A 57,671-nucleotide genomic window follows, 5' to 3' on the forward strand; every position below is an offset into this window, starting at 1 on the left:
TGGAATACATTAGAACAGGATTGTCTACTGGAATGAAAATCGACGAGTTTGCTCCGCGTCTTTCTTTTTTCTGGGCTATAGGAATGAACCATTTTATGGAAATTGCCAAGATGCGTGCTGGAAGAATGATTTGGGCTAAACTAGTAAAACAATTCAATCCAATTGATGATAAATCATTGGCTTTAAGAACTCATTGCCAAACAAGCGGATGGAGTTTAACAGAACAAGATCCGTTTAATAACGTAGCTCGTACTTGTATTGAAGCATCGGCGGCAGCTTTTGGAGGAACACAATCTTTGCACACTAATGCATTAGATGAAGCTATTGCTTTACCTACCGATTTCTCGGCTCGAATTGCTAGAAACACCCAGATATTTCTACAGGAAGAAACTAAAATTACTAAAACTGTCGATCCTTGGGCAGGAAGTTATTATGTCGAAAGTTTGACTAACGAGATTGCTGAAAGTGCTTGGAAACTTATCGAAGAAGTGGAAGAACTTGGTGGGATGACCAAAGCCATCGAGGCTGGAATTCCAAAACTTAGAATTGAAGAAGCAGCTGCCAGAAAACAAGCCCGAATAGATAGCGGACAGGATATTATTGTGGGGGTAAACAAATACCGTCTCGATAAAGAAGACCCTTTGGTTATTTTGGATGTAGACAACCAGATGGTTCGAAAGCAACAATTAGAACAACTGGATCGAATTAAAGAAAGCAGAGACAGCAATAAAGTACAGCAATCATTGCAGAAATTAATTCACTGCGCGAAAACCGGAGAAGGAAACTTACTCGAATTAGCCGTGGATGCTGCAAGAAATCGAACTACTTTAGGGGAAATCAGCGATGCCTTAGAAACAGTATTCGGAAGATATAAAGCACAAATTAAATCTTTTAGCGGCGTGTATAGTAAAGAAATTAAAGACGACAAAAGCTTCGAGAAAGCCAAACAACTAGCCGATACCTTTGCCAAGCAAGAAGGTCGTCGTCCTAGAATCATGATAGCAAAAATGGGGCAAGACGGTCACGATAGAGGAGCAAAAGTAGTCGCTACCGGTTATGCCGATGTTGGTTTTGATGTAGATATTGGCCCATTATTTCAAACTCCAGCCGAAGCTGCAAAACAGGCCGTAGAAAATGATGTTCACATTCTGGGCGTTTCCTCTTTGGCTGCTGGACATAAAACACTAGTCCCTCAAGTTATTGAAGAATTAAAAAAATATAATCGTGAAGATATTATGGTGGTTGTAGGTGGAGTAATTCCCTCGCAAGATTATCAATTTTTATTTGACGCTGGAGCAGCTGCCGTTTTTGGACCTGGAACAAAAATTAGCGATGCCGCAATAAAAATATTAGAAATACTTATAGGAGAATAACAACACTTTTTTCCTTAGACTAAATAGAAAAACACCAATCAAAAGTTGGTGTTTTTCTATTTATATTCCGTAGTCAACAATATTTTTTTAAATATAAATACAGAAATATATTTAAAAAACACTCCATTTCCTACAATAATAAAGGTTCGTAGGGATACAACTTGGACCGAATGTTAATTTTTAATTGGATAATAAGTCACTAATAAACAAATTCACACGATTCTATAACTATAGCTTCTTTATTCTAATTAAAACGACTATTTCGACTGACGCAAAGATAAATCAGACTTCAAAATCTGTTAATTAACACAACTTAAATACCGCATTTACTGACACTTAAGTCATTATTTTATAAATTTACACTAATTACATTTTCATTAAACAAGCTCCAAAACGCAACATTAATTTAAAAAGAAGAATTTAGAATAAATTGACAAAGGGAAAAAATAGTAACCCTATAAATTTACGCTAAATTAAGTCGTTACTAAACTAAATTAAATTCAATTGTTATGAAAGCGTTTAAGTATGTATTATTATTAGGATTATTAATAGGACCTGTAAATTTATCTTACTCACAGGAAAAAAAACTTGGTAGAATAGATATGGTAAATTTACCAGCTGTTGTGATTAAAAGTGCCGGAGATGACTTTTCGGTTTATTTACCAGACAGAAATCCAGACCCAAAAGTCAGAACTCTACAGGATAGCTTCATAGCCTACGATCTTGGTAAAAACTTTGAAGGATATGAAACGTACCTAGTTTATATGGAAGTAAAAGGAGGCACATTATCAGCTACTTACAATGAAAAAGGACAACTAATTAGTGTGGTCGAAAACTATAAGGATGTAGTATTACCAAGTAAATTAATTTATGAAATTTATAAAAAATACCCCGGATGGGAAATTGTAAATGATAAGTACTTATATTCTCAAGAAAAAGGAGACATCGTAAAAAAACAGTATAATATAAAAATAAAAAAAGGAAAGGAAAGCCAGAAATTGAAGGTTCATCCCGATGGTCAACTTATTGCAGAAAACTAAAGTTTTAAAGCCCAATAATTGTTAACTGTCCAAACAACATTGGGCAGTTTTTTTTTAACATAGAATCAATTTGCTTTAAATTGATACTAAGACTGCATCGAAAATCTCATACTTTCCAACGTAAGATAATTATAAACAAGCCCCTCTTTTATTTTATGAAGATGATTTATCTTAATAAAAAAACAGCCTACAATGAAAATATATTAACTACTATCGAGGAAAGCATTAACAATGATTTATTGCTTAAATCACTACCTTTAGTATAAATAATATTAATATTTAATATTATTTATTGAATTTTTAATATTATTTTAATAAAACTAAATAAATTAACACAATAACACTAAAACATAATAAGCCCTAAAATCTCCTTTATTTAACCGAAAGTAAATAATTAATTTAAACTATTTAACATGAAAACATTTGTTGTTACTTTATTATTTTTGAGTTTAACCTTTTCATCTTATGCTCAAGAAAAAGTACAAAAAGTTACGAAAGAAGGAGCGATGAAAATAATAGATTTGCCTGCAGTAGTAATTAAGAGTGCAGGAGATGACTTTTCCGTTTATCTACCAGATATGAATTCTGATCCAAAAGTTAGAACCTTACAAGACCGTTTTATTGCTTACGATTTAGGAAAAAACTTTGAAGGTTATGAAACCTATTTGGTATATATGGAAATCAACGACGGTTCATTATCCGCGACATATGATGAAACTGGAAAATTAATTCGTGTTGTCGAAGAATATAAAGATGTAAAATTACCAGCTCCTGTAATTTATACTGTCTATAAAACATACCCTGGATGGGAAATTGTTAAGGACAAATATTTGTATTCTCAAAAAGAAGGAGACGTTCTTAAAAAAGAATATAATTTAAAAATTAAGAATGGTAAGGAATCCCGTAAATTAACGGTTCATGCCGATGGAAACATTCTCGCGGAAAAATAGAGCCTTAAAAAATCATAGCTGCACTACAATTTGGGCAGCTATTTTTCTTATTAATCAAATTAATTTAAAACAAAACATAATGAAAACATTTGTTATAACTTTGTTATTCTTGGGTTTGACATTTTCATCCTATTCCCAAGAAAAAAAGACTAAACAAGATAACGAGCAAGGACTAATGAAAGTGGAAGAGCTACCTGCTGTAGTTATCAAAAGAGTTGGTACCGATTTTTCAATCTATATCCCCGACAATAATCCTGACAAAGACATTAGAAATGTACAACAACAGTTTATTGCATATGATATAGGGAAAGACTACGAAGGTTATGAAAATTACCTAGTACTTATGAAAACTACAAACGGATCCTTGTCTGCAACCTATAATGAAAAAGGAAAATTAATAAGAGTTGTAGAGAATTATGAAAATATACTACTACCCAATGAAGTTATCTATTCCATCTACAAAAAATATCCTGGCTACACGATTGTTAATGACAAATTTTTATATACCCAAGAAGACGGAGACATCATGAAAAAGCAATACAATGTTAAAATTAATAACGGTAAGAAAACAATGAGGTTAACCGTTCGTCCTAACGGAGAGATTTTAAAAGCCAGATAAGATCACTCACAAAAAAAGCGACAGTCAAAAATTATTTGAGTGTCGCTTTTTGTTTTTTATTGAATTTAATTTAGTTCGCGCTGGCAACTGCATTTACATTTGCAACAATCAATGAAGTATCATACCCTCCAAAAGCTTCCATATAACTTCTTATAGAAGTACCGTATGCATCTTTAATATACTTTTTCCCATTGTGTTTGAAATATTTTTTTACAGAGCCCGCACCGCCAAGATGCGCTGCTGCTAAAATTCCAGACTCTGTTACCAGAATCCCACTGACCATCTTACCATCATATTTCTCGATGATATCACGTAATATCCATTTGTTCTTTGATAAAAGGGCCACAAAAGCTCTCTCTTGCATCTTAGGACTTCTAAGAAATAAAGCCGCATCGTGTATTCCTACAGATTTTAAGGTTTCATTACCAAATTGGTATTTACCCATATACCCAAGAGAATTGATTTTTTTGTATTTATTTTCAGACTCTCTATATCCGATTGCTTCTTTGAAACCAATAAATAAATTACCTGTAAAAGGAATATTCATACTGGTGTAATCTTCCTGCTCAATTGACGGAAATAAGTATCTAATTCCATCTGTGTTTTTTATTAGAAACCACTGATTAGCTTCAATTTTAAGAGGTTTAAAACCCGAACTTAAAAACGCTATAATAATAGTCAAACCTGTATAAAAATACCACTTCTTTACCATAAATTGTTTTTCTTCAAAACGCTGTCCCGTTAAGAAATTTCTGCGTGCAAAGATACAATAAAATTCATAAAGCTGAAAATCAAGCTGTTAAAGTTACCTAAAAATACGATACACGACCTCTAAACCCCTCGCGATGTGAGTATTCAAGCGTTGGCGCTGGGACTTTTAAAGTGTTTAAAACAGAGAAAATTGTCTTCAAAAAATGAGATTTTGTGTCAATTTTCGTCAGGTCAACGTCAAAACTTAAATAAAACTGTCTCGATCTTTCTGATTTTGGCGTCAAAAATACTTCCATATTTTCCTCATTTCCGGTGATCATTCCGTCAGCTCCATAACCAAAGGCCAAATTTAACCATTTGGGTATTTTTGAGCCTTTAGAAAAGGAATATAAATTGACCGAAAGCCAATATGTTTGTCCGTTATAATCCTTTAGAATTTGTTCCGCAAACGAGCTGCCCAAAACATTGGGTCTATATTGGGCATACTGTGTAGTATGAAAAGAAAATTTAGGTGTAATGCGTTGCTCCTTCCACAATAGCTCCTGTGACACATATAAAGCTGTCCCAGAGGCGTTCGCAATTATATCTCCTGATGACGCACCCCATTCTGAAGAAAATCCATCTAAGACCTCAACAGCGGTCAAAAATGCAAAGCCCACGCCTGCACCATAGAGCAACTGGTCTTTTTGGGTAGCCCCGCTCCATTGCAGCATTTCGGCTCCAAGTCTGCCTAGATGATAAGACGAATAAAAATGCCCCACCTTGTCTACTTGCAGCCATTCATCGTTATCATTGATAAAATGAAAATCAGATTTTGGATAATCAGCATACCAAAGTTGGTTTAAGCCAACTAATGCAGCGGCGGCAACTATTGACTCTGTCAGGATTACCGTATTTTTTTTTTTTGTATTTAAGGAGTTGGAAGGAGTTAAAAAACGATCGAGTTCATTTTGCCCATAGCTAAGATGCATCCAAGGCAGTAAAAAAAGTAAAAAAAAATAATTGCGTTTACAATTCAAAACTATCTTTTTACACCTTGGGCGTTAATCCAATCTGAATATTTTTTAGCATTAACATTGTGTTCTTTCAACGTAGCTGCAAATTCATGGTATCCAAAACGATCCACACTGGCACAAAAATAAATAAAATCATTCTTTTCTGGATTAATCACAGCTTCTAAAGCTGTTATATCAGGCATCGCTATCGGACCTGGAGGCAGCCCAATATTCATGTAAGTATTATAAGGAGACGCCATCGTTAAATCATTATAAAAAACTCTTTTAATCACTTGATCAAAATCATTTGCTTTTAATTTTAGAGCAAAAATCACGGTTGGATCTGCCTGAAGAGGCATTCCCACTTTAAGTCTATTCAGATAAACTCCTGCTATTCTTGGTCTTTCATCCTTCTTCACAGATTCTTTATGAACAATAGAAGCTAGAATCGTCGCTTCGACGGGAGTTAATCCTTGCTGTTCTGCTTTTGCAACACGCTCTTTATTCCAGAAATTACGGTATTCCTTCATCATTTTATCGCGAAATTTGTCGGCTGAGGTATTCCAATAAAATTCGTAGGTATTAGGAATAAACATAACCAAAACATTTTCTTCAGTAAATCCATTTTCTTTCATGAAAATCGAATCTTTAAATGAAGTAAGCAATGACAAGCTATCAGCTTCGATTTGAGATCCAACTCGCCCTGCAAAATTTTCAAGACGCTCCTGATTATTGAAAGCTAATTTTACGGGAACATTAGATCGCATGGCCTTTACCAATTCATAACTATTCATTCCTTTTGTCAATAGAAAACGTCCTGCTTTTACATTTTCGGGATAACTCATTTTGTTTGCAACCATTTCGAAACGATCCAAATTGGAAACAAAAGGTGCTATTATTTTCTTGACATCTTCATAATTAGAGTCGGTAGGAATATGGACGAACATTTCCTTTTCGGTAAATTTTGTATTTTCCGAAAAAATTTGTCTTATTAAGATAAACCCATAAATGATCAAACCAGTTATGACAACTATCGATACAATTGATATTATTTTTTTTATATTCAAAGCTAGAATTTTAAAATTGATGATTAATTAATTGGTAAAACGCCTCGTCTTTATAACTTCCCTTCACTAGGTTCCACTCTTTTTTTATACCGAGACATTTGAAGCCAAATTTAGTAAAAAGCGCTTTACTAGCTTCATTTTCGGTGCCAATATTTGCATAGAGTTGATGTAAATTAAGATTATGAAACGCGTATTGAATTAATAGCTCCAAAGCTTCAGAACCAATATTTTGCTTTCGCATATCATTATTTTGAATCACAATGCCTACTCCAGCTCTGTTGTTTTTGGGATCAAAGTCAAATAAATCAACTAATCCCAAAGCAGGAAAGTCCTGATCTTGACAAATTGCTAATCGCAATTGCTTGGCTTCATAAATATCCTGATGCGCATTCTCGAGATATTGCTTGACTAAAAACCGACTGTATGGAGTGTTAGTATTGCTTACTTCCCACATACTTTGTTCGTTTTCTAGGGCATAAATGAACTCTAAATCATTTGGTTCAAGCGCCCTTATGTAAATATTATCTCCTTTTAGGGTTATCATAGTTGAAGTTTGAAGTCAAATTTAGATTAAATCTCGATTGTTCCCTGAAATACAAACTCAGCAGGACCTTTCAAGAATACATTAGTATATTGATTGTCCTTTTTATCAAAAGAAACGACCAACTTGCCTCCTTCAACATTTATAACTATCGTAGTCGCTGCTGTTTCTGCTGTAGCATTCATCGCTATTGCAACAGCAGTCGCACCTGTTCCGCAAGCTAAGGTCTCGTCTTCCACTCCTCTTTCATAAGTGCGCAGTGAAAAAGTAGTCTCATCAATTTTCCTTACAAAATTGATATTACTTCCTGGCTTCCCGTATAGCTCACCGTATCGAATAGCGGCGCCGTCTTTCTTAACATTATAATTTTCTAAATCATCGACTAATTGCACATGATGTGGAGAGCCCGTATCCAGAAAAGTATAACCCGATTCTATTTTAATATTCGAAACATCGATCATTTGCAGTGATACGATACCGTCGTCATTAACTGTAGCATAATGCAATCCGTCAACCGCATTAAAAGTGGTGGTATTCTCGATAACGCTTAACTTTTTGGCGAAAGCCACTAAACATCTTCCACCATTTCCACACATGGTACTTTGGCTTCCATCAGAATTGTAATAGACCATTCTAAAATCTGATTCGAGATCATTTTCTAATAAAATAAGACCATCCCCGCCTATCCCAAAACGCCTGTTACATAAATGAGCAACAAGCTTGGTATCTTCTTTTGGAAAAGCTTCTAAACGATTGTCAATCATCACAAAATCGTTTCCAGTCCCTTGGTATTTATAAAATTCTATTTGCATTATATTTAAATTGTGTTGGACAAAAGTACGAACTATTAATGAAACGTTAATCATTGTTAAAGAGCGTTAAACTGTTTTACAATAATAATTTTAGCATTATTTTTACTTAACAAATAACGTAAAAACCAAATCTATTATGAAACAATATTCACAGCTTTTTTTAGTAGCATTATTAAGCGGAGCCATGACATTAGGGGCTTACAAATTATTATTTGACACTAATGGCTATTTTTCTTCAAACAAACACCCATTAACTACCCTTGCAAATGAATCTTATGCTAAAAAAGTAGGCCTATCTGGAGATATACTCGATTTCACTGAAGCTGCTGATAAAACAATCCATACGGTAGTCCATGTGAAAAATGTATCTTATAAAACAGTTTCGAATCCTATGCTAGAATATTTTTACGGTTATAAAGGCGGACAAACCCAAGAGCAGGTGGGAACTGGTTCTGGTGTGATCATCTCTGAAGATGGCTATATTGTAACTAACAATCACGTGGTTAAAGATGCCTCTGCAATTGAAATTACGCTGAACAATAAAAAATTATACAAAGCAAAACTCATTGGCACCGACTCCAAAATGGATATCGCTTTGTTAAAAATCGATTCTGATGAAAAATTTCCTTACACCATATTTGCGAATTCTGATTCAGTTAAAGTTGGAGAATGGGTTTTGGCTGTTGGGAATCCTTATAATTTAACCTCAACGGTAACCGCCGGAATCGTTTCGGCCAAAGCCAGAGACCTAGGAACTAGCGGAATTCAATCTTTTATTCAAACCGATGCGGCCGTAAATCCAGGAAATAGCGGAGGTGCCTTAGTGAATACCCGCGGTGATTTAATAGGGATTAACACAATGATTTCCTCTATGACTGGTTCTTATGTTGGCTATTCTTTTGCTGTCCCTTCAAATATTGCTCGAAAAATTATCGAAGACCTTATGGAATATGGAAATGTGCAAAGAGGAATATTAGGCGTTGAAGGAGGCGAATTGAATGCTACTGCTTCCAGAGAACTAGGCATCAACCAGACCGAAGGATTTTACATCAATGGCGTGACAAAGAATTCAGGGGCTGAAAGATCTGGACTACAAAAAGGAGACATCATTGTAAAACTGGACGATCATAAAGTTTCCACTTTTGCTGATCTTTCTGGATATATTAATACCAAAAGACCTGATGATAAAATTCTAGTTACCTATACTAGAGATGGAAAAAATAGAGTCGTTCCTGTTATACTGAGTAAAAATGAGTTCTTCAGTACGGAATTTAAGGGAATCGAATTTGAAAACATCAATGATGCGGACAAAAAAAGACTTAATATCAACTATGGTGTAAAAATCAAATCGATAACCAACGAAAAATTAATTCCATATAGTACTGAACTAAAAGGGAATATTATTCTAAGTATTGATAATGTTAAAGCAACAGATATTGAAACGGTTTCAAAACTTTTAAATAATAAAGAAGAAAGTCAAAGCGTACGACTTGAAATGATCAATAAAAGCGGCGAAGTTTTCAGAATTATTATCTAATTCCTGCGACTTATAATAAAGAGAACGCCAGCCTTGAAAAATGGGCTGGCTTTTTTATTGAAAAAAAACTTCGAAATAGTTTACGAAATCGATTGAAATGGGTACTTTTGCGCCAAATTTAATAAACCAACTACTAAATTTTTTCAAATTTTCATTATGAGCAAGACACCTTTGTATCAAAAAGAAGTTTCATTTCAGGTCGACAGAAGACGTGCGGGAGTAGAATTAATTAAAATTGTAAGCGATCTATGGTATGACAAATCCATTGAGATGGTTTTGTTCAAAAATCAATTACTAGACAAAAACGTAAGCGAAATTATCAACTTGCATCAGTATGCTGGAGAATTTGTAGGTAAGCCAATTACCATATTTGATTCGGTAGAAATTGCCAAAGTAGTATTATCATTGGATTTACCTCCATCAAAATTAGATATTGGTAAATTGACTTACGAATACTTATTAGAAGATGAAAAATATCCAGATGCAAGACATTTTGTATTGGATAAATTAAAAGAAGCCAAATCATCAGAAGAAATTCAACCGAAAGATGTGGTTTTATATGGTTTTGGAAGAATTGGACGCTTATTAGCTAGAGAGTTAATGTCTAAAACTGGAAAAGGAAATCAACTTCGATTGAGAGCCATTGTAACCAGAGATAAAAATGACGCTACTACTCTTGAAAAAAGAGCATCTTTGTTGCGTTATGATTCGATTCATGGTGATTTTCAAGGTTCTGTAACCGCCGACGTTGAAAACAATGCCTTAATCATCAACGGAACTACCGTACATATTATTACGGCTAATGCACCGGAAGAAATTGACTATACTTCTTATGGTATCGATAGTGCTTTGATCATTGATAATACAGGGGCATTCACAACTAAAGAAGCTTTAAGTAGACATTTAGTTTCAAAAGGAGCACATAAAGTCTTATTGACTGCGCCAGGTAAAGGAATTCCTAATATTGTTCACGGTGTAAACCAAAACGATTACAATCCAGACGAAAACGATATTTTCTCAGCAGCATCTTGTACTACAAATGCCATCACTCCAATACTAAAAGTAGTGGAAGACACTTTTGGCGTAGTAAAAGGACATTTAGAAACAATACACTCCTATACAAACGACCAAAACCTGGTCGATAACATGCACAAAAAATACCGTCGCGGTAGAGCTGCGGCCTTGAATATGGTAATTACTGAAACGGGAGCAGGAACTGCTGTCGCAAAAGCGTTACCGTCATTAGAAGGAAAATTGACCTCTAATGCGATTAGAGTTCCTGTTCCTAATGGATCATTGGTGGTTTTAAACCTAGAAGTATCGAAAGAAACTTCGATTAAAAAAATCAATGCCATAATGAAAAAATATGCACTAGAAGGCGAATTAGTTGAGCAAATTAAATACTCAACAAATAATGAACTGGTTTCATCTGATATAGTGGGTACATCGGCACCATCAATTTATGACAGTAATGCTACAATCGTTTCAAATGACGGTAAAAATATGGTGCTATATATCTGGTATGATAATGAATATGGATACAGTCACCAGGTAATTAGATTGGCAAAATATATTGCTAAAGTAAGACGTTTTACGTACTACTAGGCTACAATTTACAGGTTTGGCAGTGCAGGTTCAATTTTTAGTTTTTAGTTTTTAGTTCAAGTTTTAGATTAATTTTTACAGCAGCCCAAACCTGGATTAAATAGAGAATCCGTCCCATCTCGTTGTTAAAAACGAGAGGAGACGGATTTTTATTTTCGATGAAACATCTCAAAAATTAATCATATATGTTTACAGAATTTCTCTTCTAGAAAAAAACATCCTAATAATGCTATCTTTTTTCAACTCATAATCACATACACACTGATCACTAAACAGTGCCAACTGAATAACGATAACTGAATACTTAAATAACTACTCCTTAGCTTTTGTCAAATAATACACTGGAATACCAATCAACATAATGACTACACCCCAACCGCTCGTACTCGTTTTAGTATATAGTAAGGCAATACAAATTGCAGTAGCGACAATTATGTAAAGTGCTGGTAAAAAAGGATAGCCAAAAGCTCTATATGGCCTTTCGGCATTTGGCATTTTCCTGCGAAGAATAAATATTCCTAAAATCGTAAGTATATAAAAAATCAAAACGATGATGACAACAAAATCTAACAAATCACCATACTTTCCAGTCAAACACAAAGCCGAAGCCCAAAAACACTGTGCCCAGATTGACCATGCTGGAACACTGGCTGTATTCAGTTGAGCCGCTTTCTTGAAGAAAACCCCATCTTGAGCCATTGTGTAATATACTCTAGCACCAGCCATAATCAGTCCGTTGTTACAAGCAAAAGTCGAAATCATAATCATCACAGCAATAATCAAAGTTCCAATGGAACCGAATATATATTGCGAGGCCACTACCCCAATTCGGTCTGAAGGAGCAGTCGCAATTTCTTGCAACGGCACCACGGCCAGAAACATTAGATTTGCCAATACATAAATCACACATACGATTGAAGTTCCTAAAAACAAACTAAGCCCAATATTGCGTTTTGGATTTTTAATCTCCCCAGCGATAAAAGTCACTCCTTCCCAGGCAACACTTGAGAACAACGAACCTACCAAGGCGGCCGATATTGCAGAGATCAAAGTAATTCCGCTTATGGGCATCCAAGAACCGCTAGTCATATCCAGTGAGGATGAAGCCCAAGCGTTTGTCCAGTTAGCATCCCAAACCTCAGCCTTGGCGGCAAAAAAACCAAAAACGATCAAGCCCGCCAATGATACTATTTTTATCACTGTTAAAACCGTTTGAAGAATTTTAGAGTTTTTCACGCCGCGACTATTTACATAACTCAGTAAAACAATTGTAAAAATGGAAACAATCTGGGCTGCATTCAACTTAAAACCACCTATTTCATATAAGATATTCGTATCACTAAAGGCTGGAAAGAGATAAGCTGCAAACTTAGCGAAAGCAACCCCAACGGCAGCGATCGTCCCAGTTTGTATCACCGCAAAAAAGCTCCAACCGTATAAAAAACCAACGAGTTTTCCATAGGCTTCCTTAATATATACATACTGCCCGCCCGCTTTTGGAAACATTGCACTCAACTCTCCATAACTCACGGCAGCAATCACTGTAATGATTCCAGTAAGCACCCACATAGCGATAAGCCATCCTGCAGATCCTAGTTGGCGCACCATGTCTGAACTCACTATAAAAATTCCTGATCCTATCATCGAGCCTACTACCAGCATGGTTCCGTCTAGTAATCCGAGTTCTCTCTTAAAATCGTCTTCGTTTTCTTCTTGCATTATAATTGGTTTTTGGTTTTTTGGTTGGCTAAAGATATACTTTTTTAATAAATCGAAAATATATTGTTTGTGGCAACGAAGTAGAACATCCAAATCCCAAATTAAATTTCGCTAGACATTAATCTTTAAGCAAAGAACATATGTATTAAGTTTGGAATTTTCGAATAAAATGACAAAATTAAGATCACTTATCAAACACGATGATGAAACCAACTTGAATGAACGCTAAGTATAGCAGCACTAAATCACGTTGATTTACAAGCTATTTAAAAACAAGAACACCCCCAAAATTATTATTTGGAGGTGTTCTTGTTTTTTAAAATATAAAGTACTGTCTTTTTATAAAACACAGTACCTAAAGCGAATTCTTATTTTAATAGAGCATCAAATTCCGATTCAATAGTTGGACTTGAAGGACGTGGAGCATCTGCTTTTACAATATTCCCATTTGGGTCAATTAAGATAAATCTAGGAATCCCTGTAATATTATAATCTTTTACAAACTGCGAATTCCAGTCGTTATCAGCAAAGACCTGAACTCCACCTAATTCTTTATCTTTAATAAATTTTTTCCATTTTTCGACATCTTTTTGTTGATCGATAGAAAGACTAACGAATACAATGTTTTTCTCATGGTATTTTTCTTCTAATTTTTTCAAAAATGGAATTTCGGCACGACAAGGACCACACCACGTAGCCCAGACATCAATATAAACGTATTTCCCTCTAAAATCTTCTAGTTTTGTTTTTCCTCCTTTGTAATTATCGTATTCAAATGATGGAGAAAGAGAACCGTTCAATTTTTTTGTTTTCAAACCTTCTTGATGATACTTCGCCAGTCCTGTCGCAGACTTCTCTATATTTTTTTTTTGTAAAGCGATAAAAGTAGCATCCAATTTTTTATTCTCTAATCTCAACAATTCAGCGGCTGTTTTTTCAGCTATAAGCTTTGAAAAACCTTCTTCAGTAGAAGCTAAAAGCGCATCATAATCATATTTCGCGTCTTCTAGTGCGTTTTGTGCCAATAAATTGTTTTCAACCGCTCCATTTCCGGTATATACTATCGACTCATCAAACTTTTTAGCATCCATTTTAAGTTTTAAATCGTATCCGTTTTTAAGGAACAATTGAGTATATTCTTTCCCGTCAAATAACATATAAAATCCTTCTTCAACACCGAAAGAGTCTTTAAAAAAACCGTCTTTACCAATTTCAATTTTTTTAATTTCCTTTCCGTTATTTCGATCCAGAAAAGTAATAGCGTCTGTATTTCTGTTTGCAATTTCTGCCTTAAAAGACAAAGTAGTTTTGGTTTGTCCTATCACGTTTGCGGCACCAATAAACGCTAATGTGATAAAAAGTAATTTTCTCATAGAGTTAAAGTTTAATTTAGTTAACCAAATCTAACTTAATATTTTAAAGTCAGTCTAATAATTAACAAAAAATTATTTTATTCCTGTTTTGGACTTAACTGAATATAGGTGGATTAATAGATCATTATTACAAATAAAATCAAGATCGTGACAAAATTCAAATTAATTACTATTCCTAGCACGGAACAATAGATTTACTAGAACGACTTTTGATAGTTCTAAAAACAAACTTTTAATTACTCGTACTTCAAATCCGTATTTATAAAGAATGACAATAGAAGATTCATGGCCATTCGAAAAAACAAGATTGAATAAAAAAAAGCTGCATTTTTGAAAAATACAGCTTTTTTTTTAAGTTTTATCAGTAAGCGATGCCCCTTATTTCGTCTTCATCGGTGGTAAATCAAATGCCATCGATTCATGTTCGAAAGTGTTACGATGTGAACCATCACAAAAAGGTTTGTTAGCAGACTGTCCACAACGACAAAGCCCTAAAGCTGTTCTTCCTTCTAGTCCGTAAACTTTACCTTCACAATCCAATATTTCGAAATCACCTTCGATCTTAATAGATCCGTTGTTATTGATTATTAGTTTTGTTTTGCTCATAATGCTCTTTTTTTTTGACTTCAAAGATTGCAAAATATATTTTTAAGGAATAGCATCGCTTGGTTTTTTTATCATTCAAAACCCTAATTTATCTTAATTCTATTTTATTTACAAAAACGAATTCGACAATTCTGAATTCTTGCACTTAAAAATCCAATCTATAAAACTCATGTTAAAGCCTAAAATGACAACAATAATGAATGTTTTCGAGCTAAAGTGTAGACTTATCACTATAATTTTTAAAATCTTTTTTTAGACACAAATAATATTGTACCTTAGCCTATTAGATAAAGAAATAATGATTAAACAAATATTTTTTCATATAAACGCTTGTGAATTAGGACTACAATTCTCGTTGTCCTACAAGCATGACGACTCTTTTCTACAAAGTTCGAAAGACTTTATACATTAATCCCTGTCATACCCAAGACAGGGAAATCTTCAGATATCCTTTATACACATATTTAAACCGTCAATAGCTAATTGATGCGATTTTTATCATTAAATGTCAAGCCCACAAGGACAATTGACACTTAATGTTGGGTCAGTCGTAAAAATTCATCAATAGCGTTGGTACTAAGAAAAGAAGAAAATGTCACAAAACATCATTTTAACAACAGGTATCTATGATCTAATTAAAGATCACATTAGAAGAAAAAAAACAACTGCTACTGAAGAGGAAGTTTTAAAATTACAACTCAAAAATGCACAACAAGTAACTCGTAAAAATTTACCAGAGGGTATTGTAACTGTAGATGCACGTGTGACTGTTAAAAATCTTGATACAGGTCAAGAAGAAATATTCACTTTTGTTGCGCCCGACAAGGCTAAAAAAAGAAACAACACTGAATCGATATTAACGCAAGCGGGCTTAGCACTTGTAGGTTGTAAAGTAGGCGATGTGATTAACTGGGTTTTTGAAGAGCAAGAAAAACAACTTGAGATTCTAAAAGTTGAAAGATTAGCTTAATACTATAACAACAGTATTTCTAGACAGGAATACTGTTTTCATCTCCTTGTTAAAAAGAAAGTGCGGTTTTATTTTCCGGACTCCTAAATAAATGTAAACAACGATTCCACTTGTGTCTTTATGACAAGTTTACATCCTAAAAAGCTGCATCACAAAATGCAGCTTTTTTTATGTCAAAAAGCGAAAGAAACTTCTATATATTTTTTTTTCTTGCTAAAATCCCGAATTTACGTTTATAATCTTTTAAAGCTTTGCATTGATATCATCAATGATATTCTTTTGGACTCCTTAACAAAAAAATACAAGTCCTCACAAGTCCTATTTATTTATTTTTTCGTACTTTTAATACGATCCTCAAATGAGAATTCTCGCTTAATAAATTCCCATTTCGGCAAGATGTAAAAAATCGTTTAGAATTAAAACTCTGTAGCATATAAATGCAGAATTAGGAATTAGCTATGAAAATCAACTTTCTCATTTTTAGCGATTCGTATGTAAACTTCGCTGGAGCATTAAAAGGAAACGTTAACTAATAAATTGATATGATGGAAAATTTAAAACGCAAACCAACAACCGATTTTAACTGGGAAGCACAGTGGCAACAATTGTATATACTATCTGAAAATTGGTATTCTGACTTGCACTTTTACAAAGATGACTTGAGATTCCTATATGCTCTCATTGAAAAATACTTCATGAAATTAAACCATAATGGAAACTTGGACGAAATGCGTGAAATAGCAAAAGAGCTGTCTCAAGAGAATAAAGCTTGCGAAGAATTACTCGACAAAACCGCCCTACATTTGAAACATCTCGCTGGGCTTATTGACGCTCCCTATAAATACGATTCCCACCAATGTAGAAACGAACATGAAAAATTAGAGAATGAAATTGCCTTCTTTGTGAAAAAATTTAGAAAAAACAAAAAAGCAATATTCTCCATTACAGAAAAAGTGATGAAGAAAGAAATTCAAAAAAGACTGACGCAATAGAACCTAATTTCAATAAAATTAAAGGCAGTATTCGAACCTCAAAACCAACTTTACGGAAACTACACCCGTACTCCTAGAATCATCGCAACACTGAGTACTTTTATAACTCATAAAACTGTAAAATTCCGATTGTTTTTTACAAAAAGGCGTTCTTTACGAGCAAAAAATACCCCATCTTTGTATTAAAAAAACTATATGGGAATATTTTCAGCACTTCTTGGTAACGCAGGATCGGTAAACCAAGAACAATTAACGAAAGATTACGGGCAATTATTAATCGATGGAGAACAAATTGAACTGGGTTTTAAACTAATCCGAGACACTTTTATATTTACTACCAAACGATTAATCTTGATCGAAAAACAAGGCTTAACCGGAAGTAAAACAGAATACAAATCCATTTCTTATAAAAGTATTTCCAGATTTAGTATCGAGACAGCGGGAACTTTTGATCTTGATGCCGAATTGAAAATTTGGGTATCGAGTGAATTACAACCAAGCATAAAAAAACAATTTAATAAATCTGTTAATGTCTATGAGGTTCAAAAGGTACTGGCGCATCACGTTTTAAAATAAAATCCATAAAAAAACTCCCAAATAATATTGGGAGTTTTTGCTAAATATACTTTATACAAGCCAAGTATTAAATCCTTATAATACTCTGTTAACTTGAGTTACTTTTTTCTTATAATATTTTTCCTTTACCGAAGAAATAATCACCCCTCCGCTTACAGAGGCATGAATAAATTTGATATCACCATCAACAGCTTCGACTACCATTCCAACATGGTTGATTTGTCGCCTTCCGTTTGTCTTAAAGAAAATTAAATCTCCTTTTTGAGCGTCTTCAGTATCAATCTTCACCCCATATTGTGATTGTTCTATAGAAGTCCGTGGCAATTTAATATCAAAATTACTAAAAGTTGTAAGCATCAACCCAGAGCAGTCAAAACCGTCCTTTGTAGTTCCTCCCAGACGGTATCTTGTCCCAATATTTTCTGAAGCTGTAGAAACCAATTGGTCCAAGAACTCTGTTCCTTGAAAAGATTTCACATTGTATTTTGATTCTGAAGAACCCATTTCAATAGTTGAACCTGAATTCTCATTTGAAACGATAGGCTCAGCAACTTTATTACTTCGAATGTTTAATTTATAACCAACAGGAAGACCTTTTACAATTCTTGGGTTTTGCCTTTCTAACTCTTTTACTGAAATTCCGTATTCTTTTGCAATTCCGTATTTTGTTTCTCTTGCCAATACTTCCCTAACTACTTCTGTTTCCAAAGCGGCAGTATTTGTAGTAGACTCTACTAGAGCTGGAGTTTCGACTTTCGACACTGTTTTATCAATAACAATGACCGGCTCTGTTTTTGTTGCTTTAATTTCGGCGGGAGAATCTACTATAGCTTCCGTTTCCTTTTTTAATTCATTTTGAGCAACCGCAACTACGACATTGCTTTCTTCTTTTATAGGAATTGTAATCTTCTGACCTATTTTTAGACCTTCTGTTTCAAGAATAGGATTTGCTTTATCTAGATCAGCTACTGTGACTCCATATTGTTTAGCGATGGAATACTTTGTTTCTTGGGGTAAAATTTCACGTATTATTCCTTCAACTTGCGTTTCCTTGATCTCATTAGACTTTGCAACAAAATTCGATTCTACTTTTTTCGTGTTTTTTTGGATTTCTTTTATTGGCTCCGCAATAACAAGGGCTGAACTTTGATTTGTATCTGTTCCTGGTATTCTAATTTCCCCTCCTCTTTTTAGCCCTGATTGTTGTAGTGTAGAATTGATTTTGTATAAATCTTCAACGGTAACTCCATATTTTTTTGCTATTCCGTAAAGTGTCTCTTTAGGTAGAACAGTATGTTTTTTTTCAGGATAAGTATTGGATATTTCTGAAGTTGCATTCTTGCTTTTCGTTACAGCTGTAGGGATTAATAAAACCTCTTTGAATTTAATTCCCTTTCTAGCATCAGGATTAAGCTCGTAAATAGCACTGGACTTAATATTATAATGTGCAGCAATCTGACTAATTGTTTCCCCCTTGGAAACACTATGCTCGGTATACTTTTTTTGCGAAAAAGCATTTATACTACTTAACAAAACAACTATAAAAATCCAATAATAAATCCGCATAAACTTAATTTAAATTACACACCCCACACCCTATCTCCTTGAACAACAAAACAATAATACAATTTATTTTTTAAAAAATAAAGAATTGTATTATAATAACGTCATTACTCGAAATTATTGCATGTCTAAAATGCGAATTTAACCTATAAATACAGATAATGTACTATTTTAACACCTCTTTATACTCAATTTAACAAACTTAAAAAACAAAAAAAATGCTCTGTTATCACAGAGCATTTTCTACTTATTTATAAACATAAAACTATGCTTTTCCAGCAGCAATTAAATTTAAAGCTGAACCAGCTACAAACCAACCAATTTGCCCTTCGTTGTAACTATGGTTAGCTAAAATAATATCTTTACTTCCATCCTCATGAACAAATTCTATTGTTAAGGGTTTTCCTGGAGCAAATTCTATTAAATCCGTAAAGTTAATCGTATCGTTCTCTTGAATTTTATCGTAATCAGCTTCGTTAGCAAATGTCAATCCTAACAATCCTTGTTTTTTAAGGTTGGTTTCGTGGATACGAGCGAATGACTTTACTAATACGGCTTTCACACCTAAGAAACGAGGTTCCATCGCAGCGTGCTCGCGGGAAGATCCTTCGCCATAGTTGTGATCTCCTACAACAATTGAAGGTACCGCCGCAGCTTTATAAGCACGTGCGACCGCAGGAACTGCATCATAGACTCCAGTCAATTGATTCATAACCGAATTTGTTTTTTGATTGAATGCATTGATAGCTCCTATCAACATATTATTCGAAATATTATCTAAATGCCCACGGAAACGCAACCACGGTCCTGCCATAGAAATATGATCAGTCGTACATTTTCCAAATGCTTTGATAAGCAGTTTAGCGCCTGTAATATTTTTTCCGTCCCAGGGAGCAAACGGAGCCAATAACTGTAAACGCTCAGACGTTTCACTTACTGACACTTGAATACCTGAACCGTCAGCGGCTGGAGCTTGAAACCCTGGGTCTTTGGCATCAAATCCGTTTTTAGGTAATTCATCACCTGTTGGAGCTTCTAGCATTACTTCTTCCCCATCTTCATTAATCAAAGTATCTGTCAATGGATTGAAACCTAAATCACCCGCAATAGCCATAGCCGTCACCAATTCTGGTGAACCTACGAAAGCTAATGTATTTGGATTACCGTCGGCACGTTTCGAAAAATTACGGTTAAAAGAATGAACAATTGTATTGCGCTCTTCTTTTTCAGCACCTTCCCTATCCCACATTCCGATACATGGTCCACATGCATTTGCAAAAACTGTCGCTCCCATTTTATCGAAAGTATCAATAAAACCATCACGCTCAATTGTATAACGTACTACTTCAGAACCTGGAGTAATCGTGAATTTTGATTTTAATTTTAATTTTTTGTCACTAACTTGTTTTGCTATTGAAGCTGCACGAGCAATATCTTCATAAGATGAATTGGTACAAGAACCAATCAAACCTACTTCAATTCGTAGAGGCCAGTTGTTTTTTATAGCTTCTTCTTTCATTTTAGAAATTGGCGTGGCCAAATCTGGCGTGAAAGGTCCATTTAAATGTGGCTCTAATTCTGACAGATTAATTTCGATAACTTGGTCAAAATACTTTTCTGGATTAGCATATACTTCAGGATCTCCTGTTAAATAATCCGCAACTTTATCGGCAGCATCAGCTACATCGGCTCTATTTGTAGAACGCAGATAACGTCCCATTGAAGCATCATAGCCAAAAGTTGAAGTAGTAGCGCCAATCTCAGCACCCATATTACAAATAGTACCTTTTCCTGTACAAGACATTGATGTAGCACCTTCACCAAAATATTCAACTATAGCACCAGTTCCACCTTTAACAGTAAGAATACCAGCTACTTTTAGAATAACATCCTTGGGAGCTGTCCACCCTGACAATTTTCCTATTAATTTAATACCGATAAGTTTTGGAAATTTTAATTCCCATGCCATACCAGACATCACATCCACTGCATCTGCACCACCAACACCGATTGCTACCATTCCTAATCCACCTGCATTTACTGTATGCGAATCAGTACCGATCATCATTCCTCCAGGGAAAGCATAGTTTTCGAGAACTACTTGGTGAATAATTCCTGCTCCCGGTTTCCAAAAACCAATCCCGTATTTATTGGACACCGATGAAAGAAAATCAAAAACTTCATTACTTTGAGTTTTTGCTCTAGCTAAATCGGTTTTGGCATCTACCTTAGCTTGAATCAAGTGATCACAGTGTACCGTTGTAGGAACAGCTACTTTAGATTTACCTGCATGCATAAATTGCAACAAAGCCATTTGAGCGGTTGCATCTTGGCAAGCAACTCTGTCTGGAGCAAAATCTACATAATCAGCTCCTCTTTTAAAAGCTTTGGTTGGCGTACCATCCCAAAGATGATTATAAAGAATCTTCTCAGTCAAAGTAAGTGGACGACCAACAATCTCACGTGCAGCATCAACACGACTCGTCATGTTGTCATACACTTTTTTAATCATTTCAATATCAAATGCCATATATAATTGTTTTTTATTATTGAATTTTATACTTCACAAGGTACAAAAAATAGAGTAGCTATAAAAATAAAAAAAGCCTGAATCTATAGACTCAGGCTTTTTGATATTATAAACTATGCTTAGTATTATTTAACTAACAACTTATGAGATGGTGCAAATTGAGTCAAATTAATTCCTTTCACTGCAGCTTTGTACTCTTCAATAGTAGGCGTTCTACCTAAGATTGTAGACAATACAACAACCGGTGTCGATGAAAGTAACGATTCTCCTTTTTTACCTTCAGCATCTTCAACAACTCTTCCTTGGAAAAGACGAGTCGAAGTTGCCATTACGGTATCTCCTTTTGCTGCTTTTTCTTGGTTACCCATACATAGGTTACAACCTGGACGCTCTAAATACAGAATATTCTCATATCCAGTACGTGCAATACCTTTTGGAGCATTATCGTCAAATTCAAAACCTGAATATTTTTGCAAAACTTCCCAGTCACCTTCAGCTTTCAGTTCGTCTACAATGTTATAAGTTGGTGGTGCCACTACAAGAGGTGCTTTAAATTCTACTTTACCAAATTGCTCATCTATATTCTTTAGCATTTGAGAAAGGATTTTTAAATCTCCCTTGTGAACCATACAAGATCCAACAAAACCAAGATCTACTTTTTTCACTCCTCCGTAAAAAGAAAGTGGTCTAATAGTATCGTGTGTATATCTTTTAGAAACATCCGCATTATTCACGTCTGGATCTGCAATCATTGGCTCTGCAACAATATCTAAATCAATAACAACTTCAGCATAATACTTAGCGTTTGCATCTGGAGTTAAAGCTGGTTTTTCACCTGATTTAATCTCGGCAATTCTCTTATCTGCGATAGCAATTAATCCTTTAAGAACTTGCTTAGCATTATCCATTCCTTTGTCTATCATGATCTGGATTCTACCTTTGGCAATCTCTAATGATTCGATCAAAGTGTCATCCTCAGAAATACAGATCGAAGCTTTCGCTTTCATCTCTGCAGTCCAGTCAGTAAACGTAAACGCTTGATCAGCGGTAAGAGTTCCTAAGTGAACCTCGATAATTCTACCTTGGAAAACATTCTCTCCTCCAAATTGTTTCAACATCTGAGATTGAGTAGCATGAACCACATCACGGAAATCCATGTACGTTTTCATGTCTCCTTTGAAAGTAACTTTTACTGATTCTGGAATTGGCATTGAAGCTTCACCAGTAGCCAGCGCAAGTGCAACTGTACCTGAGTCAGCACCAAAAGCAACACCTTTAGACATTCTTGTATGAGAGTCACCACCAATAATGATCGCCCACTCATCTACAGTAATATCATTAAGTACTTTGTGGATTACATCGGTCATTGCATGGTAGTTCCCTTTAGGGTCACGAGCAGTAATCAAACCGAAGTCGTTCATGAACTTCATTAACCTTGGAATATTAGCCTTCGACTTATTATCCCAAACTGAAGCAGTATGACAACCTGATTGGTACGCACCATCAACGATTGGAGAAATCACAGTTGCAGCCATAGACTCCAATTCCTGAGAGGTCATCAAACCAGTTGTATCTTGTGAACCTACGATATTTACTTCTACGCGTACATCTGAACCTGCGTGTAAAACTTTACCTGGAGTAGTTCCAACTGCATTTTTATTAAATATTTTTTCAACTGCTGTAAGACCTTGACCATCGATAGATACTTCTTTTGATGGAGCAAATACTGGAACGATATCAATACCTAGTGTTTTCGATGCAAAAGTTTGTAGTTTTTTACCAAATACAATAGCGTATGAACCACCCGCTTTTATAAATTCCATTTTTTGAGGAGTGAACGCTTTAGAAATATCTATCAGCTCTTTGTCCCCATTATATAATTTTTTTGTTTTTGTGTTAATTGTAAGAACAGTACCTGTAGCTACAGAATACCCTTCTTCTAAAACAACATCTCCACTTTCATTGCGAACAGGATTTCCTTTTTCATCAAGTACTTTTACCCAGTTTTTAAGATCAAGACCAATACCACCTGTAACATCAACAGTAGTAAGGAAAATTGGCGAAATTCCGTTTGTTCCAGCTACGATTGGAGCAATATTAATAAATGGAACATAAGGACTTGCTTTTTTTCCTGTCCATAGCGCCACGTTGTTAACCCCTGACATTCTTGAAGAACCAACACCCATTGTACCTTTTTCAGCAATCAACATCACGCTTTTATCAGGATGTTGCGCTTGAAGCGCTTGAATCTCATCCTGCGCTTCAGGAGAAATCAAACATTTACCATGAAGTTCACGATCTGATCTTGAGTGCGCTTGGTTACCTGGAGAAAGTAAATCTGTTGAAATATCTCCTTCACCAGCAATATAGGTAACCACCTTAATTTCTTCTACTACTTCAGGAAGTTTTGTAAAGAATTCAGCCTTAGCGTAGCTCTCTAAAATTTCTTCGGCAATTTCGTTACCGCCTTTGAATGCAACCTCTAAACGAGCAGTATCTGCTTCATATAGGAAAAATTGAGTTTTAAGAACTTTCGCAGCCTCTTTTGCAATAGCAACATTATTACCCAATGCTAAATCTAGTAGAACTTCAATCGAAGGCCCACCTTTCATGTGTGATAATAACTCAAATGCAAAAGCAGGAGTAATTTCTTTTACTTCTGATTCTCCAAGAATAATCTCCTTTAAAAAGGCAGCTTTCACAGCAGCAGCAGGAGTAGTTCCTGGAACAGTGTTATAAATGAAAAATTTAAGAGATTCTTCGCGATTTGCGTTATCTGAATCTTTAATTTGTACAATGATTTCGCTTAGTAAATCAGCTCCATCAATCGGCTTTGGGTTAAGTCCCTGCCCTTTTCGTTCTTCGATTTCTTGTAGATAATCGTTATAAATATTCATAATAGAAGTTTTTTCAATGTTAAAGGTAGCTTTCCTTGATTATTTCACAATCAACCGCCAAAATCTAGCCTTTTTTATTTTTGTTTCGCAAAATTAAGTATTTAAGATGAGAATTAAAAAAAATTTAATGGATGACGCATTTCGAAAAATTATTATTATAAAATAATAATTCACACTGCGTATAATTAATAAAAAGACAAAAAATTAACATATAAATGATTTATTGATAATTAATCATTTAATTATTGATTTTCAAAAAACGAGTATCGGAGACTCTTTAAGCAATCGTTGTAGTAAAATCTAATATTTGGCATTATTGACTAAGCAAAAAACCGTTTAAATAAGTTTTGAAATAATCATTTCTTCAGTGATTCCCTCGGCGTCCGCTTTGTAGTTTTTAATGATTCTGTGACGTAGAATTCCAGTCGCAACGGCTTTTACATCTTCAATATCTGGCGAAAATTTACCATTAAAAGCTGCATGCGCTTTGGCTGCTAATATTAAATTCTGAGACGCTCTCGGTCCTGCTCCCCAGTCCAAATAACTTTTGACAAACTCCGGACACAATGGATTATCCGGACGCGTTTTACTGACTAAGGTCACTGCATATTCAATAACGTTATCTGCTACAGGAATTCGTCGAATCAATTGCTGAAAATCGATTATTTCCTGAGCGGTAAATAGAGGCCTAATAGTAGTGTTATTATCTGAAGTAGTTCGTTTTACCACTTGAACTTCCTCAGAAAACGAAGGATACTCCAACTTAATAGCGAACATAAAACGATCTAATTGAGCTTCGGGCAAAGGATAAGTTCCTTCCTGTTCAATTGGATTTTGCGTTGCTAATACAAAATAAGGTAAGTCTAATTTATAATTCTCACCCGCAATAGTAACTGACCGTTCCTGCATCGCTTCTAACAAAGCTGCCTGAGTTTTTGGCGGCGTTCTATTAATTTCGTCTGCCAGAATAATATTCGAAAAAACAGGCCCTTTTAAAAATTTAAAGTGACGGTTTTCATCTAATATCTCACTCCCTAAAATATCTGAAGGCATTAAATCAGGAGTAAACTGAATTCTCTTAAAATTAAGTCCTAAAGCTTGAGCAAGTGTATTTACCATTAAAGTTTTGGCTAATCCCGGTACTCCTACAAGTAGCGCATGACCTCCTGAAAAAATGCAAAGTAGCACTTGATCGACCACTGCATCCTGACCTACAATTATTTTAGCTATTTCGCTTTTTAGTTCATTTCGTTTCTTAACTAAATTATGTATTGCTGCTACGTCAGACATTTTAAAAAGGGATTTAAATTAAAAAAGAGTCAACTTTATGATTTCATAAAGCTAACTCTTTTTATTTATTTTAGAAAAATATAAATTTTATTTTTTCAACCAGTTATTTGTAAACTCACAATCTCTATACTCTCCAATGATTTTAATATAAGTTTCTTTGATCGTCTCATCAAACCATTTTCCAATAGCTTTAATTTGCTTTTCTTTTAAGGCTAATTCTTTAATTTTAATATAATCTGTACCATAATCTGCAACATGCTCATTGATTCTATTAGTAACCGTAATTAACTTATAACTCTTCTTTCCGTTTTCATCTGTATCTAATACCGGCTGAGAAATAGCATCGTCTTTCAAGCTTGAAACTTGACTGTAAAGACTAGGATCCATCTTTGTTAATTCAAAACGAGTATCCTGTGTTTTAGGATTAATTAAAGACCCGCCATTTGCTCTGGTTTCTTTTTCATCCGATTCCGTTCTGGCAGCTTCAGCGAAAGTGATCTTTTTGTCAATAATTTTATCTCTAATCAAAATAATTTTTTCCTTAGCTGCAGTAAGCGCATCTTCAGACACTGAGGGTGTCAATAATATATGACGCAATTCTACCTCTTGTCCTTTTACTTTTTCAACATAAATAATATGAAATCCAAAATCAGTTTCAAAAGGAGCCGATATTTCACCTTCCTGAAGACTAAAGGCAACATCTTTAAATTCCTTCACGAATGGCGTCTTTCTATTCATTTTATAGTATCCACCATTTGAACTTGAACCTGGATCTTTTGAATACAAAACTGCTTTAGTAGCAAAACTAGATCCTTCTTCTACTTCCTTTTTGAATCCATTTAATCTATCGATCACTTTTTGTTTCTCGACATCTGACACTTTAGGAGTAATTACAATTTGTGCTACTTCCATTTCTGCACCAAAAAGTGGTAATTCATCTTTAGGAATTGATTTAAAAAAATTACGAACTTCTTCAGGTGTAATTTCAACTTCATCAATGATTTTCTTTTGCATTTCTGAGGAAAGCTTATTCTCTTTTAAAATATCGAAGAAATAGCTTCTAAATTCTTCTTCAGAATTTTTCTTGTAATAACTCACCACTTTTTCCATAGAACCAATTTGCCCTACCATGTAGCTCACACGCTCATCCATCATCACCTTAACTTCGGCATCCGTTACTTTAACACTGTCTTGAATTGCCTGGTGTGCATATAATTTATCCTCCAGTAACTTTCCTAACATTTGACATCTAGTAATATCCTTTATAGAATTTCCTTGACTTGACAGCTCTAAATAAGACTTATCTATATCTGAATCTAGAATGATATAATCTCCAACAGTGGCGATAATGCCATCGATTTTTTGTTTTTGATTGGAGTTGATTTTTTTAACAGGCGCAACTACGGAGTCTTTAATAATTTCTTGCGCTCTGGTAATGGTACTTGAAAAAAGTAATAGAAAAAAGATAAGTGCAATTCTACTATTTATGGACTTCATTTGTATTGTTTTTAATGGCATTATATCAATTTTATATTTTATTAAAATATGCTAGTTTTAAGCGCTTCATATTTCATTTTTAAAGACTACTTGACTACTCGCCAAATATACACTTTAACAATTAGGAAATATAGATGTTCGTACAAAAATTTTCGCACAGTTATAGCGAACAAAAATAACAATTCAATTACATTATACAAGTTTCCAAACTACTATTAACAAAAAATTATAGCCAAAATTGCTATACTTAAACTAAATCAAAATCCCCAATTCCCGAAAAATTTCAGTCGTCAATACGTAAAAGAAAACTCCGACAACACTAAACGGTATATTTTCTAACTTAAAATGGTGAAAATGCCACCTAACCCTATTCGTATTTATTTTTTATTCGAATATATAAATAGTACTTTTGCAGCCTATTTACATTATACATGAGCTTTTTAAAAGAAATACAAAGAAGAAGAACTTTTGGGATTATATCGCATCCCGATGCAGGTAAAACAACGCTTACAGAAAAACTCCTCCTTTTTGGTGGTGCCATTCAAGAAGCGGGTGCTGTAAAAAACAATAAAATTAAAAAGGGAGCCACGAGTGATTTCATGGAAATTGAGCGTCAGAGAGGAATTTCTGTTTCAACCTCCGTTTTAGCTTTTAATTACAAAGAGAAAAAAATAAATATTCTTGACACTCCGGGACACAAGGATTTTGCCGAAGATACTTTTAGAACTCTTACTGCTGTTGACAGTGTCATAGTAGTAATTGACGTTGCCAAAGGTGTCGAGGAACAAACAGAAAAATTAGTCGCGGTTTGTAGATTGCGAAATATCCCAATTATTGTATTTATCAATAAGATGGACCGTGAAGGAAAAGATGCCTTTGACCTGATGGACGAAGTAGAGCAAAAACTGGGATTAACAGTTACACCTCTTAGTTTTCCTATAGGAATGGGTTACGATTTCAAAGGAATATACAATTTGTGGGAGCAAAACATTAACTTGTTTAGTGGAGACAACCGTAAAAACATCGAAGAAACAATCGCATTTTCAGATGTACAAAGCCCTGAATTAGAAAAAATAATAGGGCAAAAACCAGCAGATACTTTAAGAGAAGAATTAGAATTGATTGATGAAGTGTATCCAAAATTTGATCGTCAAGATTATCTAGACGGAAAACTGCAACCTGTATTTTTTGGTTCTGCATTGAATAATTTTGGAGTTCGCGAACTATTGGACTGTTTTGTACAAATAGCACCATCACCAAGACCTAAAGATTCTGAAACGAGATTAGTGGATCCCAAGGAAGAAAAAATGACTGGTTTTGTATTTAAAATCCACGCGAATATGGATCCTAAACACAGAGACAGACTCGCTTTTATTAAAATTGTATCTGGTACTTTCGAAAGAAATAAACCTTATTATCACGTTCGTCAGAAGAAGAATTTGAAATTCTCAAGTCCAAATGCCTTTTTTGCTGAAAAGAAAGAAATTGTCGATATCTCCTATCCGGGTGACATTGTAGGACTGCATGACACAGGAAATTTTAAAATTGGAGATACTTTAACAGAAGGAGAAGTTATGAGTTTCAAAGGAATTCCGAGTTTCTCTCCGGAACACTTTAGATACATCAATAACGCTGATCCGATGAAAGCTAAACAGCTTGACAAAGGAATTGACCAGTTGATGGATGAGGGGGTTGCCCAATTGTTTACTCTTGAAATGAATAACAGAAAAATTATCGGAACGGTTGGTGCACTTCAGTACGAAGTAATTCAATACCGTTTAGAACATGAATACGGAGCAAAATGTACCTATGAGAATTTCCCCGTACATAAAGCGTGCTGGGTAAAGCCAGACGATGCTAAAAATGATGAGTTTAAAGAATTCAAACGCATCAAGCAGAAGTTCTTAGCAAAAGATAAGTACGGACAATTAGTTTTCCTAGCTGATTCTGATTTTACTATCAAAATGACGGAAAATAAATATCCAAGTGTAAAATTATTCTTCACATCAGAATTTGAATAAAAACCTATAATTTTTAACACATAAAAAAACGCTAATTTAAAAAATTAGCGTTTTTTTATGTGGTTATACTATTTGATTTTGAACTTCATCTTAAGCTACTGCACTTTCAAAGTTAACAGCTTTCTTTAAAAAAGCTTTTATCAACAAGCGATTAGGTGCTAATCCAGAAGTCATGATTTGTTTTTTTGTATTGATTCCTTCGGCAGAAATTGTGGTATTAGGATCTTGTTTAGAACCCATAAACCAAAGTAAAAATTCCATATTAGAATTTTTTACACTTTCGTGTTTCGAACTATTCCCTATCTCAACTATATTTATTTCAACTGAATCAACTGTTGATGTTTGGCTAAATACAGTAGAATTCGATACTAAAACCAAAATAAACAGGAAGAAAAATGTTTTTGCTCTTTTAGAGTCGAAAAGTATAGTAAAGTTTCTCATAGTGGGCTTTGTTTTGGAAAAAGATTCTATTTGCCTCTATTTCTCCTACAAACCTACTGTATCAATTTCCTTCTATAAAATATTTCCGACAAACTACAATAATACTCGTTTACCTACAGAAATACGTTGGTGTATGACAACAACGATGCTGCTACAAGAACCAATTTCTAAAAAGCATTACCTATTCAACTTAATAAAAGATTAAAAATCATTCCGATATAGCACAAAAAAAAGGCTCCATTTCTGGAGCCTTTTTCTATAAAACTATGCTTGTCCCGCCGGACCAAAATTTAGAGGAATCGGAGGTTGTTCAGTGTCTTTGATTTCGCCATGGGCTTGTTCAAAACGGTGAATATTATCTCCCATTGCCTTCAGTAATCTTTTGGCATGTTGCGGCGTCAAGACAATTCTTGATTTTACTTTGGCCTTAGGAATACCAGGCATGATACTTACAAAATCAAGAACAAATTCTGAAGAAGAATGATTGATAATAGCTAGGTTAGAATAAATTCCTTCCGCTGTTTTTTCATCCAATTCAATATTAATCTGCTCCTGCTGTTGGTTAGAATTACTCATATCTTAGTTTTAATAAATATATTCCTCTTTATTTGCCATCATATCATTGTAATCTTCTTTCGAACCTACAATTGTATGATCGTATTCTCTCATACCTGTTCCTGCAGGAATTCTATGACCTACAATTACATTTTCTTTCAATCCTTCTAAATAATCAATCTTACCTGCAACTGCAGCTTCGTTTAATACTTTAGTAGTCTCTTGGAAAGAAGCCGCAGAGATAAACGATTTAGTTTGTAGCGATGCTCTTGTGATACCTTGTAAAACAGGAGTACCAGTTGCAGTGATTACATCACGAGCTACAACAACATTTTTATCGTTACGTTTCAATAATGAGTTTTCATCACGCAATTCACGTGGAGAAACGATTTGTCCTTCTTTCAAGTTAGCTGAATCTCCCGCATCCTCAATCACTTTCATACCGTATAATTTATCATTTTGATAGATAAAATCTTTAGTATGGATTAATTGATCTTCTAAGAATAAAGTATCTCCTGGGTCTTGAACTCTAACTTTACGCATCATTTGACGTATTACTACCTCAAAGTGCTTGTCGTTAATTTTCACCCCTTGTAGACGGTATACTTCTTGAATTTCATTTACCAAGTACTGTTGAACAGCAGCTGGTCCTTTAATTCTCAAGATATCTTCTGGAGTAATTGCTCCTTCAGATAAAGGTACACCTGCTCTAACGAAGTCATTCTCTTGAACAAGAATTTGACTTGAAAGTTTAACTAGGTATTTTCTAACATCACCAAATTTAGATTCAATAACAACCTCACGGTTACCTCTTTTAATTTTTCCAAAAGAAACAACACCATCGATTTCTGAAACTACAGCCGGGTTAGAAGGATTACGAGCTTCAAGCAATTCAGTAATTCTAGGTAAACCTCCAGTAATATCTCCTGATTTAGAAGAACGACGTGGAATTTTAACCAATACTTTACCTGCTTTAATTTTCTCACCGTTTTCAACCATCAAGTGGGCTCCAACAGGTAAGTTGTAAGAACGAATCAATTCACCATCTTTACCATAAACTAATAAAGTAGGAATTAATTTTTTAGCTCTTGACTCAGAAATTACTTTCTCTTGGAAACCAGTTTGCTCATCAATTTCAACCATGAACGATTGACCTTGCTCTAAATCTTCGTAAGCAATTTTACCAGTGAATTCTGAAACAATAACTCCATTATATGGATCCCATTTACATATTACTTCACCTTTATCAACTGATTGACCATCTTTCACAAAAATACTTGATCCGTAAGGAATATTATGTGTGTTTAGAAGAATTCCAGTTTTCTCATCTACTAATTTTAATTCAGTAGAACGAGAAACAACGATATCAACTGCATTTCCTTCGCTATCTTCTCCTTTAACCGTTTTTAAATCTTCAATTTCAAGTTTACCCTTGAATTTTGTTATGATACTTGATTCCTCAGAAATACCACCCGCAACCCCTCCAACGTGGAAAGTACGTAATGTTAACTGTGTTCCTGGCTCACCAATAGATTGTGCTGCAATAACTCCTACTGCTTCACCTCTTTGTGTCATTTTACCAGTCGCTAAGTTACGACCGTAACATTTAGCACAAATTCCTTTCAACGCTTCACAAACTAGAGGAGAACGAACTTCCACTTTCTCGATTGGAGCAGCGTCAATTAATTTCATAATAGCCTCTGTGATTTGCTCACCAGATTGAATTAGCACTTCATTAGTTAAAGGATTTATTACGTCTTGTAATGCAACACGTCCTAAGATTCTTTCTCCTAATGATTCAACAATTTCTTCATTCTTTTTCAATGCTGATACTTCAACACCTCTTAATGTTCCACAGTCTTCGATGTTAACAATAACATCTTGAGAAACATCATGTAGTCTTCTTGTTAAATATCCTGCATCCGCCGTTTTCAAGGCAGTATCCGCAAGACCTTTACGAGCACCGTGAGTAGAGATAAAGTACTCAAGGATCGATAGACCTTCTTTAAAGTTAGAAAGAATTGGATTTTCAATAATTTCACCACCACCAGCAGTCGATTTTTTAGGCTTAGCCATCAATCCACGCATACCAGTTAACTGACGAATTTGTTCTTTGGAACCCCTTGCTCCAGAATCAAGCATCATATACACCGAGTTGAAACCTTGTTGGTCTTCTCTAATGTTTTTCATTGCTAATTCTGTCAATTGAGCATTGGCAGAAGTCCATACATCAATAACTTGGTTGTAACGTTCGTTATTTGTAATAAGACCCATGTTATAATTCACAGAAATACCTTCAACTTGCTCTCTAGCATCTGCGATTAATTGTGGTTTTTGATCTGGAATTCTAATATCTCCTAATGAGAATGACAATCCACCTTTGAAGGCAAATTTGTATCCCATATCTTTCATATTATCCAAGAAGGCAGCCGTTTCCGGTACGCTAGTTGAATTTAATACGTGACCGATAATATCTCTAAGATTTTTCTTAGTCAATACATCATTGATATATCCAGCTGCTTCTGGTACTACCTCATTAAAGATAACACGACCAGCAGTAGTTTGAATAATTTTGTATACCAATTCTCCAGCGTCATTAAAATCTTTTGCTCTAATTCTCACTCTAGCATTCAATTCTAATCTTCCTTCGTTTAAGGCGATATTTACTTCTTCTGCAGAATAGAAAGTCAAATCTTGACCTAAAATTTTCTTTTCTGGAGTAGACAATCTTTCTTTGGTCATATAATATAGACCCAAAACCATATCTTGAGAAGGTACCGTAATTGGCGCACCATTTGCAGGATTCAGAATGTTATGAGAAGCCAACATTAATAATTGTGCTTCAAGAATTGCTTCTGGTCCTAATGGTAAGTGAACTGCCATTTGATCCCCATCAAAATCCGCATTAAATGCAGTACAAACTAAAGGGTGCAATTGGATTGCTTTTCCTTCAATTAATTTTGGTTGGAATGCTTGTATACCAAGTCTGTGCAAAGTAGGAGCACGATTCAGTAAAATCGGGTGTCCTTTAATTACATTTTCAAGGATATCCCAAACTACAGGCTCTTTCTTGTCTATTATTTTCTTAGCTGATTTAACCGTTTTTACAATTCCTCTTTCAATCAATTTACGGATTACAAAAGGCTTGTATAGTTCGGCTGCCATATCTTTAGGGATACCACATTCGAACAATTTCAATTCAGGTCCAACAACAATTACCGAACGAGCAGAATAATCCACACGTTTTCCAAGTAAGTTTTGACGGAAACGTCCTTGCTTACCTTTTAGGGAATCAGATAATGATTTTAATGGTCTGTTTGATTCTGTTTTAACAGCAGAAGCTTTACGTGTATTATCAAATAAGGAATCTACAGATTCTTTCAACATACGTTTTTCGTTTCTTAAGATAACTTCTGGAGCTTTGATCTCCATTAATCTTTTCAAACGGTTGTTACGTATAATTACACGACGGTATAAGTCATTTAAATCTGAAGTTGCAAAACGACCTCCGTCAAGTGGAACCAGTGGACGCAATTCTGGTGGAATAACAGGAACTACTTTCATGATCATCCACTCAGGACGATTTTCACGGTTCAGGTTAGACTCACGGAAAGATTCAACTACTTGTAATCTTTTTAACGCTTCCGTTTTACGTTGTTTAGACGTTTCGTTGTTAGCATTATGTCTCAATTGGTAAGACAATTCATCAAGATCAATTCTTGCTAATAGATCCATAATACACTCTGCTCCCATTTTGGCAACAAATTTATTAGGATCGAAATCATCAAGATATTGGTTATCTGCTGGAAGCGTATCTAAAATATTTAAATATTCTTCTTCAGTTAAGAAATCTAATCTTTGTACTGATTCACCTTCACCATTTTTTGCAATACCTGCTTGGATTACTACGTATCTTTCGTAGTAAATGATCATATCTAATTTCTTAGAAGGAAGACCAAGGATGTATCCAATTTTATTAGGAAGAGAACGGAAATACCAGATATGAGCGATAGGCACAACAAGGTTGATGTGACCTACTCTGTCTCTACGTACTTTTTTCTCAGTAACTTCAACACCGCAACGGTCACAAATGATCCCTTTGTAGCGAATTCTTTTGTACTTACCACAAGCACATTCAAAATCTTTTACTGGTCCGAAAATACGTTCACAGAAAAGACCGTCACGCTCTGGCTTGTGCGTACGGTAGTTGATAGTTTCTGGCTTCAAAACTTCACCTCTTGATTCTTTCAAGATAGATTCTGGAGAAGCTAATCCTATCGAAATTTTATTGAACCTTTTTACAGGATTCTTATCTTTATTATTATTTCTATTATTCATCATAGTTTTTACTATTGATTTAATTGCAATTTAAAAATTGATTTTGGCATATACGTTACCATGCAACGTTCTAGCCTACCTCGGATTACTTCTCTAAACTTTAAACTTTAATTAAAGTGCTAATTATATAAAAATACATTTATATAAAAAATCGGAACGATTTACGGGGCTAAATCTTGAAAACTAATTAAAAAAAGTGTTCAGTGTTCAGTAAGTAGTAAGCAGTTTATAACTGAACACTAAAAAACTGAACACTGAATACTAAATACTTATTCTTCTAATCTAATGTCAAGTCCAAGACCTTTCAATTCATGCATTAATACATTGAATGATTCAGGTAATCCTGGCTCTGGCATAGATTCTCCTTTTACGATTGCTTCGTAAGTTTTAGCTCTACCTATTACATCATCAGACTTCACAGTCAAGATTTCTCTAAGTGTACTTGACGCTCCATAAGCCTCAAGTGCCCAAACTTCCATCTCTCCAAAACGTTGTCCACCAAATTGTGCTTTACCACCAAGAGGTTGTTGTGTAATCAATGAGTATGGCCCGATTGAACGTGCGTGCATCTTATCATCAACCATATGTCCTAATTTCAACATATAAATTACACCAACAGTTGCTGCTTGATGAAAACGCTCTCCAGTTCCACCATCATAAAGGTAAGTATGTCCAAAACGTGGTATTCCAGCTTCGTCAGTCAATTCATTGATTTGGTCTAGTGAAGCACCATCAAAAATAGGAGTAGCATATTTTCTACCCAAGTTTTGTCCAGCCCATCCTAAAACAGTTTCATAAATTTGACCAATGTTCATACGTGAAGGTACACCTAGCGGGTTCAACACGATATCAACTGGCGTTCCGTCTTCAAGGAAAGGCATATCTTCATGACGAACGATACGAGCAACAATACCTTTGTTACCGTGACGTCCAGCCATTTTATCCCCAACTTTCAACTTACGTTTTTTGGCAATATATACTTTAGCTAATTTCAAAATTCCAGCTGGCAATTCATCTCCAACAGAAATCGTGAACTTTTCTCTTCTTAAGGCTCCTTGTAAATCATTCAACTTAATTTTATAGTTATGAATTAATTCATTTACCATTTTATTAGTTGAGTCATCAGCAACCCATTGACCTTTACTTAAGTGAGCAAAATCTTCAACAGCATAAAGCATTTTTTGAGTGTATTTTTTACCTTTTGGTAAAACTTCTTCACCCAAATCATTCATTACACCCTGAGATGTTTTCCCATTAACGATCACGAAAAGTTTTTCTACTAACTTGTCTTTTAATTCAACAAACTTAACTTCGTATTCCATTTCAAGAGCTCCCAAAGCATCCTTGTCTTGTGTACGTTTGCGTTTGTCTTTTACTGCTCTTGCGAACAATTTTTTGTCAAGAACTACACCATGTAAAGATGGAGACGCTTTTAATGAAGCATCTTTTACGTCACCTGCTTTATCCCCGAAGATTGCACGAAGCAATTTCTCTTCTGGAGTAGGATCTGATTCCCCTTTTGGAGTAATTTTTCCAATAAGAATATCACCAGGTTTAACCTCGGCTCCAATTCTAATCATACCATTTTCATCTAAGTCTTTAGTAGCCTCTTCAGAAACGTTTGGTATATCATTTGTCAATTCTTCGTTACCTAATTTAGTATCTCTAACTTCTAATGAATAATCATCAACGTGAATAGAGGTAAAAATATCGTCACGAACCACTTTTTCAGAAATAACAATCGCATCCTCGAAGTTGTACCCTTTCCATGGCATAAACGCAACTTTAAGGTTTCTACCTAAAGCTAATTCACCATTTTGAGTTGCATATCCTTCTGACAATACTTGACCAAGAACCACTCTATCTCCTTTTCTTACGATAGGTTTAAGGTTGATACTTGTCCCTTGATTGGTTTTTCTAAATTTTATTAGATTGTATGTTTTTTCATCAGATTCAAAACTAACCATTCTTTCTTCATCAGTACGGTCGTATTTGATTGTGATGATGTTTGCATCTACATATTCTATAACACCATTTCCTTCTGCGTTAATTAAAACTCTAGAATCTGAAGCTACTTGACGCTCTAAACCAGTTCCTACAATCGGTGCTTCAGGACGTATTAATGGTACAGCCTGACGCATCATGTTAGAGCCCATCAACGCTCTATTCGCATCATCATGTTCCAAGAAAGGAATAAGAGAAGCAGAAATAGAAGCAATTTGGTTAGGAGCAACATCCGCATAATCAACTTTTGTAGGGTCAATTACTGGGAAATCACCTTCTTGACGCGCAATTACGTTTTCAGCAAGGATTTTACCAGAATTATCCATCTCAATATTCGCTTGAGATATCATCATTCCTTCTTCTTCTTCAGCGCTTAAGTAAATTGGAGTAGACTCTAAATCTACAACTCCATTAGTTACTTTACGGTAAGGTGTTTCAATGAAACCCATTCCATTCACTTTAGCATAAACTCCAAGAGATGAAATCAAACCAATGTTTGGTCCCTCTGGTGTTTCAATTGGACATAAACGTCCGTAGTGCGTATAGTGAACATCTCGAACCTCAAATCCAGCTCTTTCTCTCGAAAGTCCACCTGGGCCTAGTGCAGATAATCTTCTTTTGTGTGTTATCTCGGCAAGTGGATTCGTTTGATCCATAAACTGAGACAACTGGTTGGTACCAAAGAAAGAGTTGATAACAGACGATAATGTTTTAGCATTAATCAAATCTATTGGTGTAAACACCTCGTTATCTCTAACGTTCATACGCTCTCTAATGGTTCTAGCCATACGTGCTAAACCAACACCGAATTGTTGAGACAATTGTTCACCAACTGTTCTAACACGACGGTTTGATAAGTGGTCAATATCATCAATATCAGCTTTCGCATTAATTAATTCAATTAAATACTTAACGATAGTTATGATATCTTCTTTGGTAAGCACTTGCTTTTCCATTGGAATATCTAAACCAAGTTTTTTATTCATTCTGTAACGACCTACTTCACCTAAGTTGTAACGTTGGTCTGAGAAGAATAATTTATCTATAATACCACGAGCAGTTTCTTCATCAGGCGGTTCTGCGTTACGCAATTGTCTGTAGATATGCTCAACGGCTTCTTTTTCAGAATTGGTTGGATCTTTTTGTAGCGTGTTATGAATAATGGCATAATCAGCTTGATTAGCATCTTCTTTGTGCAACAAAATAGATTTAACGTTAGAATCAATGATTTCTTCTACATTATCTTTATCGATAATTGTATCTCTGTCAAGGATTATTTCGTTACGTTCGATAGAAACTACTTCACCAGTATCTTCATCTACAAAATCTTCATGCCATGTATTTAATACACGAGCAGCCAATTTTCTACCGATATATTTCTTAAGTCCTGTTTTAGAAACTTTAATTTCTTCAGCAAGGTCAAAAATTTCAAGGATATCCTTGTCTCTTTCGAAACCAATAGCACGGAATAAAGTTGTAACGGGTAATTTTTTCTTTCTGTCGATATACGCGTACATTACGCTATTGATATCTGTAGAAAATTCTATCCAAGAACCTTTAAAAGGAATTACTCTGGCAGAATATAATTTTGTTCCATTAGCGTGAAAAGACTGACCAAAGAAAACCCCTGGAGATCTATGTAACTGTGAAACAACAACACGTTCTGCTCCATTGATTACAAAGGTACCGCTTGGCGTCATATAAGGAATTGTACCAAGATATACATCTTGAACAATAGTTTCAAAGTCTTCGTGCTCTGGATCTGTACAATATAGTTTTAACCTTGCTTTTAAAGGTACACTATGCGTTAGACCTCTTTCAATACACTCTTGGATTGTGTAACGTGGTGGATCTACAAAGTAGTCAAGGAATTCCAATACAAAGTTATTTCTTGTATCTGTAATTGGAAAGTTTTCCATGAAGGTATTATAAAGTCCTTCATTGCCTCTTTCGTCAGATTTAGTTTCTAATTGAAAAAAATCTTGAAAAGATTTAACCTGTACATCTAGAAAATCTGGATAGGCAGGAATATTTTTAGTAGAGGCAAAATTCAATCTTTCAGTCTGATTTGTTATCATCAATGGACAAAATTTTGATTATAAAAGTAATTTTTATTTGTATAAATATTTTTCCTTATACGTTTATTTTACAACCATTACATCTTTAAAAACCAATTTAAGATAACTACTTTCTTATTATCTGTTAATTTTTTTTCCTCGTAATGGGTAAAATCAATTTGCTATCAGAGCTTATTATATAATAAAATAAGACAGACTTTTGTTATACGAAAAATGGTTTAGGTCATTGGATGTGTATCCAAGACCTAAACCTAATTCCCAAACTGTGTTTAACTATTTAAGCTCAACAACAGCTCCAGCTTCTTCTAAAGATTTTTTCAAAGCTTCAGCTTCGTCTTTAGTTACACCTTCTTTAACGTTTGATGGAGCAGAATCAACTACATCTTTAGCTTCTTTCAAACCTAAACCTGTAAGTTCTTTTACCATTTTCACAACAGCTAATTTAGAAGCACCAGCTTCTTTCAATACAACTGTAAATTCAGTTTGAGCTTCTTCAGCAGCACCTTCACCACCACCTGAAACTACTACAGCTGCAGCAGCTGGTTCGATTCCGTACTCATCTTTTAATATTGTTGCTAATTCGTTAACTTCTTTTACAGTTAAATTAACTAATTGTTCTGCGAATTGTTTCAAATCTGCCATTTTTTCTATCGTTTTAAAATGATTTGTAAAATTATATTTTGTTTATTGTGCGCAATGTAAATAATAAAAATCGAGTGTTACTCTATTTAAATTATGCTTCTGTTTCAGCAACCTCTTCTTTAGAGAATTGGTTTTGAAGTGCAGAAATAACTCTTTGAGCAGGCGCTTGAAGCAATCCAATAAGCTCGCCAATAAGTTCTTCCTTAGATTTAATAGTAGCTAACGCTTCTAATTGATCATCTCCAATATAAACCTCAGCATTGATATAAGCTCCTTTTAAAACTGGCTTAGCCGATTTTTTACGGAAATCTTTAATTATCTTACCTGGTCCATTTGCAACATCTGAAATGAATATAGCACTATTACCAGTCAATACTGTTGGTAAATCACCATAATCATTATCCGAAGCCTCCATTGCTTTTGCAAGCAATGTGTTTTTTATAACCTCTAATTTAATACCTGCTTTATAACAAGCTCTTCTCAATTTTGAAGTAGTATCTGCATTTAATCCAGAAATATCTGCTACGTAAACAATATTTGTACCAGCTAACTGTGCAGTTAAATCTTCAATCGCGATTGATTTTTCTTCTCTAGTCATACTAAAAATTATTAACTACCAATTATACTGCTTTTGGGTCTAATGCAATAGCAGGACTCATAGTGCTTGTAAGGTAGATACTTTTAATGTATACCCCTTTAGCAGCAGTTGGTTTAAGTTTGATTAATGTTTGAATAATTTCGTGTGCATTGTCAACAATTTGCTCAGCTCCAAAAGAAACTTTACCAATTCCTGCATGTACGATACCAGTTTTATCAACTTTAAAATCGATTTTACCAGCTTTAACCTCTTGAACAGCTTTTGCAACATCCATAGTTACAGTACCTGTTTTAGGGTTTGGCATTAAACCCCTAGGTCCTAAAATACGACCTAATGGACCTAATTTACCCATAACGCTTGGCATAGTGATGATCACATCAACATCTGTCCAACCATCTTTAATTTTTTGTAAATAATCATCAAGACCTACATAGTCTGCTCCAGCTTCTTTAGCTTCCGCTTCTTTATCTGGAGTAACTAATGCTAATACTTTAACATCTTTACCAGTTCCATGAGGTAATGTTACCACACCTCTTACCATTTGATTCGCTTTTCTTGGATCTACACCCAAACGTACCGCGATATCAACAGACTCATCAAATTTCGCAGATGCAACAACTTTTATTAATGCCGCAGCATCTTTCAAAGAATACATTCTGTTTTTGTCAATTTTTGAAGCAGCCTCTTTTTGCTTTTTTGTCAATTTTGCCATGTCTTTCTTTTAATTAAAAAGGAGCGTCTCCTGATACAGTTATACCCATAGATCTAGCAGTTCCAGCAACCATACTCATTGCAGACTCCATAGTGAATGCATTTAAGTCAGGCATCTTGTCTTCTGCAATAGCTCTAATTTGTTCCCAAGTAACACTAGCTACCTTTTTACGATTAGGCTCTCCTGAACCAGATTTTAGCTTCGCAGCTTCCAATAATTGAACAGCTGCTGGCGGAGTTTTAACAACAAATTCGAATGATTTGTCTTTATACACAGTAATTTGTACTGGGCATATTTTGCCGGCTTTATCTTGCGTTCTAGCATTGAATTGCTTACAGAACTCCATGATGTTTACACCAGCAGCTCCTAAAGCAGGTCCAACCGGTGGCGATGGATTCGCAGCACCTCCCTTAACTTGTAGTTTAACTACTTTACTAATTTCTTTAGCCATTTTTTAAAAAATTTAACACTACAATCATTAGGAAGCGATTGTAATGGATATTATATGTAACAAAATATTATACTTTTTCTACCTGCATAAACCCTAATTCTAAAGGTGTTTTTCTTCCGAAAATTTTCACCATTACTTCAAGTTTACGCTTCTCTTCATTAATTTTTTCAACCGTACCGTTAAAACCGTTAAATGGTCCATCTATAACCTTAATAGTCTCACCTAAGTTGAAAGGTATAGAACGAGTATCTGCATTTACAGCTAACTCATCAACTTTACCTAACATTCTATTAACCTCAGATAGTCTTAACGGAACAGGCTCACCACCTTTAGTCTCACCTAAAAACCCTATCACACTTGTAATACCCTTAATAATATGAGGTATTTCACCGATAAGATTTGCCTCAATCATGACATAACCAGGAAAATATACTTTATCCTTAACTAATTTTTTACCATCTTTTACAGATACTACTTTTTCTGTCGGAACCAAAACTTGAGAAACATAGTCCGTCATCTCTAACCTAGAGATTTCATTTTCTATGTAAGCTTTCACTTTATTCTCTTGCCCGCTTACCGCTCGAACAACATACCACTTTTTTAGATTATTATCTGTCATCACAAAAATTAGGCTTTTATCCAGTTAAAAAATCCAGCTAATGCTTTTGCAAAAAATTCATCTACCCCCCAAGTTGCCAAAGCGAATAATACTGAAAAAATAGCAACAACAATCGTTAGACGTTGCACCTCAGCCCACTCTGGCCAAGTCATATTTGACTTTAATTCCTCAAATGATTCCGATATGTAATTAACTATTTTTGCCATTTTGATTTATTTTTTTTTGCACGGGCGGAGGGATTCGAACCCCCATCAACGGTTTTGGAGACCGCTATTCTACCCTTGAACTACGCCCGTATTAAAAGCCAGTACCATTTCAGTTAAGAAAATCAACTGGCTTTATATAATTTTTAGGATATTATCCTACAATCTCAGTTACTTGACCAGCACCTACTGTTCTACCACCTTCACGGATAGCGAAACGTAAACCAACACTCATCGCGATTGGGCTTAACAAAGCAACATTAATAGTTAAGTTGTCTCCTGGCATTACCATCTCTACACCTTCTGGCAAAGTAATAACTCCTGTTACGTCAGTTGTACGTACGTAGAACTGTGGACGGTAGTTATTATGGAATGGCGTATGACGACCACCTTCTTCTTTTTTCAAGATATAAACCTCAGCTTTAAAAGTAGCGTGTGGTTTTACTGATCCTGGCTTAATGATAACCATTCCTCTTTTGATAGATTCTTTATCAACACCTCTTAACAATAAACCTACGTTATCTCCAGCTTCACCTCTATCAAGGATTTTACGGAACATCTCAACTCCTGTAATAGTAGAAGTTAATTTTTCAGCTCCCATACCAATGATTTCAACAGCATCTCCTGTATTAGCAATACCTGTTTCGATACGACCTGTAGCAACAGTTCCACGACCAGTAATTGTAAACACATCCTCAACTGGCATTAAGAAAGGCTTTTCAGTATCTCTAACTGGCTCTTCGATCCACTCATCAACAGCTGCCATCAATTCAAGAATTTTAGGTACCCAAGCAGGATCATTATTCAATCCACCTAAAGCAGATCCTTGAATAACTGGACAGTTGTCTCCATCATATTCGTAGAAAGATAATAAATCTCTGATTTCCATTTCAACTAGCTCTAAAAGCTCAGCATCATCAACCATATCCACTTTATTCATGAATACAACCATTCTAGGAATTCCTACCTGACGTCCTAAAAGGATATGCTCACGTGTTTGCGGCATAGGTCCATCAGTTGCAGCAACTACAAGGATAGCACCATCCATTTGAGCAGCACCTGTAACCATGTTCTTTACGTAATCCGCGTGACCTGGACAGTCAACGTGAGCGTAATGACGATTAGCAGTTTCATACTCTACGTGTGATGTATTAATTGTAATACCTCTTTCTTTTTCTTCAGGAGCATTATCAATTTGATCAAATGATTTTGCTTGACAGTAACCAGCATCAGATAACACTTTAGTTATTGCAGCAGTTAATGTAGTTTTTCCGTGATCTACGTGTCCGATCGTACCTATATTTAAGTGTGGTTTCGAACGGTTAAAGGTTTCTTTTGCCATTTTACTTCGTTTTTAATCTTTATTAATATATTAGTGTTCAAAATATTCTAATTGAGCCAATGTCGGGAATTGAACCCGAGACCTCTTCCTTACCAAGGAAGCACTCTACCCCTGAGCTACACCGGCAGAGCTTTAATCTTTAGATTTTCAAATCTAAAATTGTGGGGAGAGCAGGATTCGAACCTGCGAAGTTTACACAGCAGATTTACAGTCTGCCCTCGTTGGCCGCTTGAGTATCTCCCCTCTTTCTTTATTTACAAGATTTCAAAACCTCAGTTTTATTTTGAGCCGGCGGAGGGACTCGAACCCACGACCTGCTGATTACAAATCAGCTGCTCTAGCCAACTGAGCTACGCTGGCAAAATCAATAAAAAAAGTCCGCTATTTCTAACGGACTGCAAATGTATAGATTTTATCTCTCAATCAAAACATTTTTTTAAAAAAATTTAGATTAAATATGCGTTCTTATCTTTTCTTTCCTTTTTAACAACAATCTCTCTAATGAATCCGCCGATAATTCAATCGCTTCTTCAAAAGTCTTGCACTGTTTTTTAACCATAAAATCATCCCCTGGGACATTCATCTTTACCTCTGCAATCTTGTTTTCTTTGTCACTTGTATTTTCAACTTTCAAATAGACATCGGCAGAAACCACTTTATCGTAATACTTCTCTAACTTATCCATTCTCTCTTGAACATAACCTACTAATTTTCCGTCAACAGTAAAGTTAACTGCATGAACATTTACCTTCATAATCAATTTTTTTTATGGTTAAACATTTATCGAATTATTCCTTATTCCTTGGATGCGCTTCTTCATAAACCTTTTTCAACTCTAACAAGCTACTGTGTGTATAAATTTGTGTCGAAGCCAAACTAGAATGTCCTAATAACTCTTTTACTGAATTTAAATCGGCTCCGTTATTTAATAAATGAGTCGCAAACGTATGACGTAAAATATGCGGACTTTTTTTTACTTTTTCAGAGACAGCACTAAAGTAAGAATTTATTAACCGATACACAAAGGATTCATTTAATTTTAACCCTTTTTTTGATATAAAAAAATATTCTAAATCCCTAACACTATTAATATGAGACCGCTCATTACTATACGAAGAAAACTGCTTTGTTAAAACAGGCAATACAGGAACAATTCTTTCTTTATTTCTTTTACCAACAACCTTAATCGTACTATTAGAAAGATTAACATCACTAATTTTCAAATGAATCAGCTCTGTTCGACGAATACCTGTTGTATAAAATAAATCGATAATTAACTTATCTCTTATCTCTTCAAAACCAACAGGGTTTTCTAAATCACGTAACACTTCAGCCACCTCTTTCTCCGAAAACGGAATTTGAAGCACCTTAGCCGTTTTTAACGCCTTATGCTTCAACAGCGGACTGACCTGTATCTGTTTTATTTTCAATAAAAACTTAAAAAGCGCTTTTAAAGAAGCAATCTTTCTATTAACCGAAACATTTGACATTCCACCATCTACAAGCGATACAATCCAACTTCTTATTTGACTGTAGTTGACCTCCTCTATATTTTCCTGATCAAAATAAACCTCGTTGAATGACTGGAAGTTCATTACATCATTCAAATAGGCGTTTACAGTATGCGGAGAATATTTTTTCTCCTTTTGTAGATAATCCCGAAACGCATCTATATTGGTCACCATATAAAATAAAAAAACCGTTAGCATCAAAGTTAAAAAACTTTAATGACTAACGGCATTTATTGTAAAAAAAGAAATTACTTAGTTTTCTAAGTTGTCTTTCATGTTTTGAATATAAGCTGCTTTCTGAACTTTAATTCTATTTTTTACAGAAGGCTTAATAAAAGCAGTACGTGCACGTAACTGACGAACAGTTCCTGTTTTATCAAATTTTCTTTTATAGCGCTTTAGTGCTCTATCGATATTTTCTCCGTCTTTAATTGGTATAATTAACATAATTTTGACACCCCCTTTCGTTAAGTGTGCAAAAGTAGTCAATATTTTGACTTATCGGTCATCAATCACTAATTTATTTTTGGTGTGCCGGCAAAAACACCATTTAACTCCAAAACAGCCTTTTATTTGCCGTCAGGCTATCCGCTGCAATCTTTTACTCCGCAAGGCTTTGTAAAAGGATTTCCACTACTATCCTTCACACATAAAAAAAAGAGCCAATAACTACATTGACTCTTTTATTATTTTGATTTTTTTTACTTCACCGCAGGCTTATAATTTTGCTTGTCAATTATCATTTTTGATAAAATCTCCTTAAGAATTTCCGAAGTTCCACCTCCAATTGGACCCAGACGACTGTCTCTTAACAAACGTGCTAATGGATATTCTTCCATATAACCATAACCACCTAGCATTTGCAAACAACTGTAAATGGTTTCATCAGCGACTTTTGTAGATTTCAATTTAGCCATAGTCGCTTCCTTAACTACATATTCTCCTTTATCTAGTCGTGCTACGGCAGCATAATTAAATATTTTACAATGCTCCACATCAGTGGCATGTTCTACTATTGTATGTCTTAATGCCTGAAATTTATCTATGGTTTTTCCAAATGCCTCGCGTTGCGACATGTAGTCTATCGTATATTCAAGCGCATACTCTGCTCTTGCATGTCCATTTATAGCCATGATCATACGCTCTAAAGCAAAATGTTGCATAATATAAGGAAATCCTTTTCCTTCCTCTCCCATTAAATTCTCTACAGGAATTTCGACATTGTCAAATGCAATTTCTGCTGTATCAGAAGCTCTCCATCCTAACTTATCTAGTTTCACTGCAGAAACTCCTTTCAAGTTGCTATCCATCAAAAATATGCTTATTCCTTTATTTCCAAGTTCCGGACTTGTTTTGGCAGCGACTATATAATAGTCACCGTAAACTCCGTTTGTTATGAAAGTTTTAGAACCATTAATGATGTATTTATCTCCTTGCTTTACTGCAGTAGTACGCATTCCTGCTACATCACTTCCACCAAAAGGTTCTGTTATACACAAAGCCCCTATTTTTTCACCAGCGATACTTGGAACTAAATAATCTTGCTTAATTCTTTCGTCACCTTCAGCATTTAAATGTGTCATTGCTAAATAAGAATGTGCCCACATAGCAGCTGCAAATCCAGATGACTTAACTTTCTGAAGTTCTTCTAAAAAGATTACAGTGTAAAATAAATCTAGATTTAACCCACCATAAGCCTCTGGATAATTGATTCCGAAGAAGCCCATTTCACCGAACTTTTTCCATATAAAGCGCTCTATTGTACCTGTTTTCTCCCATTTTTCAATATGAGGCACTACTTCCTTTTGCAAAAAATCTTTTAAACTTTTTCTAAATAATTGATGTTCTTCTGTGAAATAAACTGATTCCATATAACTAATATTTTTTTAAACAAATTTGATTGATTAAAACAGAAAGCATAGCCTTTCTATTTTACATTTAAGATTTCTTTGAGTTAGATAATTGAGCGACAGTTAAAAGAAAAAGAAACAAACGACAAAACGATTATTTTGCAGCAAATTAAAATATTCGAAACCACTTAATTATAAACTTCTAATTAAAGTCCAAATATAATGCAATTATTTTTGCCTTTTCAACAGGAAAGCCCTTAATCTTTGTTAAATCCTCAACATTTTTAATATCACCGTTCATACTCCTATAGATCACAATTTCTTTGGCTAGCGCATATTTAAAATAAGAGAATTGAGAAATCTCCTTTAATGACGCATTATTGATGTCAATTTTTTTAATATTAGGCAAAGTATAAACTTTGAAATGCGAATTAAGACTCGCAATCACCTCGGGAGACAAACCCCAAACATCACTCATCTGCTCCATAGAAACAAATCCACCGAGGGTTTCTTTTAGTTTCAAAATCCGTAGCGAGATCACTTCTCCTATTCCATAAATCTTAATCAGATCTTCCTGGGTTGCAAGATTAATGTCCTTTATAACAATCTTTTCATTTTTCGCGAAAGCCTTTTTTTCATATTTAACATAGCCCTTTTTTTCGACCTTATTTTTAACCCAATCCGGAAATTTAAAATAAGGCGCTATCGCATTTAATAATGAATCAGAAATTTGAGTAACAGCTTGAAATTCTTTTGGAGAATTCACATATTTATTCTCTTTCCTAAATTCTAATAACCGATCAATTTCTTGAACAGACAAACCTAGTTTATACCCTTTGTAATCTGTGATAAAATTGGGATTGAAAGGATATATTTTTGCAATGTATTTTGGATTTGATGCCTTTAGAAAATCAATTTTAGACTGCATTGCTAACCATTCCTTTTTTTCTACGGTATCTTCATCTGTTGGATCATTAAAGTCAACAAAGTAATACCCTAATTGCAGAACAACTATAACAAATAATAAAGCCAAAATCCCTTTTCGTTGATCAGTAGTGAACATAAAAAGGGATTTTAGCTTATTCATATTTAAAGAAATTTATTTTATTTCAGCGTCTTGCCTAATGTCTTCATCATCATTTTCAGTAAACGAATCTGGTTCCTGTTTTGACGGAATCGTTAACACCTTATAAAAAAAGTAGACTGCAAAAGCAGTTACAATTCCCTGCGTCAACACCATTGTTATTAATGCTTCTGTATTCATTTGAATTGTGTTTTAAAGTTATTATAATGTAGCTCTACCTTCTCTACGTCTTTTTAGAAAAGCAAAGTAGACTAACGAACTGATAAAAATAAACAGACCTATTAACAATAATCTAGCTAAGTTTAAATATAGGATTTTATCTTGTAATTGCTCAATTACAACTGGATCAGTCGCTAAAGCGATTTGATCTCTAATTCCAGCATGCATTACCATTTTAATTATCGAACCATTATCTAATAACCATCCGTTTCCTGTGACTAAGCTAGAAATATTTCCAGACCAATCATTCCCTAAAGGTTTAAAAACAGAGCCTAAGAAAATGATAATCAGCAATACCGGTGTTATATACTTAATAATAAATTTATAAATATTAGGTACTTTTATATCAGAACCACTAGTAATTTCTCTCCATCCTTTGTCCATTCCAAAAACCCAAGAAAACAATATCGTTTCTAGCATCGCAAAAACCACTAAACTTACCGTTCCGGCCCAATAATCATATTCATCAAATACTCCTTCTTTGAAGAAAATAACTGTTGGTAAACCTAAAATTAAAATCATTGCTCCAAAAGACCAAGCTCCTTTATTTTTAGACCAACCAAATTCATCTCTCATGAATCCCATCCATGGCGTCCCCATAGCTAATGACGAAGTAATACCGGCGAAAAACAATAATCCAAACCAGCAAACACCAGCTACAATAGCTAAAGTAGGTCCCCACTGCTGGAATAAATAAGGCATTGTTTGAAATGCCATACCAAAACCTGCATTTTCAATAACCCAATCCAAACCTAAATATCCTGCGGCAATAGGAATTACAATTAAACTTCCTAAAACTACTTCTACAAATTCATTCATAAATCCAGCCGAAACTGCATTTAATGCGATGTCATCTTTAGAATCGATATAAGCGGCATAACAATGAATTGTCCCCATACCTACAGATAAAGTAAAGAAGATTTGGCCGGCTGCTGCCATCCAAACCTTTAGATCAAGTATCGAATCGTATTGCGGAGTCCAAAGGAAATTTAAACCATCCCAGGCATTTGCATCAGGGAAAATATCAGAAGCTCCAGAAGTACCAAGAGTTAATCCTCTTACTGCCAATACAACTCCAAAAAGAATTAATAAAGGCATACCCACTTTTGCCACTTTTTCAATTCCTTTAATTCCTTTTGATAAGATGAATGTATTCAATAACAAACAAATAATATAGAATATAACAGCTTCATAAGGCAAGCCTGTAGTAGATTTTGAAATATCAGTATAAGAATCAAAGAATCCCGCGACATTAGCCTGACTCATTCCGTCGAATGTACCTATTAAGGTATGATACACATAGGACATCGTCCACGATTCAATATAACAATAATAAGCAGCTATCGCAATATTGGTAAAAATACCAAATACACCAATGTATTTCATCAATCGACCTTTCACCATTGAATCTAAAATATATGGAGTACTGTGATTCCCAAATTTACCTCCATATCTTCCTGAAGACCATTCGATAAACAACAATGGAATTCCCATAACGAGAAAACAAACTAAATAAGGGATAATGAAAGCTCCACCACCGTTTTCTACGGCCTGTACTGGGAATCTAAGAAAGTTACCTAAACCAACAGCATTCCCCGCCATGGCTAGTATGAGTCCAACTCGTGAGCCCCATGAATCAACTTTTACTGACATATAAATGTATTAATGTGATTCTTCAAAGATAATAAAACAATCTAAAAATCAATAAAATGTAAAAAAAATGTAAAATGAAAGTTAAAGATCAAAAACAGAAGTTCGCTTAGCACGTATCAAATCCTTCAATCTAATCCAGAAAGCCAATGTTAAATACACACCAAACCACAAGCCTACCGTAACAAAAGAGATATAAATGAAGAACAACCTCACGCTTGTTACTCGCATTCCAAGTTTATCCGCTAGACGTGACGACACATGAAATCCGTACTTTTCAAAGAAGTATTTAAGCTTAATTACCGCTGGAACACTTTGAGCCATGTTCTTTTTTTTTTTTTTAAAATTCTATAGTACAAAAATACACTTTTATTATTTCTTGAAAATAAATAAGTAAAGAATCATTCACACTTCATTAATTCCATCCCGATAGCACAATCCAAACATTTACTTTTAGCGCAGTACTCATTCTTCAACTGCAGCATGGCTTGGGAATCAAAAGCATTTAATGATTTCACGCCAAAACTCCCAAATTTATCTATAATCACATTTTTCTCCGGCGCGACTTCATTTAGCAGCTGAATAAAATCTTCCGCTCGCTCAATTCCCCTACTTTTGGCGTAAGCGAATTGAATTGGAATCAAAGTATTTATTACAATCAGATCAATAAAAGACTTCGATAGCATTTTTTTCTTTTTTCGACTTTCCTTATCAAATTGATAATGGTCAAGCCAATAAGAAGAAGCCGAAACTTGAAATACGTCATAAATCGCCTTAAGCGAAGTAATTTCAGAAACTTGCGAAAATAGGTTTTGGTTGTGATGATATAAATTCGCCAGTTGCGACAGTCGTATTGTAGGAAAGTTATCAGGCCGGTGCTTAAAAAATTGAACCGCGTTACAATTACCTTTTTCTATTTGGTATTTATGTAACAAATAGTAATACCTAAATTTTAAATCTTTAAAATAATTATCTTCTTTTTCATCTTCTAATAATCCCGCGCTACCTAGAAGTAAGCTTTCCAAGTTTTCGACTTCAAAACTCTCTTTTCTTATAATGGAAAAAGGAATAGAACTCGCTATTTTTAGAAAAATATCTCCGTTTGTATTCAATCCGAAGTTTTTTGCCAACATACAAAACAAAACTGCCTCCCAATCATTATCAGTTTGTTCTAACAGCTCATAAATAGCTTTAGACTTTCTTTCTAATCGTTCAAAAAACAAACGCTCTTGCCAGTTTTTTAAAACAAAAGAAGGAATATCAATTAACTGCTTTTCGCAGAAGATCCACGCTTTTGGCGACATCAAGGACCGATAATTTTCTATTGTTTCCTTATTAACATACTTTTTAAGTTCCAAGACAGGAATCTCAGTATTGTTCTTTCTGTAAATTTCGCTGTCGTGTTCCCAGACTACATGAAGGATTACATTTTCATAGGCAGCATCTCTTTCATGATGATGCACATACCAGTCTGACGATTTAAGGTGAATTTCAACGTTCCCAGCCCACAATTGGTCTCCAATTGAAATTTTAGCATTAAAAAAATCAGGGCCTGCCACTTCCAAATATTGGCCAACAGTAACGATGTTAATTTCCTCCTCATTTGAAGTTTTCAAATTTAGGGTGTCAAACTTCTTGAATCTCCAAAGATAATGTAGAAAATCTTCTTTCATCGTAACGCATTGTAGTTAAGACACTAAAGTAATGAAAAAACAAACAGCTTGTACTTCTCAATAAATACACGAAGTTATCTCAGCAAATACAATTTGGCGCAAGCCCGAGCATCTGATAAAGCTTCATGATGATTCAATTGAATTTTCATTGTCCTGCAACAATCGCTAAGCTTTGTAGGTTTTAATCCTTTGGCTTTATATATTTTTACGGTACACTCCCAGCGAGGCGATAAATTTAAATCCTCATAATTTAAGCCATAAAGCGCCATTGATTTGGCCAATACATTCCTGTCAAAGCTTTCATTGTGCGCCACAACAACTCTATTTTGTAGTCGTTTTTGAATTTCAGGAAATACTTGCGCAAATGATTTGGCATTTACAGTATCCCTTGGATAAATTCCATGCACTTTAATTGTAAAAGGAGAATACAAATTGTTTGGCGGCTTAATCAAACTGACAAATTCGTCTACTATTATCCCATTCTCTACTGTCACAATTCCCACCGAGCAAGGGTGAAATGCTGTTGCTGTTTCGAAATCTATTGCTGTAAAAGTCATTTCTTAAGTTAGAGGTTAGTGCTTCCAAATTAGAGGTTAGACCTAAATCGTACTATTCTAATTAAAAAAGCCATAAATCAAAATAGTTGACACAATATAAATTTGCGTTTACTATTCTAATTTATGGCAAAAAAAAATATTATTTTATCGAACCTATGATATCGTATTTTGTAATAATATGGTGTTTTCCATTTCCTAAATCAATTAACACGGCAGCGTTTTCTCTAGTGAATAACTTCGACACTTCTTCGATTGTTGTTCCCAGTTTCACGATAGGATACGGAGCTCCCATGATTTCGCGAATGGGCCTTTCGGCAGAGTTTTTATCTTGCACATAACTTTGAAACAAATCAGACTCATCCAGCGAGCCTACAAAACCTGAAATATCCATTACTGGTATTTGAGAAATTTTATATTTACGCATTCTTTCTATGGCATGCGAAACCAACTCTTCAGTACGAGCCACAATTAAAGGCTTGTCAATATGATCTTTGATCACATCCTCGGCTTTTTTAATTTCTACTTCTAGAAAACCACGTTCACGCATCCAGTCATCATTAAACATCTTCCCTACATAACGGCTTCCTGAATCATGAAATAAAACAATAACGACATCTTCTGGCTTGAAATGTTCTTTTAATTGCAACAATCCTTTTATAGCAGCACCAGCAGAATTCCCTACGAAAATTCCTTCTTCAAGTGCAATTTTTCGGGTATAGACCGCGGCATCCTTATCAGTCACTTTGGTAAAACCATCAATCAAAGAAAAATCTACATTTAAAGGCAATATATCTTCTCCAATTCCTTCTGTTATGTAAGAATAAATTTCGTTTTCATCGAAAATTCCTGTTTCATGATATTTTTTAAATACCGAACCATAGGTATCAATTCCCCAGATCTTGATATTAGGATTCTTTTCTTTTAGATATTTTCCAACACCAGAGATTGTTCCTCCTGTCCCAACACCAGATACAAAATGAGTGATTTTACCTTCTGTTTGTTTCCAAATTTCTGGTCCAGTCTGCTCATAATGCGCTAGAGCATTTGATGGATTGTCGTATTGATTTACATACCAAGAATTTGGTGTTTCAGCAGCTAATCTTTTCGAAACAGAATAATACGAACGCGGATCAGTAGGCTCCACATCAGTAGGACAAACCACTACTTTTGCTCCTACAGCGCGAAGAATATCCATTTTTTCTTTGGATTGTTTGTCAGAAATGACACAGATTAATTTGTATCCTTTGATGATAGCTACTAAGGCTAATCCCATTCCCGTATTTCCTGAAGTTCCTTCAATAATAGTCCCTCCTGGTTTTAGTCTTCCGTCAGCCTCAGCATCTTCAATCATTTTTACCGCCATTCTATCTTTTACAGAATTACCAGGATTGAATGTTTCTACTTTGGCGAGTACTAATGCGTCGATTCCTTCAGTGACCTTATTTAACTTCACTAGCGGAGTATCTCCTATTGTACCTAATATGTTTTCTGCGTATTGCATTGAATTGTATTTTAAAAAATGTGATTTGTTCTAAAAACTTTTGCAAAGATAGTATTTTGTTATAAAACATTTCAATGTTACAAAATTGCCTTAGCGATTACGATATTTTTTGCTTTTTCGAAAGAAAAATAAATGCATTCCATTTTTTCTTTTTTTTCTATCGAAAAGGACGACGACGAAAATACTTAATTAAAGAAATTCCAGATTAGTCCAAAACGAATCATGAAATCACGGTAAGGATTATTAGGAGCAGCATAAAAATTATTTCCTGTTAAAGACGAATTGAAATGTTCTGCTTTCACAAAAATTCGAGTTCTTTGAATACGAGCATTAACAAAAAAATCAAGATTTGGATAATTTCCAATTTCCTTCTTGTTCTGGACAAAGAACTCCCCGATTACCGGGTTGTAATCATTTGCATAGTAGTTTGAAAAATAATTTAATGTAATCCCTGTTTGCAAAAACAAGGCTTTTTTAAACATATAATTAGTATAATAAATCGTGTTTCTAGTCACAATTTCAGGCACATTTAGAATCGCATCCTGTTGATCTGTTTTTTGATATAGAAAGGTGTTGTCAAGCGCAAATCTTCCAAATTTTATTTCCTTGCTCAATTTAACCGAAACATAATTTATGGTATTCCCATATTGATTTGGAGTAACAATTTGCTGATTTTCATCTGTGGCCACATTCTCAAAATAGAGATGGTCGTTTAGTGTCGTAAACTGTACTGAGGCTTCCACCCAAGGAGTCATAGCATCTGCTGTGATGGAGTTTATTTTTTCGTTTTTGAAGTCGTTAGACCAATTGTAGTTTACATAACTACTTTGATGTAGATTATAATTGTCATTTGGCAATTTATTCAAGTTTTGATATCCAAAAGTGAATTGGTAATCCTCATTCAAATTATAATTTAATTTCGCCTCTAAATTAGATAACGACTGATTTGTAACAGATCTTGAATACAAGAATTTCCCATTCCAATTCTTTTTTTGGTATTCATACTGACCTCCAGCACTGTTGATATTCCTACTCAATGATGCCGGAATGGTTTTATCATCTCTTATTAATATTTGATTATAGTAATAATTACTCCTGAAATCATCTGCAAAAAACTGAAACTTACCTAGCGTGGTGTTTTCATAGATCAAACCCGCTTTGTTGTACATTTTATTGTAATGAGTTTGATCATTAATACCACTCGTCACATAGGAATCGCCAAATCTATAGACTAATCGCGATCCTACAGTTGATGGTACCGTTGCCTGATTGTACTCAAAGAATTTATTCTCATAATTAAACTGATGACTGACGTATAGATTATTATCGCCTTTGTTAGTATTTACTCTAAAAAAGTGATCCACAAATATCCGTTTCCCTTTTAGAAAAGATTTCGCATCTGTAAAATAAACCTCGAGCCTTTGCCTGTTATCATACTTTGCATCCTCTTCTTCGAAATCGCTGATTGTGGTAATTCCGCCATTTTCCTCATTTAATATATCTTGATAAGTATAATGTGCATTTGCAAAATAACGTTTATTTAAGGTATTGTAACTTGTAGTAAATCTAAAATTCCCCGTACTGGATAACTGATTTATATACTTCCCCTCCGAGCGCAAGCCTTTATAGGCAATAGAAAAATTTAACCTCGGCGAAGTATTTAGTGTAAAAAAAGCATCCAGTGATTGTCCTTTTTGCATCACCGATTTAAAATATAACTCGGTCACAGGCGTCGCCACCGAACTGTATTTTACATCGTTTGCTTCGAGAAAATTGAAATGCTTTGCTTTGAAACCAAATTCTGGATAAGGAGAAAACTCCGTTAAACTATATTGAAGCGTGTTATATGTTTGCCCCTCATTAGAGAACTGCAAGAGTCCGAAATTATCTTTTCGTAAATAGTTAAAGCTATATTCTCGTTTAATAGTAAGCGCTGTATCAATGTATGTGGTATCGCGTTCTAAAGAAATAAAACGATACATATCCATTGTAGCGACTTTTACAGAATCTGTACTACTAGGTCTATTCGACAACCCTGTTTTTGGAGCTTCTTCTCTTGAGTTAATTTGAGAAAATAGGATTGTGGGTAATACTATAAAATATAAAGAAAAGAGTATTCTCATTTGAAGGATATATTGTTAGGATATAATTTTTTAATTGCCAATCGAGCAAAGGTAAATTATAATCGTCATATAATAAAAAATTGATTTGTTATTTAAATATACTAACCAACATCGACCATTTTACAAAAACAATGTATGTACCTAAATCCATATTCAAAAAAAAAAAACCGAGTTAGGCAAATGCCTACTCGGTTTTAATAATAATAAAAATAATTAATTATCTATTTGCATTAATTGACTCCTCAATTAAATCATTCGCATCAATTTCAGCTTGAGGGATTTTCAAAAAGAATTTCTTGTCATCTGCAGTTAAATTAGCAGCTGCTTTAATTCTATGATTACCTGTTCTGGTAATTCCTCTTCTCAAACGTTTTGCGTCAAACCACTCTACACCAACTTCAGCATAAAGCTCTTTTCTTCTTTCTACAAGAATTTCTTCCAACAATGCAGGACCAGTATTTGTTGACCTAATTGCATTAACATCTCTGTTTTTTTGCAATGTATAAAGTAAGTCATGAGCTTGTAGATCCTTAGTTTGTCTTTGTAGTGCTTCTGCTTCAATCAGAATCATTTCTGAACTACGAATAATAGGATGATCCGCATCGAAAGTAAATTTAAATTTACTTGTAATCCAATATCTAAAATCAGTAACAGGTAAAGTAGCACTTCTTAATTGAAATAATCTACGTACATCAGTTGCTGAAAATAAACTTGCAAAATCTACATTGATATGGGTTGAAGTATAAGAAGTTGTTGTAAAATCTGTTCCAACATGTGGAAAACCCCAGTAATAATTAGACTGATCAGATGATTGAGCACTACCCCAAATCCACTCCACATTTGAGTAATCATTAAAACCAGTTCTATATCCAGCTGCATTCAAAACAGCTGCAGCATTCCCACCATAAGCAGCCTTAGCAGCAGCTTCAGCACCAGGCCAGTTGCCCATTACCTGATACACTTGAGCCAAAATTCCATTTGCTACATTTTTATTAATGTACGATTTCCCTAAGCGTGATGAATTTAGTCCATCTACAGCTTTAGTTAAATCATCGACAATTAAGTCATAAACTTCCTTTACTGTTGACATTCCATTCCCGCTTGTTGACAAACTTTTGTAAATAGGCGGTGCTGGAAAGTTTTGATCAAACGAATAAGTAGGAGCAAATTCCATCACTAATTGATGATAGAAAAATCCTCTTAAAGCATAACCATATGCCATCAATTCTTTTTTATCAGTATCTGCCAATACAGTACTAGCTTCAACACCATTGATCAATGCGTTAGCCTGATTAATCATGTAAAAACAGTAATTCCATGTAAATGAAGTTCTCCTGTATGTAGGTTCACGATTGTCGTTTGCATAATCAAACCCAAACCAATTATTAGCTTGGATGACATCATTTCCCTTTACCGTACGTGCAAAGAAAATTGAATTAAGACCTGCTGAATCCACATTGGTATACTGTCCTCTAAAACGACGCATTATCCCTGAAATAAAAGCTTCAACACCCGCACGAGAAGAAAATACAACTGGTTCAGATACACCGTCAGTAGGCTTAGGTTCGTTAAGGAAATCCTCACTACAACTACCCAGTATAATTATTGCCATAAAGGCAACTAAAATTTTTGAAAGTATTGTTTTCATAAATATTTGTTATTAAAATTCTAAATTAACACCAAAAGAAACAACTCTTTGGTTATACGATCTGCTGTTTGTTGCACCACCAAAGTCTTGCTCAGGGTCAATCCCTTTGTGAGATTGAAATGTCAATAAATTATCAGCTTGTAAAAACAATCTCATTTTTGAAAGTTTTGCTCTCTCGATAAGCGACTGTGGTAAAGAGTACCCTAAATTTAAAGCTTTTAATCTCACATAATCATTTTTAAACAAAAATCTTGTAGATTGTGAGTTAAAATCATTGTTTGACGCTAAGAATAATGGCACATCTGTGATGTCCCCAGGTTGTTGCCAACGAGTTGCAAGATCTTGATGAGCTGCTCTTCCCGAACTTTCGAAACCTTCCATCAAACTTGCATAAGTACTGTCATATACATAAGCACCAAAACTAAAATTGAATAAAATATTCAAATCAAGATTCTTATATTTGAAGAAATTAGTAAAACCACCAACTACATCCGGTAATGACGATTTCTCAACATAATATCTATTAGCTTCAGCATACGTTTTTGTAGTAACACGCTCACCTGTTGGTGTACCGTCTGTAGCTAAAAC

Annotated in this window: 48 protein-coding genes and 4 tRNA genes (2 of these 52 running past the window's edge); 10 read left to right on the plus strand and 42 right to left on the minus strand. The window is 34.6% G+C overall.

Annotation, left to right across the window (positions count from 1 at the left end; translation table 11 throughout):
• The 4 genes from scpA to FQU23_RS00530 all read left to right on the plus strand — a co-directional run.
• Positions 1-1,373 carry the 3' portion of a methylmalonyl-CoA mutase gene (gene scpA / locus FQU23_RS00515; protein WP_165425705.1) on the plus strand. The gene continues 772 nt to the left of window position 1, outside the view, so the window shows 1,373 of its 2,145 coding nt (coding positions 773-2,145); its start codon lies beyond the left edge, outside the window; its stop codon occupies positions 1,371-1,373.
• Between the two features lie 509 nt (positions 1,374-1,882).
• Complete coding sequence (locus FQU23_RS00520) at positions 1,883-2,413, plus strand: hypothetical protein (protein WP_147672128.1); 531 nt, start codon at positions 1,883-1,885, stop codon at positions 2,411-2,413.
• Between the two features lie 413 nt (positions 2,414-2,826).
• Positions 2,827-3,363, plus strand: a complete 537-nt coding sequence (locus tag FQU23_RS00525) for a hypothetical protein (RefSeq protein WP_132108151.1) — start codon at positions 2,827-2,829, stop codon at positions 3,361-3,363.
• A gap of 79 nt (positions 3,364-3,442) precedes the next feature.
• Positions 3,443-3,982 (plus strand): hypothetical protein, encoded by a 540-nt coding sequence (locus tag FQU23_RS00530; RefSeq protein ID WP_147672129.1) that lies wholly within the window; start codon positions 3,443-3,445, stop codon positions 3,980-3,982.
• Between the two features lie 70 nt (positions 3,983-4,052).
• Here the strand turns inward: FQU23_RS00530 and FQU23_RS00535 are convergent, their stop codons facing one another.
• From FQU23_RS00535 to dapF, 5 genes are all read right to left on the minus strand, one after another.
• Positions 4,053-4,694: a peptidoglycan-binding protein LysM gene (locus tag FQU23_RS00535; protein ID WP_147672130.1), complete on the minus strand. Its 642-nt coding sequence runs from the start codon at positions 4,692-4,694 to the stop codon at positions 4,053-4,055.
• 97 nt (positions 4,695-4,791) lie between these two features.
• A complete protein-coding gene (locus tag FQU23_RS00540) occupies positions 4,792-5,664 on the minus strand; it encodes a DUF2279 domain-containing protein (protein ID WP_147672131.1) in 873 nt (290 codons plus the stop codon).
• A gap of 50 nt (positions 5,665-5,714) precedes the next feature.
• Complete coding sequence (gene mltG, locus FQU23_RS00545) at positions 5,715-6,755, minus strand: endolytic transglycosylase MltG (RefSeq protein ID WP_147672132.1); 1,041 nt, start codon at positions 6,753-6,755, stop codon at positions 5,715-5,717.
• Between the two features lie 10 nt (positions 6,756-6,765).
• On the minus strand, positions 6,766-7,299 hold the full coding sequence (locus FQU23_RS00550) for a GNAT family N-acetyltransferase (protein WP_147672133.1): 534 nt from the start codon (positions 7,297-7,299) through the stop codon (positions 6,766-6,768).
• Between the two features lie 26 nt (positions 7,300-7,325).
• A complete protein-coding gene (dapF, locus tag FQU23_RS00555; protein WP_147672134.1) occupies positions 7,326-8,108 on the minus strand; it encodes a diaminopimelate epimerase in 783 nt (260 codons plus the stop codon).
• Positions 8,109-8,244: 136 nt separating this feature from the next.
• On the opposite strand from dapF, the gene FQU23_RS00560 reads away from it, so the two are divergent.
• Together FQU23_RS00560 and FQU23_RS00565 are read left to right on the plus strand one after the other, a co-directional pair.
• Complete coding sequence (locus FQU23_RS00560; protein ID WP_147672135.1) at positions 8,245-9,645, plus strand: trypsin-like peptidase domain-containing protein; 1,401 nt, start codon at positions 8,245-8,247, stop codon at positions 9,643-9,645.
• 156 nt (positions 9,646-9,801) lie between these two features.
• On the plus strand, positions 9,802-11,250 hold the full coding sequence (locus tag FQU23_RS00565; RefSeq protein ID WP_147672136.1) for a glyceraldehyde-3-phosphate dehydrogenase: 1,449 nt from the start codon (positions 9,802-9,804) through the stop codon (positions 11,248-11,250).
• 312 nt (positions 11,251-11,562) lie between these two features.
• Here FQU23_RS00565 and FQU23_RS00570 read toward each other — a convergent pair whose 3' ends face one another.
• The 3 genes from FQU23_RS00570 to FQU23_RS00580 form a co-directional block, all read right to left on the minus strand.
• Positions 11,563-12,969: an APC family permease gene (locus tag FQU23_RS00570; protein WP_147672137.1), complete on the minus strand. Its 1,407-nt coding sequence runs from the start codon at positions 12,967-12,969 to the stop codon at positions 11,563-11,565.
• 368 nt (positions 12,970-13,337) lie between these two features.
• Entirely contained in the window at positions 13,338-14,342 is a 1,005-nt protein-coding gene (locus tag FQU23_RS00575; RefSeq protein WP_147672138.1) for a TlpA family protein disulfide reductase, read from the minus strand.
• Between the two features lie 378 nt (positions 14,343-14,720).
• Complete coding sequence (locus FQU23_RS00580) at positions 14,721-14,948, minus strand: CDGSH iron-sulfur domain-containing protein (RefSeq protein ID WP_147672139.1); 228 nt, start codon at positions 14,946-14,948, stop codon at positions 14,721-14,723.
• A 592-nt stretch (positions 14,949-15,540) separates the two neighbouring features.
• Between FQU23_RS00580 and FQU23_RS00585 the strand changes: the two genes are divergently transcribed.
• The 3 genes from FQU23_RS00585 to FQU23_RS00595 all read left to right on the plus strand — a co-directional run bounded on the left by FQU23_RS00585 (position 15,541) and on the right by FQU23_RS00595 (position 17,486).
• The gene (locus FQU23_RS00585) at positions 15,541-15,918 is read left to right on the plus strand and encodes a GreA/GreB family elongation factor (protein WP_147672140.1); all 378 of its coding nucleotides are present in this window, start codon (positions 15,541-15,543) and stop codon (positions 15,916-15,918) included.
• Positions 15,919-16,463: 545 nt separating this feature from the next.
• Entirely contained in the window at positions 16,464-16,910 is a 447-nt protein-coding gene (locus FQU23_RS00590; RefSeq protein WP_147672141.1) for a hypothetical protein, read from the plus strand.
• Between the two features lie 195 nt (positions 16,911-17,105).
• Entirely contained in the window at positions 17,106-17,486 is a 381-nt protein-coding gene (locus FQU23_RS00595; protein ID WP_132108176.1) for a PH domain-containing protein, read from the plus strand.
• 75 nt (positions 17,487-17,561) lie between these two features.
• Here the strand turns inward: FQU23_RS00595 and FQU23_RS00600 are convergent, their stop codons facing one another.
• From FQU23_RS00600 to FQU23_RS00620, 5 genes are all read right to left on the minus strand, one after another.
• Positions 17,562-19,052 carry a peptidoglycan endopeptidase gene (locus FQU23_RS00600; protein WP_147672142.1) on the minus strand — a complete coding sequence of 497 codons (1,491 nt, stop codon included), beginning with the start codon at positions 19,050-19,052 and terminating at the stop codon, positions 17,562-17,564.
• A 262-nt stretch (positions 19,053-19,314) separates the two neighbouring features.
• A complete protein-coding gene (locus FQU23_RS00605; protein ID WP_147672143.1) occupies positions 19,315-21,579 on the minus strand; it encodes an aconitate hydratase in 2,265 nt (754 codons plus the stop codon).
• Between the two features lie 125 nt (positions 21,580-21,704).
• Complete coding sequence (locus FQU23_RS00610) at positions 21,705-24,476, minus strand: bifunctional aconitate hydratase 2/2-methylisocitrate dehydratase (RefSeq protein WP_147672144.1); 2,772 nt, start codon at positions 24,474-24,476, stop codon at positions 21,705-21,707.
• Positions 24,477-24,812: 336 nt separating this feature from the next.
• Positions 24,813-25,766: an AAA family ATPase gene (locus FQU23_RS00615; protein ID WP_147672145.1), complete on the minus strand. Its 954-nt coding sequence runs from the start codon at positions 25,764-25,766 to the stop codon at positions 24,813-24,815.
• Between the two features lie 87 nt (positions 25,767-25,853).
• Positions 25,854-27,284, minus strand: a complete 1,431-nt coding sequence (locus FQU23_RS00620) for a peptidylprolyl isomerase (RefSeq protein WP_147672146.1) — start codon at positions 27,282-27,284, stop codon at positions 25,854-25,856.
• Positions 27,285-27,694: 410 nt separating this feature from the next.
• On the opposite strand from FQU23_RS00620, the gene FQU23_RS00625 reads away from it, so the two are divergent.
• A complete protein-coding gene (locus tag FQU23_RS00625; RefSeq protein ID WP_132108189.1) occupies positions 27,695-29,284 on the plus strand; it encodes a peptide chain release factor 3 in 1,590 nt (529 codons plus the stop codon).
• Positions 29,285-29,374: 90 nt separating this feature from the next.
• Here FQU23_RS00625 and FQU23_RS00630 read toward each other — a convergent pair whose 3' ends face one another.
• From FQU23_RS00630 to FQU23_RS00770, 29 genes are all read right to left on the minus strand, one after another.
• Positions 29,375-29,725, minus strand: coding sequence for a hypothetical protein (locus tag FQU23_RS00630; RefSeq protein ID WP_147672147.1), 351 nt, complete (start codon positions 29,723-29,725; stop codon positions 29,375-29,377).
• A 264-nt stretch (positions 29,726-29,989) separates the two neighbouring features.
• Entirely contained in the window at positions 29,990-30,301 is a 312-nt protein-coding gene (locus FQU23_RS00635; protein WP_147672148.1) for a DUF3467 domain-containing protein, read from the minus strand.
• A gap of 9 nt (positions 30,302-30,310) precedes the next feature.
• Positions 30,311-34,621 carry a DNA-directed RNA polymerase subunit beta' gene (rpoC, locus tag FQU23_RS00640; protein ID WP_147672149.1) on the minus strand — a complete coding sequence of 1,437 codons (4,311 nt, stop codon included), beginning with the start codon at positions 34,619-34,621 and terminating at the stop codon, positions 30,311-30,313.
• Between the two features lie 266 nt (positions 34,622-34,887).
• Positions 34,888-38,700 carry a DNA-directed RNA polymerase subunit beta gene (gene rpoB, locus FQU23_RS00645; RefSeq protein WP_147672150.1) on the minus strand — a complete coding sequence of 1,271 codons (3,813 nt, stop codon included), beginning with the start codon at positions 38,698-38,700 and terminating at the stop codon, positions 34,888-34,890.
• A gap of 273 nt (positions 38,701-38,973) precedes the next feature.
• Positions 38,974-39,342 (minus strand): 50S ribosomal protein L7/L12, encoded by a 369-nt coding sequence (gene rplL / locus FQU23_RS00650; RefSeq protein ID WP_132108197.1) that lies wholly within the window; start codon positions 39,340-39,342, stop codon positions 38,974-38,976.
• 91 nt (positions 39,343-39,433) lie between these two features.
• The gene (gene rplJ / locus FQU23_RS00655; protein WP_147672151.1) at positions 39,434-39,940 is read right to left on the minus strand and encodes a 50S ribosomal protein L10; all 507 of its coding nucleotides are present in this window, start codon (positions 39,938-39,940) and stop codon (positions 39,434-39,436) included.
• Positions 39,941-39,962: 22 nt separating this feature from the next.
• Positions 39,963-40,652 (minus strand): 50S ribosomal protein L1, encoded by a 690-nt coding sequence (gene rplA / locus FQU23_RS00660; RefSeq protein ID WP_147672152.1) that lies wholly within the window; start codon positions 40,650-40,652, stop codon positions 39,963-39,965.
• 13 nt (positions 40,653-40,665) lie between these two features.
• A complete protein-coding gene (gene rplK, locus FQU23_RS00665) occupies positions 40,666-41,103 on the minus strand; it encodes a 50S ribosomal protein L11 (protein ID WP_091084259.1) in 438 nt (145 codons plus the stop codon).
• Positions 41,104-41,170: 67 nt separating this feature from the next.
• Complete coding sequence (gene nusG, locus FQU23_RS00670) at positions 41,171-41,722, minus strand: transcription termination/antitermination protein NusG (protein ID WP_147672153.1); 552 nt, start codon at positions 41,720-41,722, stop codon at positions 41,171-41,173.
• Between the two features lie 8 nt (positions 41,723-41,730).
• Positions 41,731-41,928 (minus strand): preprotein translocase subunit SecE, encoded by a 198-nt coding sequence (secE, locus tag FQU23_RS00675; RefSeq protein ID WP_132108205.1) that lies wholly within the window; start codon positions 41,926-41,928, stop codon positions 41,731-41,733.
• Positions 41,929-41,947: 19 nt separating this feature from the next.
• Positions 41,948-42,018: transfer RNA gene (locus tag FQU23_RS00680), tRNA-Trp, on the minus strand.
• Positions 42,019-42,079: 61 nt separating this feature from the next.
• Positions 42,080-43,267 (minus strand): elongation factor Tu, encoded by a 1,188-nt coding sequence (gene tuf, locus FQU23_RS00685; RefSeq protein ID WP_147672154.1) that lies wholly within the window; start codon positions 43,265-43,267, stop codon positions 42,080-42,082.
• A 54-nt stretch (positions 43,268-43,321) separates the two neighbouring features.
• Positions 43,322-43,393: transfer RNA gene (locus FQU23_RS00690), tRNA-Thr, on the minus strand.
• Positions 43,394-43,429: 36 nt separating this feature from the next.
• Positions 43,430-43,510, minus strand: a tRNA-Tyr gene (locus FQU23_RS00695).
• A gap of 43 nt (positions 43,511-43,553) precedes the next feature.
• Positions 43,554-43,627: transfer RNA gene (locus tag FQU23_RS00700), tRNA-Thr, on the minus strand.
• 91 nt (positions 43,628-43,718) lie between these two features.
• Positions 43,719-44,021: a ribosome hibernation-promoting factor, HPF/YfiA family gene (hpf, locus tag FQU23_RS00705; protein ID WP_132108209.1), complete on the minus strand. Its 303-nt coding sequence runs from the start codon at positions 44,019-44,021 to the stop codon at positions 43,719-43,721.
• A gap of 34 nt (positions 44,022-44,055) precedes the next feature.
• On the minus strand, positions 44,056-44,952 hold the full coding sequence (locus FQU23_RS00710; protein ID WP_147672155.1) for a tyrosine-type recombinase/integrase: 897 nt from the start codon (positions 44,950-44,952) through the stop codon (positions 44,056-44,058).
• Between the two features lie 78 nt (positions 44,953-45,030).
• The gene (rpsU, locus tag FQU23_RS00715; RefSeq protein ID WP_007137807.1) at positions 45,031-45,225 is read right to left on the minus strand and encodes a 30S ribosomal protein S21; all 195 of its coding nucleotides are present in this window, start codon (positions 45,223-45,225) and stop codon (positions 45,031-45,033) included.
• 254 nt (positions 45,226-45,479) lie between these two features.
• Positions 45,480-46,649, minus strand: a complete 1,170-nt coding sequence (locus FQU23_RS00720; RefSeq protein WP_147672156.1) for an acyl-CoA dehydrogenase family protein — start codon at positions 46,647-46,649, stop codon at positions 45,480-45,482.
• A gap of 181 nt (positions 46,650-46,830) precedes the next feature.
• Positions 46,831-47,715 carry a ComEA family DNA-binding protein gene (locus tag FQU23_RS00725; protein ID WP_245181053.1) on the minus strand — a complete coding sequence of 295 codons (885 nt, stop codon included), beginning with the start codon at positions 47,713-47,715 and terminating at the stop codon, positions 46,831-46,833.
• A 12-nt stretch (positions 47,716-47,727) separates the two neighbouring features.
• Entirely contained in the window at positions 47,728-47,892 is a 165-nt protein-coding gene (locus FQU23_RS00730; RefSeq protein WP_165425706.1) for a hypothetical protein, read from the minus strand.
• Between the two features lie 21 nt (positions 47,893-47,913).
• Positions 47,914-49,584: a sodium-dependent transporter gene (locus tag FQU23_RS00735; RefSeq protein WP_147672158.1), complete on the minus strand. Its 1,671-nt coding sequence runs from the start codon at positions 49,582-49,584 to the stop codon at positions 47,914-47,916.
• Between the two features lie 81 nt (positions 49,585-49,665).
• Positions 49,666-49,905: a PspC domain-containing protein gene (locus FQU23_RS00740; RefSeq protein WP_147672159.1), complete on the minus strand. Its 240-nt coding sequence runs from the start codon at positions 49,903-49,905 to the stop codon at positions 49,666-49,668.
• A 77-nt stretch (positions 49,906-49,982) separates the two neighbouring features.
• A complete protein-coding gene (locus FQU23_RS00745; protein WP_147672160.1) occupies positions 49,983-51,254 on the minus strand; it encodes a DUF2851 family protein in 1,272 nt (423 codons plus the stop codon).
• Between the two features lie 74 nt (positions 51,255-51,328).
• Complete coding sequence (locus tag FQU23_RS00750; protein WP_147672161.1) at positions 51,329-51,811, minus strand: 3'-5' exonuclease; 483 nt, start codon at positions 51,809-51,811, stop codon at positions 51,329-51,331.
• A 139-nt stretch (positions 51,812-51,950) separates the two neighbouring features.
• Positions 51,951-53,312: a pyridoxal-phosphate dependent enzyme gene (locus tag FQU23_RS00755; RefSeq protein ID WP_147672162.1), complete on the minus strand. Its 1,362-nt coding sequence runs from the start codon at positions 53,310-53,312 to the stop codon at positions 51,951-51,953.
• A 185-nt stretch (positions 53,313-53,497) separates the two neighbouring features.
• Positions 53,498-55,435 carry a putative porin gene (locus FQU23_RS00760; protein ID WP_147672163.1) on the minus strand — a complete coding sequence of 646 codons (1,938 nt, stop codon included), beginning with the start codon at positions 55,433-55,435 and terminating at the stop codon, positions 53,498-53,500.
• A gap of 217 nt (positions 55,436-55,652) precedes the next feature.
• The gene (locus FQU23_RS00765; protein WP_147672164.1) at positions 55,653-57,083 is read right to left on the minus strand and encodes a RagB/SusD family nutrient uptake outer membrane protein; all 1,431 of its coding nucleotides are present in this window, start codon (positions 57,081-57,083) and stop codon (positions 55,653-55,655) included.
• A gap of 12 nt (positions 57,084-57,095) precedes the next feature.
• Positions 57,096-57,671, minus strand: the final stretch of a protein-coding gene (locus tag FQU23_RS00770; protein WP_147672165.1) for a SusC/RagA family TonB-linked outer membrane protein. 2,541 nt of this gene lie beyond the right edge of the window; the window shows 576 of its 3,117 coding nt (coding positions 2,542-3,117); the start codon falls outside the window, past its right edge; its stop codon occupies positions 57,096-57,098.

Source organism: Flavobacterium sp. XN-5 (assembly GCF_008033395.2).
GTDB classification, from domain to species: domain Bacteria; phylum Bacteroidota; class Bacteroidia; order Flavobacteriales; family Flavobacteriaceae; genus Flavobacterium; species Flavobacterium hiemivividum.

What these genes read in the sequence shown, in the direction of transcription:
- hpf (WP_132108209.1), bottom strand. Translation starts at nt 44,021, where the DNA reads ATGAAGGTAAATGTTCATGCAGTTAACTTTACTGTTGACGGAAAATTA.
- FQU23_RS00540 (WP_147672131.1), bottom strand. Translation starts at nt 5,664, where the DNA reads ATGCATCTTAGCTATGGGCAAAATGAACTCGATCGTTTTTTAACTCCT.
- FQU23_RS00605 (WP_147672143.1), bottom strand. Translation starts at nt 21,579, where the DNA reads ATGGCATTTGATATTGAAATGATTAAAAAAGTGTATGACAACATGACG.
- FQU23_RS00760 (WP_147672163.1), bottom strand. Translation starts at nt 55,435, where the DNA reads ATGAGAATACTCTTTTCTTTATATTTTATAGTATTACCCACAATCCTA.
- FQU23_RS00750 (WP_147672161.1), bottom strand. Translation starts at nt 51,811, where the DNA reads ATGACTTTTACAGCAATAGATTTCGAAACAGCAACAGCATTTCACCCT.
- rplA (WP_147672152.1), bottom strand. Translation starts at nt 40,652, where the DNA reads ATGGCAAAATTGACAAAAAAGCAAAAAGAGGCTGCTTCAAAAATTGAC.
- FQU23_RS00590 (WP_147672141.1), top strand. Translation starts at nt 16,464, where the DNA reads ATGGAAAATTTAAAACGCAAACCAACAACCGATTTTAACTGGGAAGCA.
- rplJ (WP_147672151.1), bottom strand. Translation starts at nt 39,940, where the DNA reads ATGACTAGAGAAGAAAAATCAATCGCGATTGAAGATTTAACTGCACAG.
- FQU23_RS00570 (WP_147672137.1), bottom strand. Translation starts at nt 12,969, where the DNA reads ATGCAAGAAGAAAACGAAGACGATTTTAAGAGAGAACTCGGATTACTA.
- FQU23_RS00560 (WP_147672135.1), top strand. Translation starts at nt 8,245, where the DNA reads ATGAAACAATATTCACAGCTTTTTTTAGTAGCATTATTAAGCGGAGCC.
- FQU23_RS00745 (WP_147672160.1), bottom strand. Translation starts at nt 51,254, where the DNA reads ATGAAAGAAGATTTTCTACATTATCTTTGGAGATTCAAGAAGTTTGAC.
- FQU23_RS00520 (WP_147672128.1), top strand. Translation starts at nt 1,883, where the DNA reads ATGAAAGCGTTTAAGTATGTATTATTATTAGGATTATTAATAGGACCT.
- FQU23_RS00565 (WP_147672136.1), top strand. Translation starts at nt 9,802, where the DNA reads ATGAGCAAGACACCTTTGTATCAAAAAGAAGTTTCATTTCAGGTCGAC.
- dapF (WP_147672134.1), bottom strand. Translation starts at nt 8,108, where the DNA reads ATGCAAATAGAATTTTATAAATACCAAGGGACTGGAAACGATTTTGTG.
- rpoC (WP_147672149.1), bottom strand. Translation starts at nt 34,621, where the DNA reads ATGATGAATAATAGAAATAATAATAAAGATAAGAATCCTGTAAAAAGG.
- FQU23_RS00620 (WP_147672146.1), bottom strand. Translation starts at nt 27,284, where the DNA reads ATGCCATTAAAAACAATACAAATGAAGTCCATAAATAGTAGAATTGCA.
- rplL (WP_132108197.1), bottom strand. Translation starts at nt 39,342, where the DNA reads ATGGCAGATTTGAAACAATTCGCAGAACAATTAGTTAATTTAACTGTA.
- nusG (WP_147672153.1), bottom strand. Translation starts at nt 41,722, where the DNA reads ATGACAGATAATAATCTAAAAAAGTGGTATGTTGTTCGAGCGGTAAGC.
- FQU23_RS00735 (WP_147672158.1), bottom strand. Translation starts at nt 49,584, where the DNA reads ATGTCAGTAAAAGTTGATTCATGGGGCTCACGAGTTGGACTCATACTA.
- rpsU (WP_007137807.1), bottom strand. Translation starts at nt 45,225, where the DNA reads ATGTTAATTATACCAATTAAAGACGGAGAAAATATCGATAGAGCACTA.
- FQU23_RS00740 (WP_147672159.1), bottom strand. Translation starts at nt 49,905, where the DNA reads ATGGCTCAAAGTGTTCCAGCGGTAATTAAGCTTAAATACTTCTTTGAA.
- FQU23_RS00600 (WP_147672142.1), bottom strand. Translation starts at nt 19,052, where the DNA reads ATGCGGATTTATTATTGGATTTTTATAGTTGTTTTGTTAAGTAGTATA.
- FQU23_RS00615 (WP_147672145.1), bottom strand. Translation starts at nt 25,766, where the DNA reads ATGTCTGACGTAGCAGCAATACATAATTTAGTTAAGAAACGAAATGAA.
- FQU23_RS00575 (WP_147672138.1), bottom strand. Translation starts at nt 14,342, where the DNA reads ATGAGAAAATTACTTTTTATCACATTAGCGTTTATTGGTGCCGCAAAC.
- FQU23_RS00595 (WP_132108176.1), top strand. Translation starts at nt 17,106, where the DNA reads ATGGGAATATTTTCAGCACTTCTTGGTAACGCAGGATCGGTAAACCAA.
- FQU23_RS00710 (WP_147672155.1), bottom strand. Translation starts at nt 44,952, where the DNA reads ATGGTGACCAATATAGATGCGTTTCGGGATTATCTACAAAAGGAGAAA.
- FQU23_RS00550 (WP_147672133.1), bottom strand. Translation starts at nt 7,299, where the DNA reads ATGATAACCCTAAAAGGAGATAATATTTACATAAGGGCGCTTGAACCA.
- FQU23_RS00765 (WP_147672164.1), bottom strand. Translation starts at nt 57,083, where the DNA reads ATGAAAACAATACTTTCAAAAATTTTAGTTGCCTTTATGGCAATAATT.
- FQU23_RS00585 (WP_147672140.1), top strand. Translation starts at nt 15,541, where the DNA reads ATGTCACAAAACATCATTTTAACAACAGGTATCTATGATCTAATTAAA.
- FQU23_RS00625 (WP_132108189.1), top strand. Translation starts at nt 27,695, where the DNA reads ATGAGCTTTTTAAAAGAAATACAAAGAAGAAGAACTTTTGGGATTATA.
- FQU23_RS00755 (WP_147672162.1), bottom strand. Translation starts at nt 53,312, where the DNA reads ATGCAATACGCAGAAAACATATTAGGTACAATAGGAGATACTCCGCTA.
- FQU23_RS00730 (WP_165425706.1), bottom strand. Translation starts at nt 47,892, where the DNA reads ATGAATACAGAAGCATTAATAACAATGGTGTTGACGCAGGGAATTGTA.
- rpoB (WP_147672150.1), bottom strand. Translation starts at nt 38,700, where the DNA reads ATGATAACAAATCAGACTGAAAGATTGAATTTTGCCTCTACTAAAAAT.
- tuf (WP_147672154.1), bottom strand. Translation starts at nt 43,267, where the DNA reads ATGGCAAAAGAAACCTTTAACCGTTCGAAACCACACTTAAATATAGGT.
- FQU23_RS00525 (WP_132108151.1), top strand. Translation starts at nt 2,827, where the DNA reads ATGAAAACATTTGTTGTTACTTTATTATTTTTGAGTTTAACCTTTTCA.
- rplK (WP_091084259.1), bottom strand. Translation starts at nt 41,103, where the DNA reads ATGGCTAAAGAAATTAGTAAAGTAGTTAAACTACAAGTTAAGGGAGGT.
- FQU23_RS00720 (WP_147672156.1), bottom strand. Translation starts at nt 46,649, where the DNA reads ATGGAATCAGTTTATTTCACAGAAGAACATCAATTATTTAGAAAAAGT.
- FQU23_RS00610 (WP_147672144.1), bottom strand. Translation starts at nt 24,476, where the DNA reads ATGAATATTTATAACGATTATCTACAAGAAATCGAAGAACGAAAAGGG.
- FQU23_RS00535 (WP_147672130.1), bottom strand. Translation starts at nt 4,694, where the DNA reads ATGGTAAAGAAGTGGTATTTTTATACAGGTTTGACTATTATTATAGCG.
- FQU23_RS00635 (WP_147672148.1), bottom strand. Translation starts at nt 30,301, where the DNA reads ATGAGTAATTCTAACCAACAGCAGGAGCAGATTAATATTGAATTGGAT.
- FQU23_RS00580 (WP_147672139.1), bottom strand. Translation starts at nt 14,948, where the DNA reads ATGAGCAAAACAAAACTAATAATCAATAACAACGGATCTATTAAGATC.
- FQU23_RS00530 (WP_147672129.1), top strand. Translation starts at nt 3,443, where the DNA reads ATGAAAACATTTGTTATAACTTTGTTATTCTTGGGTTTGACATTTTCA.
- FQU23_RS00630 (WP_147672147.1), bottom strand. Translation starts at nt 29,725, where the DNA reads ATGAGAAACTTTACTATACTTTTCGACTCTAAAAGAGCAAAAACATTT.
- secE (WP_132108205.1), bottom strand. Translation starts at nt 41,928, where the DNA reads ATGGCAAAAATAGTTAATTACATATCGGAATCATTTGAGGAATTAAAG.
- FQU23_RS00725 (WP_245181053.1), bottom strand. Translation starts at nt 47,715, where the DNA reads ATGAATAAGCTAAAATCCCTTTTTATGTTCACTACTGATCAACGAAAA.